Raw genomic sequence first — 53,939 nt, forward strand, 5'->3', positions numbered from 1 at the left:
ACAATATCCTCAAGAAGGTGCTGAAGGAAGAGAAGCCCAACCGGGAACGTCCCGGCAAGCATTTGAAGCCGGTCGATCTGGAAGCCAGCCGCGCCAGCCTGTCAAAAGAGCTTGAGGGGCTGACCATCGACGATGAGGACCTGAACGGGTATTTGATGTATCCCAAGGTGTTTCTGGACTACATGGGTCGCCATCGCCTGTATGGCCCGGTGCGCACCCTGCCCACCCGAACTTTCTTTTATGGAATGGAGCCGGGCGAAGAGATCTCGACCGAGATTGATCCGGGTAAAACGCTTGAAATTCGACTTCAGGCCGTGGGTGAAACCAACGAGGACGGCGAGGTCAAAGTCTTCTTCGAACTGAACGGTCAGCCGCGCGTCATTCGCGTGCCCAACCGGTTGGTGAAAGCCTCGACCGTGCAACGCCCCAAAGCGGAGGACGGCAATCCTGACCACATTGGCGCGCCTATGCCAGGTGTGGTGGCGACGGTGGCGGTCACTGCTGGCCAGACCGTGCGCGAAGGCGATCTTCTTCTGACCATCGAAGCGATGAAGATGGAGACCGGCATCCATGCCGAGCGCGACGCCACCGTCAAAGCGGTGCATGTGCATGCGGGTGGTCAGATCGACGCCAAGGACCTGATGATCGAGCTGGGGTAATACCGCACGCAATCCATTTTAATGGCCGCTCTTTTTTGGGCGGCCATTTTTTATGTCACATGAACCTGCAGGAAGTCGGCGATCGCCTGCGTGACCACGTCCGGTGCTTCGATTGTCGCAGAATGTCCCGCCTTTGGAATGGAAACCAGTTTTGAACCCTCAATCGCATCATGCATGCGCTGTGATTTATCGGGGGTTGTCGCGACATCCTCTTCTCCGCTCAGGATCAGAGTAGGAACGGATAATTGTGGCAGTTGATCATAGATCCCATCGCGGTAAATGACGCCATTCACGGCGCGCGTGACACCAATGCGATCACCCGCAGCAATCGCGTTGCGCCACCTCTTTTGCTCGGCTCGTCTGCCATCGTCGTTCAGGAACGTGTGACCAAACATGATGGGCATCACCTTCCCGACCACCGCTTTCAACCCAAACCAACGGGCAAAAAAGTTTAGCAGCTTATAGCGAACATGGTTCTCTTTCGGCTCTGGGTCTGCGGTCGTCTCGATCAAAGTCAACGTCTTCAGAAGCTTCGATTTTCGAAGGCCAAGCCGCATCCCAACGAACCCTCCCATTGACAGACCAACAAAGTGGCACGGCCCGACCTTCAGCTGTTCGATAAGTTGGATCGCGTCGTCGGTCAGGGTCTCCATGTCGTAGCCGTCCGCTGCGACCTGACTGCCGCCTTGGCCGCGATGATCAAATGTTATGCAGCGGTATCGATCTGAAAGTGATGCCACCTGTGCCTCGAACATCTCATCGCTAAACAGAAGCCCGTGCGAGAACACGATGGTTTCCGGGCCGCGGCCTTGATCCGTGTAGTGCAGCTTTACACCATTGATATCGAGATAGGGCATTGTCAGGTCCAGATGTGCATCATGGGATAATTAGGGGGTCACCTTAACACGCGAACCAGAGTTGGCACAGCAGTGGTCAGCGCCCGCCATAACCGCCGACCTGCTCTTCGTGGCGTTATAGGTCTTGGTAAAAAACTGCCGCGTTCGTGATTTTCCCCTTGCAGCCTTGCGTGGGATTTCATATCTCACGGCTCACCGAAGGATGCGGGCGTAGCTCAGGGGTAGAGCATAACCTTGCCAAGGTTAGGGTCGGGCGTTCGAATCGCCTCGCCCGCTCCATTCGGTTCCCCGGTTCGGCCACTGGCTGAACAAACCCATCAGGATGCGGGCGTAGCTCAGGGGTAGAGCATAACCTTGCCAAGGTTAGGGTCGGGCGTTCGAATCGCCTCGCCCGCTCCAATGGGACTTCTTGAAAAATGCGTTTGTTTACAAACCGCTTTGACGGGTTGTGCCATGTTCTTGGCTGGCTTGCCAAAAAAAAGGGACGCGCAACGCACGTCCCCTTTCCCACCACGTCCCTTCCCCTCAGAAAGGTTGTGCTTGTTCTTAGGCGCTCAACGATTGGCGATTGGCCAATTCGTGGATCATTGATTGGATCTGGTTGCGCACTTTAACGTCCGAAATCGAAGACAAAGCCTGTGCAGCTTTTGCAGTGCGTTCATCCATGGCTTCATCTTCGGACGTGCCAGCATCTGCCAGCCCCTCGAAGAAATAACCCGGCTGAACGTTCAGAAGCTGCGCAATCTCGAACATTTTGCTGGCGGATACACGATTATATCCCGTTTCGTATTTTTGAAGCTGCTGGAACGAAAGCCCCAGTTGCTCCGCTACTTTTACTTGAGTCAGACCGCGCAGCAGACGGACTTCTCTGATTTTTTTACCCACATGGACATCGACTGGATGGACCATTTTCTCACCATTTAATTGCTTCCCGTTTAAGGAGAATGTCAGGTTTGACTGCCTGACCCAAGTGGTGAGCGGTGCACAGTCAAGGACTAAATTTTTACCCATGATGGGTGATTTCTGCACCCAAATCCGCAAATATCTATTTAAAAACGATTTTTTCTCGGATAGGCTGAACCGGTTATGTCGAATTCCATTGCGGAAACAGTTTGGTGAACCCGAGTAAGGTGCAAAAATGAGCAATCGGAACAGCCCGGCGCTTTTGTTTGAGATGCTGCGTTCCTTTGCGTCCTTGGCGCGCACATTGAACCTTTCCGAATCTGTGCGCGAACTTGAAAGCACCCGACAGACCGTCCGCAGGCACATTGCATTGCTGGAGGAGTACAAAGGCAGCCCATTATTTTCGTTTGATAATCGTCAGTATGGTCTGACCGAAGCTGGTAAAAATTCGTTGCGTGAGGCAGAGGAATTGATCGCGCGTGGCGAAGCCTGGCTGAACGACGAAAGCAAACATGTAAACGAGTTGTTTTATCTGGGGCTGCAAGTCGGCCCAGTGCCGTATTACCTTCAACAGCATCCGCTGACCGCCATTTGGGACATGGGATCACCACTGATCCAGTTCGGGTTCCACGCCTGGGCCAGGTCAGAAGGCGAGCTTGAGAGCGCCGCGTTGGCGCCGCTGCGGCCGTACCTGATGGTTTTTCGCTTCAATGAAGACAATGGCGACTGGATATGCACCGAAGTGGGCGAGAAATCCTCCTATGCCACATGGTTTGGGTGGGAAAAATATCGATCCTCGGTTGGCAAAGGCATCGCCAACTTGCCCGGTGGTCCGGGCTTCGCCAACCTGCTGGCCAAACCCTTCCACGACGTGGCCAAAACCCGCAGCATTCGGATCGACCATATCCACACGCGTATTGCTCAGGGCGACGGCGAGGATTTGAAAGCGATCAGCTATCAAAGGCTGGCAATGGCTTGCCGCTTTGCTGATGGTGAGTTCGCCCTTGCCACATTGATCGACCGGACCCGCAATGTTCAGATCGCAAACCTGAGCGATGAGAATCGTGATGCAATGGAAGCGCAGTTCACCATGAATGTCGTGCCGCCCACTGACGACACTGGCGGCTAACGAGCCCTACGGCGAAAAAACGCCACAAAATAGCGCGAATTGTGACGCTGAATGCACATATTTTTGCCATATTTCCCGAATATCGCCGATCTTCGCGAATCGTTTAGAGAAAAGATTCCCGTATAGGTTAAGATTCCCAAGAACAAAGCATCCATGGGAGTTCCAGATGACCATTCACGACACATTTACAGGCGCACAATTCGTGACCGCGATCCTCGATATGGCCAGTGAGCACGGCATGGTGATCGAGATGGGGTCGGATTTTGACCTTTACGAAAGCTATATCAACTCACACCGCACGCATCAGCCGCTGGGTCTGCCGTTTGATCCAAAACTCCATGACATGAACGAAGACAGTGGCTTCTGGATTGTTGGCTGGAACGAAAGTGGCGAACTGGTTCACACACAGGCAATGCGTCTTTTTAATCTCGGTGGTTTGGCGTTGTCTGATTATCTGGGTCAACGCTTTGTCGACTTCCCGCCAACTGGTCTTGATCTGGATTTGGAGCGCAGCCACTACCAACCCGGTCCGGGGGCCAAACGCATCAGCGGCAGAGCCTGCTATCACGGCGAATTGTGGGTGAAGGGCGATGACCGTTATCGCGGCACCGGATTGCCGGGTTTGCTAGCCCGATTTGCGTTGGCCACGTGCGTGCTGCGGTGGTCGCCCGATCACATTTTCGGCTTCATGCCCGAACGCTATGCCTTTCGCGGGCTGGCAGAACGGGAAGGCTACATGCACACCGATCCGGGCGCGTTGGCTTGGTACCCCAAGGGCAGCACTACGCCGCTGAAAGGGTTCATGACCTATATGGGCCGCGATGATCTGAGCCATATGATCTCGCTCTGCCCGCGAGAGTTCATGCTGTCACAGGCCGCGTGATTGTCACACCCCGGACTGGGACGGCATTTGCTGTCTTTCCCGCGCCGCCCTGCCCCCCTATAAGGGGCGCAGACAGAAGAAGGACGACCCGATGCGGCGCGCAAAGATCACCCGCAAGACAGCGGAAACCGAGATTTCGGTCGAGATCAATCTCGACGGTACCGGCACATATGACAATCAAACTGGCGTTGGTTTTTTTGACCACATGCTGGATCAGCTGTCGCGCCACTCGCTGATCGACATGACCGTGCGGGCCAAGGGCGATTTACACATCGACGACCACCACACCGTCGAAGACACTGGTATCGCGCTGGGGCAAGCCCTGACCGAAGCTCTTGGCGACAAGAAGGGCATCCGACGCTATGGCGAATGTCACCTGCCAATGGATGACGCCCAAGTGCGGGCCGCGCTGGACCTATCGGGGCGCTCGTATCTGGTGTGGAACATGGACTTCGCCGCCCCTAAGATCGGCACGTTTGACACAGAGCTTGTGCGCGAGTTCTTTCAGGCGCTAGCGACCCATGGCGGCATCACCTTGCATGTTGACCAGTTGCACGGCTTCAACGCCCACCACGTGGCCGAGGCAGGCTTCAAGGCTGTCGCCCGCGCGCTGCGTTTGGCTGTAGAAACTGATCCGCGCAAAGCGGACGCCATCCCTTCGACCAAGGGCGCATTATAACGCCCATCGCACCCGGAGACTGACATGCTGACCGTGATCATCGACTATGACAGCGGCAACCTGCACTCGGCCGAAAAAGCGTTCCAGCGCATGGCGGCCGAGACGGATGCGGGCGCGGTGATCGTCACCACAAAACCCGAGGATGTGGCGCGCGCTGACCGGATCGTGCTGCCCGGCGACGGCGCTTTTCCGGCCTGTCGCCAGCAGCTATCGGATCATCGCGGTATTTATGAAGCGCTGGAAGAAGCCGTGATCCAACAAGCGCGCCCTTTCATGGGCATCTGCGTCGGCATGCAGATGCTGGCCACAATGAGCCACGAATATCAGGACACCGATGGGTTTGACTGGATCCATGGTCATGTGCGCAAGATCGCGCCCTCCGACCCGGCACTGAAGGTGCCGCATATGGGCTGGAACGATCTGGTCATCGATACACGACACCCAGTTTTGGACGGCGTCAAAACCGGTGATCACGCCTATTTCGTGCATTCCTATCATTTCGTGGTCGATGCTGCCGAAGACCGGCTGGCCCATTGCGACTATGCCGGAGACATCACCGCGATCGTTGGCCGTGACAACCTGATCGGCATGCAGTTCCACCCGGAAAAAAGCCAGGCGGCGGGGCTTCGGATGATCGCCAACTTCCTCAACTGGGCGCCATAAAAAAAGGGCGCCAAACCGGCGCCCTTTCGATCATCGCTGATACGCTTACTGCACGCGCGACCAGGTTTGTTTCTTGCAGAACACCGCAACGCAGCCTTCGACTTTCAAAGTGCTGCCCGAGAGGGTCATTTTTGACTTGAAGACCTTACCGGTTGAGGGCTGCCAGATTTTTCCGTTCTTATACTTGCCGCCGCCTTCGGCCTGCATATCCCACACCAGCTTTTTGCCAATATTATCCGATTTGATCGGCCCATCGGCGTTGAAGGCTTTCGAAATCACGCCACAGATTGCAGGTCCACATTTCGACATCGTGACATGGGCATAGGCCCCGTCGTCCACTTGTGTTTTCCAGACCCCTTCCACAGCATCCGCAAAAGCCGGGGCTGCCATACCAAAACTCAGCGCAAGCGCCATTACCATACGTTTCATTCAATCCTCCCTGAATTTGGAGTTATCCTGACCCTGAGAATTCGCTTAAGGCAAGTGTGACGTGACGGGAGGAGCGGCTTGGCATTCCCCCCGGTCCATGCAAAAAGCATCCGGAATGCCATACTAAAGTCCCGGAGGCCGCCATGATCCTTTACCCTGCCATCGACCTGAAAGATGGCCAATGCGTGCGTCTTTTGCGGGGCGAGATGGAAGCAGCCACGGTGTTCAATGACGACCCTGCCGCTCAGGCGCGGGCATTTCAGGATGCGGGTTGCGAATGGATCCATTTGGTTGACCTAAACGGCGCTTTTGCCGGCGAGCCTGTGAACGGGGCCGCGGTCGAAGCCATCCTTTCCGCCATCGACGTCCCCGCCCAGCTGGGCGGCGGCATCCGCGACATGGCGACCATCGAAGGCTGGATCGAAAAGGGCCTGTCGCGCGTCATCCTCGGCACAGTGGCCGTAGAAAACCCCGATCTGGTCCGCGAAGCCGCGCGGGCCTTCCCCGGCAAGGTTGCTGTGGGCATTGATGCGCGCAATGGCCGTGTCGCCACCAAAGGCTGGGCCGAGGAAACCGGCGTGATGGTCACCGATCTTGCCAAATCGTTCGAGGACGCCGGCGTCGCCGCGATTATCTATACGGATATCAACCGAGACGGCGCGATGCAGGGGCCCAATGTGGAGGCCACTGCCGATCTGGCCCGCGCAGTCTCGATCCCGGTGATCGCCAGCGGTGGAGTCAGCTCCATGGACGACCTGATTGCCCTGCGCGACTGCGGTGTAGCCTTGAATGGTGCCATCTCGGGCCGCGCGCTATATGATGGCGCTATTGATCTGAAGAAGGCGCTGGCGGCGCTTTAACCCCCCGCAGCGGCGGCAGTCAGCTTTTCCAAAGCCCCAGTCATCATACCGACATAGGGCGCGTCACCCGAAATGCCGAGATCCCCCAACATGTCAGCGGGCGCTTCAAAGGCGAGCCACACCGCGCCATCGCTGTCCTCATAGACCAGCACCCGAAGCGGCAGCATGAGACCAGCTAGGGGTGCCGCCTGCATTGCGGGTGTACCAAGCTTGGGGTTTCCAAAGACCAGAAGCTGTGAGGCACCTAACTCCATATCCACTGACGCCGCGCCACCTGCGTGATCGACACGGGCGAAAACGGTTGCGCCAGCGTTTCCGACGGCCGCCTCCAAAGCGTCCATCGTTTTCGCGACAGTGCCAGAAGAAGGGACTTTCATGATCTCTGCCATCGCAGGCAGAGCAACCATCGATACAAGCGTCGCAAGAGTGAACTTCATCATGGGGCAATTCCTTTAATTCAGGTACGAATGCGACAATGCTCTGGCCAGTTCGGGGTTGAGCCAATAAAACAAACTGTGATCAGCCAAGGACCGCGCAGAAAATGCTGAAGACTCGTATCATTCCCTGCCTCGATGTGGCCGAGGGCCGCACCGTGAAGGGCGTCAATTTCGTCGATCTGATCGACGCCGGCGACCCGGTGGAACAGGCGCGCGCCTATGACGCCGCCGGGGCAGATGAATTGTGCTTTCTCGATATCAAAGCCACGCATGAAAATCGCGGCACCATGTTTGACCTCGCCACCCGCACAGCCGAACAGTGCTTCATGCCGCTGACCATTGGCGGCGGCGTGCGCAGCCCCGAAGATGTGCGCGACCTGCTGCTCGCGGGTGCGGACAAGGTCAGCTTCAATTCTGCCGCCGTGGCCGACCCGGACGTGATCGCGCGATCTGCGGACCGCTTTGGCAGTCAGTGCATCGTGGTGGCGATCGACGCCAAGACCGTTGCGCCCGGCAAATGGGGCATCTTCACACATGGGGGCCGCAAAGCCGCCGTAGACGAAAATGGTGATCCGATCGACGCAGTCGAATTCGCCAAATTGATGGAAGCCAAGGGTGCAGGAGAAATCCTGTTGACCTCGATGGATCGCGACGGCACCCGCGCCGGCTTCAACCTACCGCTGACCCGCGCCATCTCGGACGCCGTACATGTGCCGGTGATCGCATCGGGTGGCGTGGGCAATCTGGATCACCTCGTGGAAGGCGTGACCAAAGGCGGCGCTTCCGCTGTGCTGGCGGCTTCAATCTTTCACTTCGGCGACTACACAATTCGCGAAGCCAAAGAACATATGGCCGCCGCAGGCATTCCAATGAGGCTTACATGAGCATTCTCGACCAACTCGCCACCACCATCGAAGCGCGCAAAGGCGCAGATCCCGATACGTCATGGACCGCCAAACTCCTGTCCAAAGGGCCAGAAAAATGCGCCGAGAAGTTCGGTGAAGAGGCCGTCGAAGCGATCATCGCCGCTGTCAAAAACGACCGGCACAATCTTACCGCCGAGGCCGCCGACGTGCTCTACCACTTGCTGGTCATGCTCGCCGCCCTTGATATTCCACTGACCGACGTACTTACTGAACTGGAACGCCGTGAAGGTACCTCCGGCATCGCGGAAAAGGCCGCCCGCACCGACTGACACCCCTTCTTCTGGCCAAAGTATCCCGGGGTGAGCGGCAGCGCCGCGAGGGGCAGCGCCCCTCAGGCTCACAACGTGAGCCCTAAATCGTTTCGAGAAAAACCTGCGACACCGGTTTTTGGCGAAATGCGCGATACGATGAAATGTTGAGCGGCGTTTCGAATGAACCCTGTCTCAGGTTTAATTCGAAACGCTTTAGCCCACCAATTCGCTCAGCGCTGCGTCCCCGAACAAACGCGGATACTCGATCTTCGGACAACGGTTTTCGATCACGTTGATCCCTTTGGCCTCTGCCTTGGCGCGCGCCGCGGCGTTCTCGACGCCCAGTTGCATCCACACCGTTTTCAGGTCCGGCAGGGCCTCCAGCGCGGCGTCGACAATGGGTTCGACGCCATCAGATCGGCGAAACAGGTCAATCATGTCTGTCTCGGGCGGCAGATCACGAACTGTTGCGACGACAGTCTCGCCAAACATCTCTTTGCCTGCTAGCCCCGGGTTTACACCGATCACCCGATATCCCTTGCGCGACAGAAATCCGGCCACCGCATGGCTGGCGCGTGCAGGATTATTGGACAGCCCAACAAGCCCAATCACGCGCGTCGAGGTCAGAATGGCTTTCAGACGGTTGTCAGTATCATTTTGTGTCATGCGCGACAGATAAGCCCACACTTGGCCCATTCCAATCCCCGAACAGAAAAATGCGCCCGAAACCAAAAGGCCGGGCGCAAGTTGGTGGAACGAGGGACAGTGATATGAGAAGCCGGGCGTTCCACAGCCCGCTCTCGTATCTCAGATATGGGCAAATTCGCAGTTGGGAAGGTGTTGTAAAGCAGATGTGAACTGGGCGTGAAAACCACCGCCGCGCTAGCTGCTGAGTACTCCGGGCCAGAACGTGTCTGCTTTGGCAATATGGCCGGGAATTTCCGCCAGCCACAGTTTGCGCGCCTGCAAGCTGAAGTTCAGGTAGAGTTTGCCCTCATGGATCGTCCACGCCTTTGGCACTGTTGGGGCAATTTGCCCTTTGCTCATCGCATAGGCGCAATAGCCACCGTATTGCGGTGAATACCGCATCGGATCGTCGGCAAACATCGCGCGATGTTCCTCGTTGGCAAACAGGACCGTGACGCCATTGTGATCATAGGCAAAGTCTTGGCGGCCCGGCACAGGTCCGTCGGTCGTGAAATAGGCGACGGGATCATGGCCGTCCCAGGCCACGCCCTCCTCAATATATACGGCCGACGCTGCGGCCCGCGCGCGGGACGTGCCGAAAATGGCAACAACCGGCGCAGCAAGCAGCCCCGACATTATCAATCGTCGTGAAATTCTTTTCGTGGTCACGTGGCACCCCTCCACACCCTATCTGACCATTGTTTGAAGAAAAAAGCACCCCCGCTCAAGTGGAAGTGATCACCGGGACGCGCGTGTGCGATAAAGCGCCACTGCGGCAGCGTTTGAAACATTCAGTGATCCAAACCCACGTGCAAACGGTATTTTGACCAGTTGATCGCAGGTTTCCTTCGTCTTTTCGCGCAAGCCCGGTCCTTCTGCGCCCAGAACAAGCGCCACGGGACGTTCCGGTCGCGCATCCAGCGCGGTCTCCAGCGTCTCAACCGCCTCGCCATCCAGTCCCAGTATGACAAACCCCATTTCGCGCAGCTCGATCATCGTATCGGCCAGGTTGCGAATGCGCAGATAAGGCTGACGCTCCAATGCGCCCGACGCGGTTTTGGCCAGCGCGCCGGTTTCCGGCGCTGACCCGCGGGCGGTGCCGATGACAGCACTTGCGCCGAACACTTCGGCAGAGCGCAGGATCGCGCCCACATTGTGTGGGTCTGTGACACGGTCCAGCAGTACCACGATCGGCAAGCCGCCCTCGCCGCCCATCACGCGCTCGGCAAAATTGCCCCATGCCAGCGGTTTGACCTCCAGTGCCGCACCCTGATGTACCGAATTGGGATCAAGGGGCGCTGGAAATTTTCGCGCGTCCGCCATCTCGGGCTCCATACCCGAAAATTCAATGGCTTCGGCCAGCTTGTCGGCTGCGTTTTTCGTGACGATCAGGCGCAGCCGTTCCCGGTCCGGGTTCATCAAGGCATCGCGCACAGCATGCAGCCCAAACAGCCAAACTGTTTCCGCCGCCGCATCGCGCCGCGACATTTCCTTTTTGACCACCCATTTTGGCTTTTTCGTCATGCCGTTTGCCCTTCATTTCGCAAGGCCCGGACAATGCGTCGATTGCAGCGGCGAGACAAGGGCATCTGGTCGATTTTTCGTATTGACCCTTTGGCGCGGGCGGGCTACTCAGCCCCACGTTCGGCGCAACGCGCGCGGGACGTAGTGGGCGACAGGCCGCAAGGTGTGGCAGGGGACTGTAACTCCCTCGCGGAGACGCACGCCTGGTTCGATTCCAGGGTCGCCCACCACTTTCCCTTCTGACAGACCTAAACTGCGACGCAGGTGTTACGCCAATCGCGCCCGCACCAGCCCTCGCAATGAATTCCCGACAAAGATCGCCCGTGCTCTAACAAGGCGGTCGGCTGGGATGGTCTGCTCGACCACATCGCCCTGATCCAGCATCTCCTCTCTCAGCACGCCCGGCAACAGACCCGTGGTGAGCGGAGGCGTAACCAGACCCTGCCCGAAATCGGCAAAGATGTTGGTGATCGTGCCTTCGCACAGCTCGTTGCGTTCATTCAGGAAAAGAACTTCGTCGATGCCCTTGGGAAGCGCGGCGCGCGTCTTGTCATAAAGCGCTCTGCGAGTGGATTTTATCGAAAGCCATGGGTCGGTTGAGCTGAGTTTCTCTGGCGACACCCGCACGGACCAGACTGTGTCACGGGGCAGTGGTTGATATGGGGCAGAGGTCAGATCAAGCCGCCCATGGCGATCCATCGTGAGCCGCATCCGCGTTGCACATTCAGCCGAAAACCCGTCCAGCAGCAGTGTTGGATCGGACCAAGCGAAGCCGAGCCGCGCAGCTGACCGCGCCAGCCGCGCTACGTGACGACCCCGGCGGATTACCCCGTCTTCGGGCGTCCAAAGGAACGTCTCGATCAGTCGGATTTCGTCATCAATTGCGTCGCGAAACGCGCTTTCCATAAAGCTTCCTCGTATTCTGACGCGGCGGTGCTGTCATAGACCAAGCCGCCGCCCACGTTCAGTGTGACCGCGCCATCCTCGACCATCAAAGTGCGGATCGCCACATTGAAGTCGGATCGGCCATCCGGGGCCGCCCAACCGATGGTGCCGCAGTAAATCTCGCGGGGGCTATCCTCGAGTTCCGCAATGATTTCCATCGCGCGCAGCTTTGGCGCCCCGGTGATTGAGCCGCAGGGAAACAAAGCGCGAAAAATGTCACTCAGACCCGTGCCCTGCCGCATCTGACCCCTCACAAGCGAGACCATTTGATGTACGGTTTCATAGGTTTCTACGGTGAACAACTCTGGTACACAGACACTACCCGCCTGACAAATGCGCGAGATGTCGTTGCGCAGAAGGTCGACGATCATCAAGTTTTCAGCCAGATTTTTTTCGTCATTGCGCAGGAAATGCACCCGGTGGGCATCCTCGACCGCGTCGGCGCTGCGCGGTTGGGTGCCTTTCATCGGGCGTGTCTCTATCTGACCTGTGGTGGTGGTGCGAAAGAACAGCTCAGGCGAGCGGGACAGGATGGTGGGCAAGCCGTCGGCTTCAAGCAAGACGCCGTGGCCTACGATTTGTGCATCTGCCAAAGCCGCATAGATCGCTTGCGGTTGACCCGACGCCGTGCCGCATATCGGAAAGGTCAAGTTCACCTGATAAGTGTCGCCCGCGCACACATAATCATGCACGCACTTAAACGCCTGCAGATACCGCGCGTCCGACCAACCGGGTTGCAGATCGACCAGCCGCGCAGGTCCGGCCGCAACAGCTTGTGCCCTGCTTGGCCCGTCATAAACTCCGAACTGTAATAGTGGCAATCGGCGGCAGCTCGGCATCAAAGGGGTCAATCGCGGCTCCAGCGCGTAACCCAACTCGTAACTTGCGAAACCCGCAACCCACGCCCCTTGCGCGCGGGCGTCATCCAGGTCCGCCAACGCACGCGCAACATCGCGCGGTCCCTGCGCCACGATCAGCCGCTGCGGCGAGTCGAATTGGCAGGGCATCTCATCAGGCCCATGATCAAAGCGCAATTTCACGGGTGTTTCTCCGGTAGCATCCGCCCGACCTATCTTGCCAGATGTTGCTTTGCGCTACCAGAAGCGCCAACACCGCGCGCAAATGCGGCGTGAGGGCGCGAAGGCTAGGCGTCGAAGTGGATATCTACTGCGCCAAAAGCACCAAAATCCGCGTGGATGTCCGTGCCGGGTGGGCACTCGACCGGGCGGATGAAACTGCCGGACAATATGATCTGCCGCGGTTCAATGCTCTGCCCATATTGTGCCATGCGACGGGCCAGCCAGACCACGCTATCAATGGGATCGTTGAGCACCCCTGCCCCAAGCCCGGTTTCCTCGATCTCGCCATTGCGAAAGGTCAGCGCGCCCACCCAACGCAAATCAAAGGCATCGACTGCATGTCGTTCAGCCCCCAACACCACACCGGCATTGGCCGCATTATCGCTGATCGTATCAAAGACGGTGCGGGCTTTGCCGGTCGCCGCGTCCACACGTTGAATGCGGGTGTCGAGGATCTCGAGCGACGGCGCGACATAGTCGGTGGCCGCAATCACATCGTCGCGTGTGGCCTCTGCCCCGCCCAGCGGAGACTTCATGACGAAGGCGATCTCCGCTTCGATGCGCGGCTGGATGAACCGACGGGCAGGCACGGTTCCTCCGGTCTCAAACAGCATGTCATCAAACAGGATGCCGCTGTCCGGGATGTCGATGTTCAACGCGTATTGCATCGCTTTTGAGGTAAGGCCGATCTTCCAGCCGATCACATCCCGGCCCTCGGCCAGTTTCTGTTGATAGATGGCATTCTGCACGGCATAGGCATCGTCCATCCCCATCTCAGGGTGGCGCAGGGTCAGCAGACCAATTTGCCGACCGGTGCGTTCAGCGGCCAGCAGTTCAGCGGCTGCAGCGGCGTGTTCGTCGGGGGTCATACCACCTCGTCCTCGACCGTGTTGCGCAGGGTGCCGATGCCCTCGACCGAGACTTCGACCACGTCGCCGGGCTTCAGATAGCGCGGCGGATCGAACCGGGCCCCGGCCCCGGTGGGCGTGCCGGTGACGATAATATCGCCGGGCTGAAGCGTCATGAAGGTCGAGATATAGGCGATCTCCTCGCGGATCGGGAACATCATGCGGTCCAGCGTGTCGTCTTGGCGAAGCTCTCCGTTCACATGGGTCTGAATGCGCGCGTCATCCAACTGGGCGGCATCAGTGAATGGGACAAGCCACGGCCCAATCGAGCCAGAGCGGTCCCAGTTCTTGCCCTGTGTGACGTTGAATTTCGCATGACGCACCCAATCGCGGATTGTGCCCTCGTTGCACAAGGTCAGAGCGGCGATGTGATCATAGGCGGCCTCTGCCGTGATCCGCCGGCCCGCTTTGCCGATCACAATCGCCACCTCGCCTTCATAATCCAGCGTGTGGTTTTCCGGTGGGCGGATCAGCGGGCGATCATGCCCGGTAAAGCCACTGGCAAAACGCGGGAACAGCGACATGTATTTGGGCTGCGCGCTGCCATCTTTGTATTCCGCATTGCGGTCGGGAAAGTTCACCCCAACGCACAGGATGCGCGGCGCGTTGGGCATCACCATGTCAAAGGTGAAATCGGTGTGCGTAACGGTTTTGCCCGTGGCGGCGACGATTAGGTCATCCAGCCCGCCCGCAGCAATCACATCGTAAAGGGTCGGCCACTGCGGGAAACCTTGGGACAGGGCCACAGCGCCCGCATCAGTGATAGCGCCATAGTACGAGACGCCATCGGCGGTGAAACTGGCAATACGCATTTTTGATCCTGTCAGACTGAGAAACTGATATTGGCTTGTCCGGTGCCGGAGCTGCCGAAATACGGGGTGTAAATGTCAATCTCGCCGTCATAATCCTTCCAGCCCAGCGCTCCGAACAGAAGGGCGGTGTCATTCATCGCGCATTCCCCGGTGCATTTGACGGCATAGTCCGGCAACAGATCGAGGAATTCACCCCACCGACCGCCTGCCCACAGCTCCAACACGCGCATGTCCATCTGGCGGTTGAATTCACCGTTGACCGAGTTCAGCCCATCGACCGAGCGTTCGTTCGGGGTGAAATCGTGGCTCAGAGACCCGGAGGCGAAGATCGCAACTTTTCTGTCCGACCGGCGGATACCTTCGGCAATAGCCGCGCCCCAACGACGGTTTTCTTCGATGGATGAAAACTGGTTCACGGCCACAGGCAACACGCGCGCGTTCACGCCTTCGTTGATGAAGTGCATGGGCAATAGCGTGCCGTATTCCATCCCCAGATCAGGCTGCGCATGCCCCATGGCCCGCTCGCCCCGTTCTTCCAGAACCGACAAGATTGACGCTGCCAGCTCGCTGTCGCCCTGATAGTCAAATTCCATATCTGCCAGCATATGAGGCAGCTCGTGGCTGATGAACCGGCCCTTATGGTGCGGTTTTGCATTCAGGTGGAACCCTTGGTTGGTGATCCAGTGGGTATCGAAGATGACGAACGTATCCACACCACGATCAATCGCGTCCTGTCGCAGCTTCGCATAGCCATCAATAGCGGGCTGCCGGATGCCTTTGTATTTCTCCATCGTGTGCGACATCCAGATGCTGGGCACATGAGTGATCTTTGCGGCTTGAACGATTTGTCCCATTTGGGTCTCCTCCGTATCGGCGGGGTACGCGGCGGCACGTTAACATGGTCGGTCGCGGGCTGGTATCAGGCACCCAGTCGCATGATCTTGTGATCACCAGTAGCAAAGCCGATATGCTTTTGCTCCATGTAGAATTCGAACGACCAGTCACCGCCATCGCGCCCGATGCCCGAGGCTTTGACACCACCAAACGGCGTCGGCAGGTGGCGGACATTTTCCGAGTTCACCCAAATCATGCCCGCTTCCAGCTTGTCGGTGAAGCGCAGCGCGCGCGTCAGGTCATTGGTCCAGACATAACCGGTCAGGCCATATTCCGTGTCGTTGGCCATGGCGAGCGCTTCTTCCTCGGTCGAAAACGGGATAGAGGTCAGGACCGGTCCGAAAATCTCTTCGCGCGCGATGCGCATGTCGTTGGTGGCGTTGGTAAACAGTGTGGGGCGCACGAAGTAGCCGTCTTTGCGCACGGTCTCGCCGCCTGCTGCAACCGTGGCGCCATCTTGTCGCGCGATGTCAAAATAGGACGTGACCTTGTTGAAATGATCCTCGGTCACCAGCGGGCCGATCTCGGTGACGGGATCCAGCGGGTGGCCCACTTTGATGTTGTTCACGCGTTGGGTCAGACGGGCTTCGAACTCTTCGCGTATGGTATCCTGCACGAACAGGCGCGAGGACGACGTGCAGCGTTCGCCGTTGATCGAATAAATCATGAAGATCACCGCATCCAGCGCCCGTTCCAGATCGGCGTCATCAAAGACAATCACCGGGTTTTTTCCGCCCAGTTCTAGGTGATTGCGTTTCAGCGTATCGGCGCCTTGTTTGGTGATCAGCGACCCGGTGCGGCTTTCACCGACAAAGGCAATGGCCCGGATCAAGGGGTGTTCACACAGCGCTTTGCCCGCGTCTTCGCCAAATCCGTTCACGGTGTTCAGAACGCCGGCGGGAAGCCCTGCCTCTTCGGCGATCTCGACCAGCAGGCGCGCGGATAATGGCGAGGCCTCGGCCGGTTTGTGCACGACAGTGCAGCCCGCCGCCAGCGCAGGCGCGATCTTCCAGGTCGACAGCATGAAGGGCGTGTTCCATGGCGTGATCACTCCAACCGGGCCAATCGGCACGCGGGTGGTGACATTCATCAACGTTGGCGATTTCAGGTGCTGCCCATCGCGGGACTGCACGATCTGATCGGCAAAATAGCGAAAATTCTCTGCCCCGCGCAAAGCCGCTTTGGACATGAACCGAATGGTCTGGCCGGTGTCCCAGCATTCGCACAAGGCGATTTCTTCGGCCCGCGCCTCGATCGCTTCGGCCACATTGATCAGGATCTTGCGCCGCTCGGCGGCGGCCATATCGCGCCAATCGGCAAAGGCCGCATGGGCTGCCTGTGCGGCCGCATCGATATCCGCAGCCGTGCCATGCGCCACGTCGCAGATCAGGCTTTTGTCGACCGGGGACTGCGTAGTGAACGTCCCGCCCGCGCCCGCACGGTCAACACCGCCGATTCGGTTCTGGATCCCACCTTGGCGAAATCGCGAAAGATACCCGTCGCGCTTCTTGAGATTCTCGTCTAGTGCGGCCATGTCGCCCCCTCTTAACCAACTTACCAATCATAAGCCTGCGTCTGTAATTTGGTTCACATGTTAACTAATTAAGGGAAGCACTGTCAACCCGAAGCGCGCACACTGGGCCAAACAAAACGTTTGTCGCGCGGCTATAGGCCGAAAAGGCTCGAAAAATGGCCACAATGACGTTTCCAGCCCAAAATACGGTTTTTTTGTCACCCTTAGTGTGGTTGATCTGCTGCTGACTGGGCGTCGAAGCTGACCGGTTCGGTCAATACTCAAGGGGAAGGCATGATTGATATCTGGTCTGGCATGACCCAAGCGTTCTGGCTTTTGGTGACGCTTGATGCCGATCTTGTTGAAATTACGCTAAGATCACTGCGCGTTACGTTGACCGCGCTGGTGATCGCCTGTGCGATTGCGCTGCCGTTGGGCGCATTTCTGGCCGTGCGCCGTTTCCGTGCCCGTCGGGTCACAATCGCCGTTCTGAATGCCCTGATGGGTCTGCCACCGGTCGTGGTTGGCTTGATCGTCTACGTGCTTTTCAGCCGCTCCGGGCCGCTTGGGGTGTTCGGATTGTTGTTTACGCCCACGGCAATGATCATTGCACAGGTTATCATCATCACGCCGCTGATCGCGTCGATCGCACACCAGGCGCTGCGTGAGCTCTGGTCAGATTATCATGACCTGCTGATCTCGATGAACACGACACAGCGGCAGCGCATTCAAGCCCTTCTGTGGGACGGCCGGCGCGCATTGCTGACGGCCGCGCTGGCGGGGTTCGGGCGTGCCATCGGCGAAGTCGGCGCGATCATGGTGGTGGGCGGAAACATCGACCACCACACCCGCGTTTTGACCACGGCGATCGCGCTGGAAACCGGAAAAGGCGACTTCGCCCTGGCCCTTGGTCTTGGGTTCGTTCTGATCTTCATGGCAATTGCCGTGAACCTGGCCATCCACGTCATCAGCCGCACAGAACAGGGGGGACGATGGTGAGCAAGCTGTTCCCTGTGGTCATCAACGATGCGTCGGTGCGCCGTGCGGGCAAAGTGTTGCTCGCCCCTACCGATCTGACGCTCAAGGGTCACGGCGTCACAATTGTGATCGGGCCAAATGGCGCGGGCAAGACCTCGTTGCTGCGGATGCTGCACGGGATTGCGCGGTTGGGCAGCGGGTCCATTACCTGGGCCTGCCCCGACGACGAAGCCCGGCGCCGACAAGCCTTTGTCTTCCAATCCCCTATCATCATGCGCCGCTCGGTTTTGGGAAATCTGGTCTATCCGCTTCGCCAGACCGGGATGTCGCGCGCCGACGCCAACGCGCGCGCGGCACAGGCTGCCGATGAGGTTGGGCTGGGCGAGATGCTCGACCGCCCTGCCCTGTTTCTGTCGGGCGGTGAACGGCAAAAACTTGCGCTGGCCCGCGCCTTGATCACCAAGCCAGATCTGCTGTTTCTGGACGAGCCATGTGCATCGCTTGACGGGCGCGCAACCCGCGAAATAGAGGCCATACTGACGCGCACGGCAACAGCCGGAACACGGTTGATCATGTCGACCCACGATATGGGGCAAGCGCGGCGTCTGGCGACCGAAGTCATTTTCCTGCTGAACGGGAAAATCCACGAACACAGCCCGGCAGAGCAATTCTTTGCAGGGCCAACAACCGCACAGGCAGCGGCATTTCTTAAAGGGGATATTGTCGAATGATCCGGTTTATTCTGGGGGCCATAACATCTTTGGCTCTTGCTGGCACCGCACTTGCCGACGACATGAAGCTTGCGGTGACGACGTCATTCCACAACTCGGGTCTGGCTGACATCTTGCTGCCGCAGATCAAACAAGACACGGGCATCGAGGTCCAGCTTTTGGTTGTCGGCACCGGTCAGGCAATCAAGCTAGGTGCAGGGGGGGACGTAGACGCAATCTTGGTGCATTCACGCTCAGCCGAGGAGGAATTCTTGGCAGAGGGTTTAGGCACCCATCGCCGCGAGATAATGTACAATGACTTCGTTTTCATTGGCCCCAAAGCGGATGAGGCCAAGCTGGCCGAGGCGACAAGCGCCACCGATGCCCTGACGCGCATCGCAACCGCCACCGCACCCTTTGTCAGCCGCGGTGATGACAGCGGTACCCACAAAAAAGAACGAAGCCTGTGGGCCGCCGCAGACCTCGCCCCCTCTGGCGCATGGTACAATGAAGTCGGCGCAGGTATGGGGGCGGCTCTGAACACGGCTGCAGCCTTGGATGCCTATATCATGTCAGACCGAGCGAGCTGGCTGAACTTTGCCAATAAGGGCGAACTGGCGCTGATCTACGCAGGTGATCCGTTGCTGTTCAACCAGTATGCCTTTTTGCCGGTAAACTCGGAAAAGCACCCGCATGTTAAAGCAGCGCTGACCGCGAAACTGGAAGACTGGCTGGTGTCCGAAACCGCGAAGTTACTGATCAATGGCTATAGGATCAACGGCGAGACCTTGTTTGTTTTCAATGCCGATTAACGCGGGCTGACAACCGCCTTGCCCGACCGCCGCGTCACTGGCCAGCATGATCTGCGATGACCGCGTCGACCTCGATTTCGACCAGCCATTCTGGGTTCACAAATCTTGTCACAGCCATGATCGTGTCAACAGGGCGCGCATCAAGGCAATATGGTTTGCGCGCATCGATGGCTGCTTTCCAGTTCTCGATGTCGGTCAGGATAACTCTCGTGCGGACGATGTCCTGCAAACCGGAACCAGCCTGTTCCAGCGCCGCCTTGATGATCTCAAAACACTGCGTTGTCTGTGCGTGGACATCGCCAATGCCGACGGTCTTCCCATCCCGGTCGACTGGGGCGGTCCCGCCAACCGAAATATATGGCCCAACCCGCACCGCGCGGCTGAACCCGACAATCTGTTCCATCGGGTTTCCGTTTGATACCAACTGCCGCTTTAGTTCCGTCATGTCTTTCTCCTCTACAGGTATATCGTCTCAACGCATTGTATCGGAGTATCCGGTCTGAGAACGGTAAATCGCAGACATCGCCGAATTTGATGTGTTGCGCGCTGGTGAGAACGGCGCATGAACTTTGCAGCGGGGTCGGCACATGTCACGGCCATAGGGCCATTTCGGGTGTTTTGCGTGATTGAGGCAAATCAATGCTTCGATGCCGCCTTGCTGCTAATTTCTGGTTAGTTTGGGGGGAATGAGATGATCACTTTGGATGATATTGAAGACATGTCTGCGCTTACGCGCGCGGAGATCGACGCGCTTGCAGAACACGAACACTCGAATGAGTTCGATGCCGCTGTCATGGGGGACTACCTCATGCATGTTCATCACGGCCCCCAAAAAGTTCATCAGATGATTTGCGAGGATATTCGCGCCGCATTGCACGACGACAACGCGCCCCACGCGCGTAAACTGTTCGCTGTTCTGCGTGGGTTTCTTTACGAATACCCGGAAGCCGCCCGCGGCGTGGGCGACTAACACCACAAACCAGACCACAGCATTTGAACAGGTCGCTGGGTAGGTTATGCGCGCAGCCAGACCAACCAGATGAACCATACGCGATACTCGTTTAAATCACCTTTTTTGCCCGATACCCTGATGACGGTCACAGCTGGCCCTTGTTGACCAAATTGCGGTGCCGATGAACCCACCACCCTGAATTTCATTCCACTGGTTGAGGTCTTACGTCGCGTCTGGTGGGCAATCTCCGACAGTGCGAAGCTGCAGTTGCTTTGCAAGATGTTGCCATACCTGCTCGGCATGCTCAGATTGGGCCTCAGAAAGGCGCACCATACGAATGATCAGCGGTTGCGAAGGCAAGACATCGTCGATCCGCACCAGCGAGCCATTGGACATATGATCACCAACAAGGGATTGCGGCAACCATGCGATACCAATGCCCGTTAGCACCAGTTGCAGCATCGCCAGTGTCAGTGCGGTTTCGGCGATTGCCGACACAGTGGTGCCTTTTGGCAAGCGCGGGTTGATCATTCGGGCAAATACCTGCCCCAGAAAGACCTCAGGTGGATAGCTTATCATCGGAAGAAACGCCACGTCGGCCTTGGTGCGGCCGTTCGGCGTCGCGACCGGGATCAACATGTCCGTCCCAAGCGTGACCGTTTCGAAAGCATTGCCGGGCTCGGGTGTTTCATCACCCGGAAGCGCATACATAATCGCAAAATCGACCTGCTTGGAGATCAGATGCATCAGGCATTCGTCCTGATTGCCTGAACGCACCCGCGTTGATGTCTGACCATTTGCGGTCAAAGCCAGAACCACTTGCGGCGACACGGTGGTCGTCAGCGCGTGCTGACAGACAAAACCCAGTGATTTCGCGGTCTGGTCGCTGGCGGTCTTCATTGTGTGGCGCAACGTGTGCAATCGCGCGCTAAGATCACGCAGCTCGGGTTCAAGCGCCTGCACACCGGGCATAAGGGTTACAGGTTTGCGGCGGCGGTCAAACAGCGTCGCACCGATGCTGTCTTCGATAATTCGCACCCGGCGCGTAAAGGCCGACTGAGTCAGCAGCCGTCGTTCCGCCGCCCGCGCCAGCGAACCGCCATCAAGCACCGCCAAAATATCGTCAATCCATTCAAGCCGCATGGAACATCGATAGCGTAACCCGCTGTAACTTGCAATTAATGCAACTTATTGGCCAAATTTTGCATTAGGAACTGCCCTCTTTAGTGGATAAATTGATGAAAGCCAAAATTAGGAGTCCTCCCATGCATCTCGCCCGCTTTCCCCGCCTGCACCTTGCCCACCTGCCCACGCCGCTTGAGCCGATGAAGCGGCTGTCCAAGGAACTGGGTTGCGAGATCTGGATCAAGCGCGACGATTGCACTGGCATGTCGACGGGCGGAAACAAGACCCGCAAGCTTGAATTCCTGATGGCGGAAGCCGAGGCACAGGGCGCTGACATGGTCATGACGCAGGGGGCGACCCAAACCAACCATGGCCGCCAGACCGCGGCATTTGCCGCCAAGCTGGGCCTTGACTGTCACATCCTTTTGGAAGACCGCACCGGCTATCAGGATGGCAACTACAACACCAACGGCAATGTGCTGCTTGATCATCTGCATGGCGCCACGACCGAGAAATTCCCCGGTGGCCACGATATGGTGGCCGAGATGGAAAAAGCCGCCGAGACATTTCGTGCAGCCGGGCGCAATGTCTATGTCATCCCCGGTGGCGGGTCCAATGCGACCGGCGCGCTTGGTTATGTGAACGCTGCCTTCGAGCTGTTGTCGCAGGCGAATGACGCAGGGTTGAGGATCGACCGTCTGGTGCATGCCACCGGGTCATCCGGCACCCAAGCCGGGCTTGTCACCGGTATGTGCGCGATGAATTCTCTAGTACCCGTGCTGGGTATTGGCACGCGCGCGCCGCAGCCCAAACAAGAGCAAATGGTGTTTGATCTGGCCTGCAAGACAGCGGAAAAACTGGGCTGCCCCGGTGTGGTCAAACGTGAGGATGTGATGGCCAATACCAATTATGTTGGCGAAGGGTATGGCCTGCCGACCGAAAGCGGGATCGAGGCGATCCGCATGTTTGCCGAATTGGAAGGCATCCTTCTGGACCCCTGCTATTCGGCCAAGGGTGCCGCTGGCCTGATCGATCTGGCGCGCAAGGGCGAGTTCAAGGATCAGCGCGTCGTATTTCTGCATACCGGTGGCGCCGCGGCATTGGGTGGCTATGACTTCGCCTTTGACAACTCCAGCCGCTGGGTGAATGTCTGACCAATGGCCGATCTTCGCACCATCGGGGTTCTTGGTGGCATGGGTCCCGAAGCAACCGTCCTACTTCAGCGCAAGCTGATCGAGGCGGTGCAGCCTCGCGATGACAGCGATCATATTCCTTTGCTCATTGACATGAACCCGCAGGTTCCGTCACGGATCGCCCATCTGATTGAGAGCAACGGCACCGATCCGGGCCCAACGCTTGCTGAGATGGCGCAGCGGCTTCAGACCGCCGGGGCCGTGGCATTGGCAATGCCCTGCAATACCGCACACCACTATGCGAAGGCGATCACCGACGCGGTCGATATTCCCCTTCTGAACATGGTCGATCTGGCTGCGGACCATGCGGCCAAAACGCTTGGGACTGGGGGATGTGTCGGTCTGTTGGCCTCGCCTGCAGTGCGGCGTATCCGACTTTTTGAAACGGCGCTTTCAGCGCGCGGTTTGTCTGTTATCTGGCCCGCAAAAGATCAGCCCATGCTGGATGCGATCCGTGCAATCAAGGCGGGCGACGCCGGTACGTCGCCCCGTGACACGCTGCTGTCGGCGTCAACCGAGCTGGCCGCTGCAGGAGCAGAGCTGCAATTCGTCGCCTGCTCTGAATTCTCTATCATCGCCGACAGTGTCGCACCGGAGGCCAATGTTCTGGACACTATTGATTTGCTCACAAGTTCGATTATCGAGACTTCACGGGCAGGTTTCTCGGGCAAATCTGAATAATCCGTGGGCCAATTACGCAAGCGCTGATTGCACACTGCTACCTCCCAGCTCAGATTCGGTAATTGCCCGGCCTGCACCCATAGAAAGGAAGACCCATGACCCAGATCGAACGAATGCACAGCACCGGCCGGATGAGCCGGATCGTCATCCATGGTGAAACCATTTATCTTTGCGGCCAAGTGGGTGAGGCCGGGGCCAGCGTGGCAGACCAGACCCGCCAGACCCTAGCAAAGATCGAAGGCCTTCTGGCCGAAGCAGGCTCTGACAAGACCAAGATCCTGCAAGCGATCATCTGGCTGGCTTCGATGGACGATTTTGCTGAGATGAACGCGGTTTGGGATGATTGGGTCCTCCCTGGCACAGAACCCGCCCGCGCTTGTGGCGAAGCGGCACTGGCCCGACCCGAATTGAAGGTCGAGATTACCATCACCGCCGCACGCTAGCGCTTTACAACAATTCCCAGAGCTTGCGCGCTGTCGGATCGAAAGCCGCTGGATTGGACAGCGCAGAAATCGTCAAACTGGTGCACCAACCCTCGTCCCCAATCGGTACCAACACGCCGTTGGCAAGTTCTGCAGCAATGGCTGTTTCGGGCATCCATGCAAACCCGCTTCCGGTCACAAGACGTCGCTTGATTGTCTCGACCAGGCTATCGACATAGATCTTTTCAACATTCAGCGGTTGGCGGCCGATAATATTCTCAACCACCATGCCCAAGAACGACGACCGCTCATAGGCCAGATAAGGGATCGGTGGGCCGTCCTGCCGGCCAAGATCCCAGCCCCGTGCGCGCACCGCTTCTGTGGCGGCCACCGGGATCAGCCGATCGGTCAACAGGTCTTTTCGCGCAAATGCGGCCCCGTCTATCATGGGTGAGACGGAATGATGGTAATAACACAGCATCACATCCACCGCGCCCTCTACCAAAAGTTCACAACAGGTGCTCAGGGAATCAGACACCACACGCGTGCGTAGGTCGCGAATTTGCCGTTGCATCTCTTCAATCCGAGTGGCGAGGTAGTTCACTGAAATCGTGTGAAGTACCGAAAATCGGACAAATTGGCTGTCTCCCCGATCAGCATCGCGCAATGATTGCCGCGATTCCGACAGTTGAGAAATCGCGGCTAGCGCGACCGGAAGAAACTGCTGACCCGCTTCTGTTAACTGCACCGGATAAGTCGCACGGTTGACCAAGGGCAAACCGACCCAACTTTCCAACGCCTTGATTCTGCGGCTGAAAGCCGATTGCGTAATGTTCCTTTCGTCAGAGGCGCGGGTGAAGTTCAAGGTCCGAGCCAGGCATTCAAAATCACGTATCCAATTTAAGTCCATGCGTTGCTGCACCTGTTTTTGGGATCCGCCCAAGTATAGTTAATCTATGCAAAAAAAGAATAGTTTGATGAAATGTTCGAATTGGCCCTCTTAAAACTTCGCGGTCTAGACTTTTGGGCAGTGCCCGGCGCGCTGTCTAAAAACCAGTTCCCGGTCCACATTTGCGGCACTTAAGCCAATTTAGCGCGAAGTCTCCGCTCAGTGTGGAACCCAAAAGAACCAAAATAAGCGCCAGAAAACCGGCGCATCTCAACAGAGGAGACTACAATGAAAACCAAACTGAAATCGCTTGGCCTTGCGGCTGCAGTCAGCGTCTTTTCGATGCCCGCGCTGGCGGCCGAAGAGGTGAAAATCGGTGTGCCATCTTGGACCGGCGCGCAAGCCATTGCCCACCTTCTGGGCGCGGTTGTTGAAATGCGGATTGGCGGAACGGTTGAATTCGTGCCCGGCAACAATGCCACGATTTTCCAAGCCATGGACCAGGGCAAGGGTGATATTGATGTGCACCCCGACGTCTGGCTACCGAACCAGGAAAGCTTTACCAAGAAATACGTCGACGAAGCAGGCACCGTGACGTTGTCCTCGAACCCTTACGAGGGCAATCAGGGGTTTTGCGTCTCGAAGGACTTCGGTGAAGCAAACAACATCACTGATATCGCCGATCTTGGTCGTCCGGACGTAGCGGCGTTGATGGACAGCGATGGCAACGGCAAGGGCGAGATGTGGATCGGCGCACCTGGCTGGGCGTCGGCCAACGTCAACGAGGTGAAGACCCGTGATTATGGCCTGCTTGATTTCATCGAACCCGTCCGCGCAGAAGAGAGCGTTAAGACCGCGCGCATCAAGGACAGTATCGCCAAGGGCGAAGGCTATGCCTTCTACTGCTACAAACCGCACGCCGTTTGGTACATGTTCGACGTCCAGATGCTCAGCGAACCAACATACGATCCGGCGAAATACGTGATGGTGCAACCGTCTGACGATGCCGATTGGTATGAGAAGTCCATGGTTGCCTCCAAAGACGCATTGAAGAACGTGCAGATCGCTTGGTCGAACTCGCTGGAAGGCCGCTCACCGGCTATTGCCGAGTTCTTTGCGAATTTCGCGCTGACGGCTGACGACGTCTCGGGCTTCGCCTTTGAGATCAGCGGCAAGGGCCGTGATCCGGCAGAGGTTGCGCGCGAATGGGTTGAAGCCAACCCCGACCGCGTGGACGCTTGGCTGGGTCTCTGATCCCGCCACCGCTTACAAACTTGCCGACACCGAAACCCATTGGTGTCGGCCACACCATCTACCCCTGAAATCACCGGGATGCAGCGCATGAACCCTGAAACCGTCGTAGAAATCTCCAATGTCTGGAAGATTTTCGGGCATAAGCCGCAAGCTGCTTTACAGGCGATCCGTGATCGGGGTCTGAACAAGGCTGAAGTACTTGCAGAATTGGGCGCTGTCGTGGGTGTTGCCGACGTAAGCCTCTCGGTCAACCGCGGCGAGATTTTTTGCATCATGGGCCTTTCAGGCAGTGGTAAATCCACGCTGGTGCGCCATTTCAACAGATTACTAGAGCCCACTGCCGGTAAGATCGAGATCGAGGGGACCGACGTCATGGCGCTCGGACCGAAAGAGCTTCAAGCGTTTCGCAACCGAAAAATTGGAATGGTTTTCCAGAATTTCGCCCTCATGCCGCACCGCTCGGTGCTTGATAATGTGGCGATGCCATTGGAAATTCGTCAGGTTGCCAAAAATGAACGAATGCGCCAAGCGGCGGCTATCCTCGACATCGTCGAACTTGGCGCCTGGGGGTCGAAATTCGCCCATGAATTGTCGGGCGGCATGCAACAGCGTGTCGGCCTTGCCCGCGCACTGGCCGCCAACCCGGATGTCTTGTTGATGGACGAGCCATTTTCGGCGCTTGACCCTCTTATCCGCCGCCAATTGCAGGACGAGTTCATTCGCCTGTCCAAGATCCTGAAGAAAACCACAATCTTCATCACCCACGACCTTGATGAAGCGGTTCGCATCGGCGACCGGATCGCCATTATGCGCGACGGCAAGATGGTGCAGATGGGCACTGCAGAAGATATTGTTATGCATCCTGCGGACGACTACGTGGCCGACTTTGTCGCCGGCATCTCGCGCCTCAAAGTGGTGCATGCCCATGCTGTTATGCAGCCGCTCGCAGCCTATGTCAGCACCAGCGGCCCTATCGCCGCGGATGGGCCACGGGTCGCGGAAAGCGAAACCCTTAGCAATCTTATCAACTTGGCGATCGACGACGAAAAACCGATCGTTGTTCAGTCGGACGGAAAAGACCTGGGTGTTATTACCCGCGCCGACCTTCTGCGCACCGTGATCGAAGGGACTGAAGTATCATGAGTGATCTTGATGACTTGGGCGTTAACCCGCTGGAAGATACTGAAAGTGAAGCCGCTCTGGCTTATGCGGAAGAACGGCGCGAAAACATCCGCACCTTCGTTCGCACCAGCCCCGATTACTACATTCGCAACTTCGACAAGATCGGCGCTTCGTCCCGGTTTACCGCCACATTCAACCTGATGGCTGGCCTGTTTGGTCCGATCTGGTTTGGCGCGCGCGGGCTGTGGTCTTGGGCCCTGCCTTTCCTGATCCTTGAGACCCTTGCCTTTGTGCAAATTGCGCGCGGTCTTTTCGGCGATCTGGCCGCAGATGCCATGGCCCGCATTGCCTCGATCGAAGGCACGCTTGAACTGCGCCGCGAACAACTTGCTGCCGCCATCGAAAGCAACTCCGAGAAAATCGATGTCTATCGCCGCACCGTCGAGTCGCTGGAAGAAAACATCGGCGGCATCCGTGCCGAGGCCGAAACCTTGGCCGCCGAAGGCCCGATGATTGTGCTTACGGGCATCATCATCTTGCTGATCGCCAAGGCGGCACAGTCACTGGTTGCCAACTGGGCGCTCGAAGCGCGGTTTTCTGATTGGCTGTCCGACCGCTCGGTCCGCTCTGCCATGCCGGTAACGCATATTGTATTCAGTGCCGTCTTTATGGCGCTGATCGTCGCGGCCGCCATGCTTCACTACAGCTTTCCAGGCCGTTTTTCGCTGCTCAGCCATTTCCCCACCGACCCCGACATCCGCCTGACCAGTATCTCTTGGGTCGAAGATTTTATCGCCTGGTGTGTGCGCAACTCGGAGGCTTTCTTCGATGGTCTGACATTCGGTATCCGCGCGCTGCTTGATGCTCTTGAAGTCATACTCGTCCAGACCCCGTGGATCGTGATCGCCAGCTTGATCGTGCTGCTGACTTGGCTCACCGCTGGCATACGCACGGCCATCTACTCGGGCGCTTTCCTCGCCTATATGGGCCTTCTGGGCTTTTGGGAGGGTGCAATGACGACGCTTGCATTGCTGGGTACCGCAGCCTGCCTATCGATTGTGATCGGCATTCCACTGGGCATGTTCGCCGCCCGCCGCCCGCGATTTTACAGCTTCATTCAGCCGATCATGGATTTCATGCAGACCATGCCTGCCTTTGTCTTCATGGTGCCCGTGATTGCGTTCTTTGGCGTCGGAAAACCAGCCGCGGTTGTGGTTACGATGATCTTTGGCGGTACCCCCGTCGTACGGCTGACTGTGCTGGGTTTGCGCGGTGTGCCTGAAAGCGTACGCGAAGCGGCGATCAGCTTTGGTGCAAACAAATGGTATCTGTTGACCAAGGTCGATCTGCCTTTGGCCAGCCCGTCAATCCGCGCAGGCATCAACCAGACCATAATGCTGTCGTTGGCCATGGTCGTCGTTGCCTCGTTGATCGGTGCCAAAGGGCTGGGTGAGGATGTTCTGGAAGCGCTGCAATATGCCAATGTCGGTCAGGGTATTCTCGCCGGATTCTCGATCTTGTTCTGTGCCATGATCCTTGATCGCATCGTTCAGGGGGGACGCAAATGAACCCAGTTGTCTTTGTTCATGGGTTTATGGGTGGCAGTCGACAATGGCAGGGGCAAATCGACTCTGACGCTGGATATGAGGTCATAAGTCTGGATTTGCCGGGATATGGCGAGAACGCGCAAAGCGAGGCCCTCGACAGCATTGCCAGCTATGCTGAATGGGCGCTGGACGAACTGAGCGCGCGCGGCGTCGAGCGATTCAACTTGGTTGGCCATTCGATGGGCGGGATGGTCGCGCAAGAAATGGTCGTACAAACCCCGGACCGCGTTGACCGGCTCGTACTCTACGGCACTGGCGCCACAGGGGTCCTGCCGGGCCGGTTCGAGACCATCTGCACGTCCAAACGCCGCGCGCTTGCAGATGGGCCGCAAACTACAGCCAGACGGATCGCGGCGACCTGGTTTCTTGAGCGGGAAGAAGCTCCTGGTTATGAGGCCTGCGCCGCGATTGCTGAACAATGCAGACTTCAGGCTATGCTCAATGGGCTCGATGCAATGGAAAACTGGAGCGGTGTCGAGCGCCTAGAAGATATCAAGGCCAAAACACTGGTCATCTGGGGCGACCGTGATCGCACCTACCCCTGGTGCCAGACCGAACAATTGTGGAAATCTATCTCCAACGCGAACCTTTCTGTGCTGCCAGGTTGCGCCCATGCCGCGCACTTGGAAAAGCCGGAGCTGTTCAACAAAATCTTGGGGGATTTCTTTTCAGCCTGATGACGCGTCGAATGGCGTGCGTTGCATCCGAAGTCCAGACCGAGTCCGCTCGTCCAGAACTTGACCGTGCCGCGAATATCATTTGTGCAAAACCTGAAAGACATCAAGCCCGGCTTCAAGCGCTGCCCTTACGCCTTCGGGAGAATCCTCAAACACGACGGTTTCGGTTGTCGAAAATCCCAAGCGCTCCGTCGCCAACAAGAAAATTTCCGGCGCCGGTTTCGGCGCAACATTGTCAGAGATAGAAACGACAACGTCAAAAAATTTCAGCAAGCCAGTTGCGCGAAGGGACGCAGTTGCAACCTCGAATTCAGCGTTTGTCCCGATGGCCATTGGAACCGACTGATCCAACGCCTGCGCCAATTTAAAAGTTTCGTCAATCGACGAGACTGAAGGACTTAGTTCAATGAAATTTTCAATGCTTTGTCTGATCGCCAAGGCAACGTCGAACCCACCCTGAACGTCGGCCGAAAAGGCAGCGAAAAGGGATTTTCGGTCAAGGCCCGTTCGCGCAAAGTACCAGTCGCGGTCCATGTCTTGACCTTGAGCCTGAACGGCAGCCTGAAATGACTTAAAATGCACCTCGCTGCTTTCGACAAGTGTGCCATCAAGGTCCAGAATGACGGCCCGATAGCCACCCGCCATGATCTCTGAGTACCAGCTTTCTGATGACACAGACCGCTGCGTGCCCCTCGCATGGAAAATGCTATCCATCATGGTGCGCTCTTTGAGGCGCTCGGAATAGATCAGTCTGGACTGTCACGCTTTCTCCCTAATTGAAAAGCTGATCGGTTAGCTGAAACAGATAGCAGGCAACCATGGCTATGTCGCCGCAATCGTGCATCTCCAGCTTAGAGGGTCAAGATATCCCTTCAGCCCATTTTTGGTCTCGTTCATCTGCAGATAGGGGTGGGGTCTACGAATTCTTTCGTAGGTGCGTAAATCGAGATCCCAACAAAAACTTATATTTTTCCGATGCTTATAGATTCTTGGCCCTGTGCGAATTTTGGATCAGTATCTTTTTGTTAGGTCAAATTGAAAAACCGGCGCTATCATCGCCCTCTAAATCCAATTCATTGGGGGGACCATCATAATGATCAAATTCAATAACTTGGCTGGCGCATCAGCCCTTGCAGTCTTCGCTACAGCAGGTGCGGCTTCGGCTGACGACCTGACATTCTACTGCTCTGCACAAGAAGACTGGTGCCAGTTGATGGCCAACAGTTTTCAGGACGCGACCGGAATCGATGTTGCGATGACGCGCAAGTCGTCAGGGGAAACGTTTGCACAAATCAAGGCGGAAAGCTCGAACCCACGCGGCGACGTTTGGTGGGGCGGCACGGGTGACCCCCATCTTCAAGCAGCTGAAGAAGGTTTGACGGCAGAATACATGTCACCAATGCGCGACCAACTGCATCCTTGGGCTATTAGCCAAGCGGAAAGTGCTGGCAACAGAACCATCGGGATTTACTCTGGCGCACTGGGCTACGGCTATAACACCGATCTGTTGGCTGCCAACAATTTGCCAACCCCTGCCTGTTGGGAAGACCTGCTCAAGCCAGAATTCAAAGGCCACGTACAGATGGCAAACCCAAACTCATCTGGCACCGCATACACAACGCTTGCGACGATGGTGCAGCTGTTTGGCGAAGAAGAAGGCTTTGAGTTTATGGCCGGCCTGCATGCCAACATAAACCAATACACCAAGTCAGGCTCTGCGCCGATCAAGGCTGCAGGCCGTGGTGAAAACACCATCGGTATCGTGTTTATGCATGATGCGGTGAAGCAAGCCGTCAGCGGCTTCCCGATTAACGTCGTGGCACCATGCGAAGGCACAGGTTATGAAATCGGGTCTATGTCGATCATCGAGGGCGCTCGGAACATGGACAGCGCGAAAGCGTTTTACGATTGGGCACTAAGTGCCGAAGCTCAGAACCTCGCGTTGGAGGTTAGTGCGTTTCAAGTGCCATCAAATGTGAATGCAAAGACATCAGAGAGCGCGCCGGACATGAGCACGATCAAGTTGATCGACTATGATTTCCGCACCTATGGCTCGTCTAACACACGTCAGCGCCTTCTGAAACGATGGGATGATGAGGTGTCGGTCCTGCCGCAGTAACCATGCGTCAGGTCACGTCCGATAAAGCGACCAACCCGGTTTTGATCTTCTGGATCATTGCCGGGTTAGCTGGCTTTTTTATCCTTCCCTGGTACGGGATCGAGGACTTTTTCCGCTTTGAATGGCTTGTCGATGGCTATCCATTCGATAGCGACTACGCCCCCGGAATCTTCTTGATCGGGCAAGGGGAAAAGCTTTGGCTGGCCCCGCTGATCGCGCCGTTGCTTGCCCCGATAGCCGTTCTGAAAAAAAGTAAATCAGACCCGATCTATGCACAGGTTCTTATCCTTGCAGGCGCATTTGGCTTTGGTTGGTTGGTTCTGCAGGGCTTTTCCATTGGTATTCGAGGTTGGAATTTCGGCTGGGCGACGGCCTTGTTTGGCGAATTGGACGATCGGCAATATGGCATGGGCTATGGCGCACTGATCAGCGCCGCTGCGTTCCTTTTCATCTTCACGCAGGGCCTTGCTGCACGGGGGGCCATCAACGGCGATGTCTTTGTTGTAAGCTCTATCGGCGGCGTCGTTGTGATCGTCACGGCTTTCGTGTTTTTCCCTATCGCCAAGATGTTGACCGCTGCGTTTATCACACAAGACGGGGGCTATTCTGTCGCCGTCTTCTTTTCCAAGTTTTTTGACGACAGGTTGTGGGGACTAAGTTGCCTGACAGGTGGACGATGTGGCGTCGCCTGGAACTCTTTGTTCCTTGCGGTATGCGTTGGTCTTATCACGACCATCCTTGGACTGGTTTTCGCTTTGGTCGTGACCCGGTCTGGGTTCCGCTTCAAACGCGGTTTGCGCGCCTTGACGGTGTTGCCGATCATCACGCCTCCCTTTGTGATTGGCTTGGCGTTGATACTGTTGTTCGGCCTTTCCGGAACAGTGACCGTATGGGTCTCAGATCTTTTAGGGGTGCAACCGACGCGTTGGTTATACGGACTGCCCGGCATCTTGATTGCACAAACACTGGCCTTCACACCGATCGCCTTTCTGGTGCTGATTGGCGTGGTCGAAGGCGTCTCTCCGTCAATGGAGGAAGCAGCACAAACCTTGCGCGCAACCAAGTGGCAAGTTTTCAAGACAGTGTCTTTACCGCTCATGCGGCCGGGCTTGGCCAATGCTTTTTTGCTGGGCTTTATTGAAAGCATGGCGGATTTTGGCAACCCGTTGGTGTTGGGTGGCAACTACGATGTGCTTTCAACCGAGATCTTCTTTGCCATTGTAGGCGCGCAATATGATCAAGGCCAAGCGGCCGTGCTGGCGATGGTTCTGCTGTTCTTTACGCTTGGAGCTTTCTACGCGCAGCGCCGCTGGTTGGGCAAAAAAAGTTATACGACGGTATCGGGCAAAGGCGACAGCGGCGTGCATCCTCATATGCCAACGGCGCTTTCACTACCTGTACTTGCAATCGCCATGATCTGGGCCGCGTTTACAATTGTTGTCTATCTGATGATCTTCTACGGCTCAGTTGTTGAGCTTTGGGGCGTGAACAACACCCTGACGTTAAAACATTATGGCACAGCCTTCTCGCTTCGCATTGAAGAAGAGGGCATCCGCTGGACCGGAGCAGCATGGGATAGTTTCTGGACCACCCTCAAGATTGCGGGGATTGCAGCACCGCTGACGGCTGTCGTTGGCCTCATCACCGCATATTTGCTGACACGCCAGACATTTGCTGGCAAAAATGCGTTTGAATTCGGGACTATGCTGTCCTTTGCCATTCCGGGCACGGTTATCGGTGTCAGCTATATTCTGGCGTTCAACGTCCCCCCGATTGAGATCACCGGCACCGGTATCATCCTTGTCGTCAGCTTCATTTTCCGCAACATGCCTGTCGGTGTGCGTGCAGGTATTGCCAGCATGTCACAGCTCGATAAATCTCTGGATGAAAGCTCGCTGACCCTTGGCGCAAATTCTTGGCAAACGTTCCGCCGGGTGATCCTTCCGCTGCTGCGCCCCGCCATTCTTGCAGCACTGGTTTACAGTTTCGTCAGAGCGATGACGGCGATCTCTGCCGTGATCTTCCTTGTCTCTGCTGAATACAATATGGCGACGAGCTACATCATTGGCAGAGTTGAAAATAACGACTACGGCCTTGCGATTGCTTATTCCACCACGCTGATCTTTGTCATGTTGTGCGTTGTTCTGGCGATGCAGCTCATCGTTGGCCGCACCAAGATCGGGCGGCGCATGACCCAGTCACGCACCAATGTTTAGGGAACCAAAGACATGAGCATCAATGCAAAAGCGGCGCCCGTCAGTTTCCGCAATGTCACAAAGGTCTACGGCAAAGATGTCGTCGCCGTTGACGACATAAATTTGGAAATCGAAGCAGGTAAACTGGTTACACTGCTGGGGCCGTCTGGGTGCGGCAAGACCACAACCCTGCGGATGATTGCGGGGCTCGAGATTGCAACGCGCGGGTCAATTTTTATCGGTGAACAAGATGTCACCCTGCTGCCCGCGACAGATCGCGACGTCTCTATGGTGTTCCAGTCTTATGCGCTTTTCCCTCATATGACGGTGATGGAAAACGTCTCTTACGGGTTGGGGTTTTCGGGATTTGATAAGTCGGAAATACAGGACCGTGCCCAACATGGGCTTGATCTGGTGGGCCTGAAGGGCTTCGGCAATCGCCTGCCGTCAGAATTGTCAGGCGGACAGCAACAGCGTGTGGCCGTCGCGCGGGCGCTTGTGTTGGAGCCTCAGGTGCTGTTGTTTGATGAACCTCTGTCGAACCTCGATGCGAAACTACGTCGACAGGTTCGCGAAGATATTCGCGACATCCAGAAAAACCTTGGCTTGACTGTCGTCTACGTCACTCATGATCAAGAAGAAGCATTGGCAGTCTCGGACGAGATCGTGGTCATGCGGAACGCGTCCATCGCGCAGGTCGGCCATCCAAGGGAACTTTACGACGCGCCAGCCGACCGGTTTGTTGCCGATTTCATCGGCGAGGCGAATATCATTCCGTGTGAGATCACCAGTGTTCAGGGCGATGTCGCTCACATCCGTATGGGCGATCTGGCGCATCAACTGCCTGCACGCGGGCTTGCCCCTGGACCGGCGAACCTCGCTGTGCGCCCAACACGGTTTAAGCTCGGTGTTTCTGAAGGGCTGGCAATGAACGTGGCAAAAGCGACCTATGTGGGCAGTCGGATGGAATACACTTTGGAAGCCAGCTTCGGTCAGGTCTTTGTTGTCAGCGAAGATGTCGACACGCCGCTTTCAGCGGGTGCAAATGTGACGGTGGGTTTGGATTCTGTTGGCCCGGTCCTCTTACCAGAAGATTAATCGCCAAAGGCGGTGTCTGCGATGCGGATCAATTCGTCAAAGATACCCGCGCTTCCAGCGACGACGCGCCCACCCTTGGCAATCATCTGATCCGCGGATTGGTGTTCCACCCGACCACCGGCCTCAGAAATGATGAGCTGCCCGGCAATGCAATCCCAGGCATTCATATGCTCCTCAACATAGCCGATCAAACGCCCAGCGGCCGTATAGGCCAAAGAAAGGGCGCCGGATGCGTTGCGATGAAAGACGCCGTCTTGTTCCAGCACCATCGAGATCAGCGTCAAGGTGTTGGCTTTGCTGACGCGACTGCAATATCCGGTTCCGATACTGCCGCGGTTTACAGCCGTGCCAGCCGGGCAAATCAGCGGTAGACCGTTCAGTGTCGCGCCGTCACCCCGAACCGCGTGAAATACCTCGTCATGGATTGGGTCACAGATCACGCCAATCTGAGTTTGATCATCCTTCACAACGGCAATTACAACGCACCAAGCGGGAATAGAATTGACGAAATTCGTTGTGCCATCAATCGGATCGATCACCCAATGAAAGCCGGACTTGCTGGGTTTCGGCGCATGTTCTTCACCGATAATGCCATCTTCAGGATAGGCGTGTTCGATGAGCTGACGAATGTGCAATTCAACATTCTGATCCGCTTCAGAGACAAAGTCTTGCAGGCCTTTGTCCACAATATCCAAGCTGCCGACGCGTCGAAAATAGTCCAGGGCCAGTTCTCCGCCACTCTTTGCGATCTCGGCTGCACTCTGTGATCTGCTGTTCAATTCGCACTCCTCTTCACGTTCAATAAGTCCCGCTTAGCGTTTTGGACCGTTGATTAACTCTTCCATCGAGCGCCACCCGGTTTCGGGTCGGCTTTGCAGACTGGTGAACCCAAAGAAACATCCACCACCGCCCGGGCCTTGGTCAAATTTTCGATCGATCGGCAGGTCGGACAAGTGACAGAACAGAAGTGTCCCAACCGCGCCATGCCCGACAAACAACACATCGCCACGCTTATGCTTACGTAAGCTGAGTTCGACTTCATTTACAATTCGCGCCTGAGCCGCCGCTGCAGTTTCCCACCCGCGAACACTGACGTTTGGATGAGCGAAGAATTGATCGGCAACGGTTTCAAACTCGTCGCGGGGCAAATAGCCGGTCGCACTGCGGTCATTCTCGTGCATCAACTCACGAATTTCAAAATCACAGCCAAGGGCCATCGCCAAGGGTCTGGCCGTTTCAATCGCTTTGGTTTCAGCGCTGCTGATGACAGTCAAGGTCCCATGCAATGCATTGGATCTTGCAAGCATGGTCACGCGGCGGCACCCTAAATCGCTCAATGACCAATCCGTAATTTCTTTGGCTGGGTCAATCAGCACTTGTGGGTGGGAAAGATACCTAATTCTCTGCAGCATGTTTGCAGTGTCTCACGTGCGGCGAAGACAAGAAAGCCTGTGAGCTGAAATTGGCATGCTCACGCGATTGCTAGGTAAAGAAGTCGAAGTGCTTGGCGGCACAGAGCGCCGAAAACAGGGCCATTTGCCCTCTAAGCGACTCTATGGAAGGGGGCATAGGGCGATGAATAAAGGCTCCGCAGCTGTCCAGGATGCGACGGCTGAAATAGTAAAACCCGCCTTTCACGACGGTGAATGGTTGCGAAATGATCCCAACATTGCCTTAAGCTTCTAACATCTGTCAAAAGTCGGAGCAGACCATTGGGTTAACCGAAGAAGTGGTGCCCGGGGGCGGAATCGAACCACCGACACGAGGATTTTCAATCCACTGCTCTACCCCTGAGCTACCCGGGCACGGGTGAACGTTTTAGCGTTCGGGTGCGCGGGTTGTAGACGGGGGGTCGGGCGGTGTCCAGAGCAAAAATGCAGGATTTTCAGTGCGGGCCGTGGCTTTGCTCACGCGTCTCGTTCAGCAGCGCGTCGGCGGCTTCCTCAAGGTCTTCCGGGTCCTCGGACGGGACAGCGTATGAGCCGTTCAACCATCGGCCCAGATCCACATCAGCGCAGCGTCGAGAACAAAAAGGGCGATATTTCGGATCGGTCTTCTTTTCGCAGATCGGACAGCTCATTTGGTGCCCTCCAGACAGGCGCGCAGGCTCATGCGTTCACGTTTGCGCTGTAACTCAAAGTTGCCAAGTGTGGTCCAGCCGACCAGCGACGTTTCAATTCCGTCTGGGCGAAACGCCGTGCGCAGGGCTTGTTCGATCTGGCGACGGTCCTTCTTTGGGCTTGGGGCGAAATCCACGACAATTTGCCCACCCAATCCGCGGCACCGCAATGCGCGCGGCAAGGCCTGTGCGGTGGCAATGTTGGCTTTAAGACCCGCCGCCGGGCTGGTGTCTCCACCAGTATTCACATCCACCGCGATCAATGCCCGCGTGGGTTCGACAAAAGCATAGGCCCCGCCGGGTAGCAGGACGCGCGCGCTGCGCAACTCGGCAATCAGGTCGGCGACATCATGGCGAGCGAAGGCACCTTCACCGTCGTCAAGCTGATCTGGAGTTGCCCATTCCCGCCACGCCTGATGGTGCGGGTCGGCGCCGTCGATCAGAAGTTCAGGTGTCTGGCCATCTGCATCCTCGCGTACAGCACGCGACAGGGTCAGCATCTGCGCAATATCGTCGGCAATCTCATCATCCGATCCGGTCGCCGCAACAGATCGCAGGATCAGACCTTCCGCTGCGCCATCCATCACCTCATGGGCGATTTCCAGCAAGCGCACGCGGGCGTCATCGTCCCGGATCGAACGGCTGACATTGATGCCTGGTGCGTCGGGGGTCACGATCGCGAAACGGCTTTTGAACAGCAGCTTCTGGGTGACCGGAACGGCTTTCCCGTCCTCGGCAAACCCGGTGACCTGCACCAGTATCGGCTGGCCTGGTTTTAGCCCCTTGCCTTGCCGCAAGAACCCGGTTTCACCATCCGGCAGGCGCAGTATCATTCCACCCTGCCCTTTCAACGGACGATCACAAATGGCGCGGAAGGTCGCGCCGGGCAGCGTTACGTTCTCTGGAGGCTCGATCAACAGATCTTCCAGCCGGCCATCAACGATATGCGCGGCGGCCAGACGACCTTTGTAACGGTCAAGCGCGATCACGCTGCCTTTCATGTGCAGTCTCCATAGAGCGGGTAACCGGCGGCCACCAACAGGGCGGCAGCTTCGGCCACTGGCAGTCCAACGACTGCGGTATAGCTGCCTTGCAGCCATGTGACGAACGCTCCGGCTGGCCCCTGAATGGCATAACCGCCTGCCTTGCCGCGCCAGTCATCGGAGGCGAGATAGGCGTTCAATTCGGTATCGGACAGGCGTTTGAATTTGACGGTCGTCACGACATCGCGGGCCCATGTCTGCTGTGCATTGCGCACAACGACCGACGTGATGACGCGATGGCGCCGCCCGGACAAGGCCAGCAGAAACTCCGCCGCCTGCGCTGCATCCTCGGGCTTGCCCATGATGCGGCGGCCCAGCGCCACCGTTGTATCGGCACACAAGACAACCTCGTCCGCCGCCACATCCATCGCAGCCGCTTTGGCCCCGGCGATCCGACGACAGTATTCCAAAGGCGCCTCGCCCTTTCTGGGGGTCTCGTCCACATCGGGTGGCCGTACGGCATCCGCGACAAGGCCGAGCTGCCCTAGCAACTCGGCCCGTCTTGGACTTCCAGAGCCCAGAATCAGTTTGGGGCGCGGCATGCCCGGCAGACCGCTTACTTGAAGCGGTAGTTGATCCGACCTTTGGTCAGATCATAGGGGGTCATTTCGACCTGCACCTTGTCGCCAGCCAGAACACGAATGCGGTTTTTACGCATCTTTCCTGCCGTATGAGCGATGATCGTATGGCCGTTTTCCAGCTCGACCAGGAATGTCGCATTCGGCAGGAGTTCCTTCACGACACCGGGGAATTCGAGCAGTTCTTCCTTGGCCATGTTCACTCCTGTATTTTCACTCACCCGTCGTGAGCGCCTACTAAATGGGGCCAAACTTTCAGATTTTCAAGGGAAATCCGGCAGGATCACAGATTAGGTGCTGGTTTCGTCCCCAAGCGGGGCCGGGTCGCCAAATCGCGCCAAAATATGGCCCCGAATCTGATCACGCGTCTGGCGATAAGCGGTCAGCTTTTCCTCGCGCCGCGAACCAAGACCCGTGGGATCCAAAATTGGCCAATACTCGACGTCCAGATGAAATAGGCGGGTCAGTTCAAGCGCGCGGCGTTGGCTGGCCGGGGACAGCGCGACGACCAGATCAAAGCTCGACAGATCGTCGCCCCATTCCTCCATCTGGTCAAAACTGCGCACACGATGGTTGGACAACGTGATGCCCAACTCCTGACAGACCGAGATCGAAAAGCCGTCAATCTCCATATCGCTGTGGACGCCCGCGGATTGCACATAGATGTCATGCCCATAGAAGGCTTTCATCATCCCCTCGGCCATTGGCGACCGCACAGCGTTGTGGTCGCAGCAAAACAGCACAGATTGGGGAAGCTCTGAACCCATCTTAACCCCAGTGTAGGACGCAGATCAGGGTGAACAGGCGGCGGGCGGTGTCGATGTCGATGCTGGCTTTGCCTTCCAGCCGTTCCTGCAAGACACGCGCGCCTTCGTTGTGGATGCCGCGCCGGGCCATATCGATCGCTTCGATCTGGCTGGGTGGCAACTTCTTCACCGCATCAAAATAGCTTTCGCAGATCGCGAAATAGTCCTTCACCACCTGACGGAAGGGCCCCAGCGACAGGTGGAACTCGGCCGCCGGGTCGCCTGTCTCGGTCTTTGCATCGACGACAAGTCGCTTATCACGAATGGCCAAACCAAGATTATACGGACCGTCAGGCGGGGTCTGATCATCACGACTGGCCAGCTCGAAACTGTTATCTTCCAGCAGGTCAAAGATGGCGACTTTGCGCTCCTGCTCAATTGCAGGAGTTGGTGCGGCTAGCCCGCTGTCATCGATCTGAATGTCGTTAATTCGGTTTTTTGTCATTGCGCTACTCTGTAGGTCAATCGTTAAGGGCGTCAAGCCGGGCACGCACAGACAATCCGTGCGCTTCAAGACTTTCGGAAATTGCGAGTGTCTCTGCCGCCGCGCCAATCGCAGACAGGGCGGCGGGCGTCATCCGGGCAAGCGTCGTGCGTTTCAGGAAATCCATCACGGACAGGCCAGAACTGAACCGCGCAGACCGGGCGGTGGGCAACACATGGTTTGGGCCGCCGACATAATCGCCGATCGCCTCGGGCGTCCACTGCCCCAGAAAAATCGCGCCTGCATGAACGCATTTGGCGGACAGCGCGTCCGGGTCGGCCACGCAAAGCTCAAGGTGTTCAGGCGCGATCCGGTTGGACAGGGCCGCAGCCTCGTCCAGATTGGCAACCGTGATCACCGCACCGAAATCGCGCCAACTCGCGCCCGCAATCTCGCGCCGTTCCAGTGTTTCAAGCCGCGCATCGACGGCGGCGGCCACTTTGCGCCCGAAGGCTTCGTCCGTGGTGATCAACAAAGATTGCGCGCTTTCGTCATGTTCGGCTTGGCTCATCAGATCCAGGGCCAACCAATCCGGGTCGTTGGACGCGTCCGCAATAACCAAAATTTCTGACGGGCCCGCGATCATATCGATCCCGACCTTGCCAAACACGCGACGCTTAGCAGCGGCAACAAAGGCGTTGCCGGGGCCCGTGATTTTGTCGACCGGCGCGATTGTGTCGGTGCCATAGGCCAAAGCGGCGACGGCCTGCGCCCCCCCGATCCGATACACTTCGTCAACCCCAGCGATCCGCGCAGCCAGAAGAACCAGCGGGTTTGCGATTCCGTCAGGCGTTGGCACCGTGATCGCCAGCCGTTCGACACCCGCCACTTTGGCCGGGATCGCATTCATCAGAACAGAAGACGGATAGCTCGCCAATCCGCCGGGAACGTAAAGACCAGCCGCAGAGACAGCCGACCAGCGCCAGCCCAGCTCTGCCCCCGCCTCGTCCGTCCACGATTGGTCGTCCGGCATCTGTCTGGCGTGATAAGCACGGATGCGATCTGCGGCCAGTTCCAGCGCGGCCCGGTCTTCATCCGAAACCTTGGCACATTCCGCTTCGATCTCCTCGGGCGAATAGCGCAACGTTTCAGGGGTCAGGTCCAGCCGGTCAAACTTCGATGTCAGCTCGATCACTGCAGCGTCGCCGCGCGACCGCACATCAGCGATGATACCCGCAACGATGTCGTCGACCTCTGGGCTGTCCTCGCGCTTCATCGACAGAAGCTCGGCAAAGCGCGCCTCGAAATCGGCGTCGGAGGAGTTCAGGAAATGGGGCATAACTTATTCCGGGTGCTTCGGTGTGTGGCGCGATGGTGCGACATAGGGGCGGGTAACATCTTGCAATGTGACATCCAACGTCTCGACATCCAACGCAATCACGCCATCACCAGCCAGAACCAGCTCCAACCGCCCCATCCCGTCCTCGCCAGCGGTAAATGACATGGACAAAAGCGATAAAATCATATCCTTATCGCCGCGCTCAACCCCCTGACTTTGCACTTTCAGTACATCCGTAACGGAAAGCACCGATTGCACCCGCTCAACCGGACGCGCGCGGCGTTTCGCGGCAGGCGCGTCCTCCCAACGGAAGCGATTCAACAGCAGCGCAAAGCGCCGGTGCGGCGCATCCCAGGCCATTTCGGATGCGGGGAACACTGCGTCCTGAACCAGCGCACTGATCACGCCTAGATCGTCCGCGTCCATGGCCAACAGGCGCAGCGGTGCCTCGCCGCCATCCTCGAATTTTGCGTCTTGCTGATTGTCGGTCATTCTTTGATCCGTTCGATTTTCGCCCCGATCGAGGACAGCTTGCGCACAACCTTCTCATACCCACGATCAAGGTGATAGACGCGGCTGACAACTGTTTCACCTTCGGCAGCCATCCCGGCAAGGATCAGCGACACAGATGCGCGCAGGTCCGTTGCCATCACAGGCGCTCCTTTCAGACGTTTCACGCCATGCACTGTGGCGGTGCCCCCATGCACTTCGATATTCGCGCCCATGCGCGTCAGTTCCGGCGCGTGCATGAAACGGTTTTCAAAAATGGTTTCATGCAGGACCGAGGTCCCATCAGCGATGCACAGCATCGCCATCATCTGGGCTTGTAGGTCAGTTGGGAAACCGGGAAACGGCTCGGTCGTCACATCCACAGCGGATACGCGCCCGTTTTTGCGAGCCACTTTCAGGCCGCGCGCGGTTTCTTCCACCTGAATACCAGCTGCATCCAGTTTTTCGACAAAGCTTTTGACCAGATCAATGCGGCCACCCAGACATTCAACCTCGCCGCCCGCAATGGCCGGGGCCAGCATATAGGTGCCAAGCTCGATCCGGTCTGTCACAACCGGGTGTGTCGCCCCATGCAGCCGATCAACGCCCTGAACGACGATCTCGGAGGTGCCGTCACCGTCGATCTGCGCGCCCATCTTGCGCAAGCAATCCGCCAGATCCACGATTTCCGGCTCGCGCGCGGCGTTGCGAATGACCGTCGTGCCCTTGGCCAGCGTGGCTGCCATCAGGATGTTTTCCGTCGCGCCCACCGACGCAAAGGTCAGGTCGATCTCGGCCCCCTTCAGGCCGCGTGGCGCCTTGGCGTGCAGATAACCGTCTTTCAACTCGATCTCGGCACCCAGCTTTTCCAGTCCGAAAATATGCAGGTCCATAGGCCGCGCGCCAATGGCGCAACCGCCCGGCAGCGAAACGACCGCATGACCTAGGCGCGCCAGCATAGGCCCAAGTACAAGGTTGGAGGCGCGCATCTTGCGCACGATGTCATAGTCGGCCACGTGGTTGTTAATGTCATGCGACGACATCGCAAGCACTTGTCCGTCTTGCATCGAGGTCGCCTCAGCCCCCAGCGACGATAGCAACTCGGTCATCGTTTTGATATCTGACAGGCGCGGTGCGTTGGTCAGCGTCAAAGGCTCTTCCGACAAAAGCGTCGCGGGCATCAGCGTCAGACACGCATTCTTCGCCCCCGCGATTGGTATTTCGCCGTGCAGTTCACCACCACCGGTTACAACTATCGAATCCATCTGCCCGCCTTTTCTATTCTTCTTTTGTGTCTTGCGACCGATTATCCCCATGATCTGCGCGCGCCCGTGCCTGAGACTTGCGCCGGGCCATGTTGGCCTTCAGCGCAGCTTTCAGCCGCTGGTCGCGATCAGTCCCTTTTTTCGAGGGTTTCTGGGGTATGTTCTTACGCTCCATAATCCCTTCTGTAACGCAGGTATAAAAAAGGGTCCAGAATGCGCTTGCGTCGCGCGCAGATTAGAGCTACTCAGCCGCCCACGATAAGGCGCTGCTGTAGCTCAGAGGTAGAGCACTCCCTTGGTAAGGGAGAGGTCGAGAGTTCAATTCTCTCCAGCAGCACCATTTATTCCCCTTTCAGATCAAAAAGATGCTGTAAAACAAAGGGCTAATTGCCTCAGGCGTGACAGTGAGGCGCGGCACCGTGGCTTTTAGTATAGCCCGCACCCCTTCTAAACTCTCTGTAAGCCTCTCAATGGCGTCAAGAAGTGTAAGCCTTCTGAATATTTTGCGACGTTGCCCTTTGGGCGTTAATTCTGAAGAAATTGGCTGGTGACGTAAACCGCCCCAAACAAAATGGGTTGGTGCACGAGATAGATCGACAAACTGTGCTTGCCTGGCCAACTCAGCAGCCGGACATATCTGTCTGAGCCATCAAGCACCGACGTGAGTTTGCCACTAAAATGCCGCGCAAAAAGGACTCCCGACAGGCATATGCCGAACCAAGGGAAAATGGGTTCGTAATCCATCATAAATGGCAATGTCGCGCCCAAACCAGTCCAAAGCCAAAGCGGGCCATCAAATGCCGACAGATTAACTTGTCCCATCGCCAGAGTTGCAATCACGACCAACACCAGCACGGGTATGGGCGCGTTTAGAAACAACAGCGCCAAGGCAGTCGAAGCGGCGATTGAGTGCAAAATTCCGAAGCGCACCCATTCGTGGGGCATTGCCAAACGCGTAACCAATGAGACGGCGGCGGCAGCGAGGATCAAGATGCCTAACCGGCGCAGGAACGGCCTCCATTTTATGCCGCCACAATGCGCCAACCACAGACTGATGCCGGAGAGGAACAAGAAGCTTCCCGCAATGAGTTGTGCTGACAATCTAGGGCCGGGCTGGATCATGGTGTCCGGCGGTAAAAAGCCAAACAACGAAAGGTCATATGCAAAGTGAAAGACGATCATCGACGCAAGGGCGAATGTCCGAGCTATGTCAATTTCCGGCACACGACGGCGCTGTATCTGGGGGGCATTGTCGATCAAAGCATACCTTCGTGAGCGGAGTAACTTGGTTGTGGCCTAATGCTAGACAGGCAGGACCAACAAGTTCAAGGCGATACGACCACTGTCATAGTTCTACTCAAGCCCCGCTATCATAACTCCGGGGCTGAACGCGGGGAGAGAAGCGGAGGGAGGATGTGCATGGGAAAGTTGAAAACCTTTTTTGAAAATGGTTCGGGTTCATTTCCGCCCGGGCGCAACATTCTCTGAAAGGTTTCACACTTCGTCAAACCCAGCCAGATTCTCTTTTTTGGATCCCCTGCGCACACCCTTTCGCATATCGAAGCAATGGTAGCTTTGAAAGCTCATTGTCCCCCGGATGAACACAGTGGACAATCTTGGGTTGAAATTTTTTTAAACACGTAGGTTTGCACTTGCATCATGTTTTGTTCGATGTGACCTTGCGTCGTTGGGCTTTTTTGACACATCCAATAATTGTGCTGAAAATTCTAATACAATTTAGGGTTGTTTTTCTCATCGGTGTAACCAAGATTTAACCATGAGCCGGAATCAAGCGATCGACTCGCTGCTAAACGAATTGGGAACTATGGCCTCGGCGGGATATTTCGTCGGGCTGCATATCCGTTTTGCCGCACCTCTCTTGACCTTCCAAACATACCCAAAAACCTGGTCCGATCATTATACACGCAATGCCTATGCCTTGCGTGACCCGATGATCGCCTGGGGAATATCGCGCACCGGGGCAACCCGTTGGAGCGATATCGATCTGCCTGATCCGTTCAACATCATGAAAGATGCTGCGCGCCACGGGCTGGTCTATGGCGTCTGCGTGTCCTGTGGTGATATCTCATCGCGGACAGTTGCAGGTTTGGCCCGGGCTGACCGGGAATTCAACGATGAAGAGATCGCCGCGATCAGCGGTGTCGTGCTTCGGCTTCACCACGTCTCACAACCCCCCGACACATTGACCAAGGCCGAGATTGAAGCACTTCAAGTGCTTGCCTCGGGTGAGCGTTATGCGAACGGTGCGGTTGTGCTGGGCATTTCGGAGAGCGCGTTGAAGGCGCGTCTATCCTCTGCCCGCAAGAAGTTGTTCGCACGCACATCGGCCGAGGCCATTCAAAGAGCTAAGGATTATCGGCTGATCTAAACCCGGCTGTCGCCAGGGCGTGCTTCCCGTTTTTTTCAACCAAACTGGAGGATGTCATGCAGACGACCACACTTTCTTTCGCCAATCTACACAACTATGGCGAGTTATTTGCTAATCTACTTCGCGCTAGACGGCAAAGTTTCATTGTACAGAACCGCTGGGACCTGCCCGAAGCGATGGGGATGGAATTTGACCAATACGACACCCCAGCCAGTCGCTGGGTGGCGGTGCACGAATTCGGGCGGGTGCTGGCAGGCATTCGACTGACCCCCACAACCGCGCGGTGCGGCATCTATACCTACATGATCCGTGACGCTCAGTTGGGGCTGTTGGAGTCGATCCCGTCGGACCTTCTTTACGAAGAAGCCCCGGTGGCTGAGCACACGTGGGAAAGCAGTCGTGTGTTCGTGGCACACGATACCCCGCAGCGGATGCGCCGCGTGGTCCATGGCCACCTGATCGCCGAGATGACCAAATCCGCACGCGACCTTGGTGCGACCCGAGTTCTGGGCCTGATCCCCGCCAGTTGGCCGCGCTGGTCCAAACGGCTGGGGCTGGACGCCAGCGCCGCAGGTCGGGTGATGGAGATTGACGGGATAGACAATCAGGTCGTGTCCATCGATCTGTCTGGTAAGCTGCACTAACCCTTTAATCCGCCTACAGGAAACAGCGGTCATACGACGGATTGGGGCGCAATATCGCGCCCCTTTCTGTTGGCTTGCTAACAATTCGCTGCGTGACAGGGCCTGAGCAAAGACCTGCCACCCTAGCCGGACCGCATGTTCATACCCCTTAAAAAACGGGCCAATCGTTCTTAAATATGATCCAGAGGCGGTTACGCCTCGTATCAAAGCTACAGACAACGAGAGGATGGAACACATGTTGAAGAAATTATCTTTCGCAGCAGCAGCGGTTGCACTATCTGCGTCAAGCGCGTTTGCAGGCAGCCTGACCGAGGCCACGCCTGAGCCTACAATCGCCTATTCCGCCGCACCTGCCGCGACGCCAGACTGGACCGGCGCTTATGTCGGTGCCCAAATCGGGTATGCTGATGTTGGCACCAGTGCTGCGGGCATCGAGGGCAACGGCGTCATCGGCGGCCTGACCGCAGGGTACGATTTTGATATGGGTAACTGGGTTGCAGGTGTCGGTATCGACTATGATTGGGCAGGCGTTGATCTGGCAGGTGCCGCGACGCTTGAGAACGTCCTGCGCGTTAAGGCGCGTGGCGGTTACAAGATGGGTGACGGCTTGCTGTATGCAACCGCGGGCTATGCCAACGCTTATACCGATACGCTGGGTGACAGCGACGGCTACTTCGTGGGTGCTGGCTATGAACAGCGCGTTACGAGTTCCTTCAATCTAGGCGCTGAAGTTCTGTATCACGAGTTTGCGGACTTCAATGGAAGCGGGATCGATGTGGACGCGACCACCATTCAGTTGCGTGGAACCTTCCGCTTCTGATCACCCAGACACCGTCTGAAACCAAAATGGCGCGCCGGATTGGCGCGCCATTCTTGTTTCGCTCAGCCCATATTGGCAGCCAATGAGAACTGCCAGCCAAACCAGTAACGTCCAGGCTTAGTCCATCCACTCGAACGGACGGGTGAATTCACCCAAGCATTGCGCCACTGCTTCGTGATCCACTTCACCCGTTGCCCGCACCCGAGCCACCAGACCACGCTTCTTGTCGTCGATAACTTCCACAATATGTGCCGTATGACCCGCATCCGCCAAAGCCTTGTTATAGACGCGGGTGATCGCGGATTTCCGCAGGTCCGGCTTGAACACCTTGCCCACGGCAGTCTTGGGCAGTTCATCCAGAATCTCGATATGCTTGGGCAGCGCAGCTTTCTCGTGGATGTGTTTCTTCGCATAATCCATCAGCTCATCGGTGGTGACTTGTGCCCCGCCCACGAGCTCAACATACGCGCAAGGCAGTTCGCCCGAATAGCTGTCGGGCTGACCAATGGCGCCCACCATCGCAACCGCTTCGTGCCCGGCCAGAACCTCTTCGATTTCAGCGGGGTCGATGTTGTGTCCACCCCGAATGATCAGGTCTTTGGCGCGGCCGGTAATCCACAGGTAGCCGTCTTCATCAAGGCGACCCAAATCGCCGGTGCGTAGATGGGTACCAGAAGCGAACAGTCCATCGTTCTTGGCCGCTTCGGTATACGTATTGCCCGCGAACACTCCGGGATTTGACAGGCAAATCTCGCCCACTTCGTCCACGTCATGTTCCTTCAGAATGGTCCCTGCATCATCGCAGGTCAGAATTTTCACATCCGTGTAAGGAAATGGCACACCGACCGACCCGATCTTTTTATCTCCTGTCGGCGGGTTGCAGGACACAAGGCAGGTTGCTTCGGTCAACCCATAGCCCTCGACAATGTTCACGCCGGTTGCGGCGACAAAGCGGTTGTAAAGCTCTATCGGAAGCGGTGCCGACCCAGAAAACGCCGTCTTAAGTGACGACACATCCGCATCTACTGGCCGCTGCATCAGGGCCGAGATCGCGGTGGGCACCGTGATCATGAAACTGACTTTATACCGCTCGATCAACTTCCAGAAATTGTCGAACACCCCTTCGCCGCGATACCCCGCAGGCGTTGGGTGGACGAAATGGCTGCCTGCCATCAGAACCGACATCCAAATCACATGCACTGCAAAAACGTGAAACAGCGGCAAGGGGCAGATGATTACATCGTTTTCATCGAACAACAGGCTTGACCCAAGCCAGCCGTTGTAAACCATGCCTGAATACTTGTGCTGTGCCACCTTTGGCGTGCCAGTGGTGCCGCCGGTGTGGAAATAGGCCGCAACCCTGTCTTCCGCCTTGTCTTCAAAATCGAGCGTCGTGTTTTGCCGCTTCATCTCTGCGACAAAATCGAGAACATTCGCCTTGTGCGTCACCGGGTTTTTTGGCCGCAGCAGCGGCACAAGCCAGCTTTTGGGCGGGTTGAGATACCGGTTGAGGTCGATCTCAAGCACCGTTTTCACATTCGGGGCCATCGCGACGGACTTGGCCGCTAGTTGGGCAACGTCAGCTTTCGGGAAAGACTTCAGCGTGACCAGAACCTTGGCATTCGTCTCGCGCAGGATCCCAGAAACCTGTTCAGCATCTAAAAGCGGGTTGATCGGGTTGACGATACCGGCGATCGCGCCGCCCATCAGTGTGTAAATCGTCTCGTTGCTATTGGGCAGAAGGAAGGCGACCACGTCGTTTTCACCAATGCCCAAAGACCGAAACAGGTTGGCCGCCTGGCAGCTACGGTCCAGTACCTGCTGCCAAGTGACAGTTTCCTTGGCATCGGTGGGTCCCGACGTCAGCTGATAGGACGCCGCAGGCCGTTGCGGGAACTTCCTCGCCGTCCGCTCTAGCATTTGATAAAGCGTAACGGGCTTGTCGCGCACGTCCCAACTCATCTCGGCCTCGACCGCATTGCGGTCTTTCATTGAGGCAAAATCATACATTCCATATCCTCCCCTGCGTCCGTATTTTCGGACTGTCATTTGATCATAAGAATGATGCGAAAACCCAAACCCCGCAAGTGTGACGTGACGTGGCGAAATAAGGTGACGCTAGGAGAGGTTGGCGGAGGCGTGCGATCTGCCGCCATCGCCCAGAGGCTCAGCCCATGCCTTCGGTGAATTGCAGGCGGGCCAAACGCGCATAAAGCCCGTCTTGTGCCACCAGCTCATCATGGGTGCCTTGCGCGACGATCCGGCCTTCGTCAAAGACGACGATACGGTCAGCTTTCTTAACCGTTGCCAGACGGTGCGCGACAATCAAAGTGGTGCGCCCTTGGGCCAGTTCGTCCACCGCATGCTGCACCAGTCGCTCGCTTTCGGCGTCCAGCGCTGATGTCGCCTCGTCCAGCAAAAGGATGGGTGCATCACGTAAAATAGCCCGCGCAATGGCGATCCGCTGCTTTTGACCGCCGGACAGCATCACGCCGCGTTCACCCACATAGGTGTCATAGCCTTCTGGCAGTTTATCCAGAAACTCGTGTGCTGCGGCAGCCTGTGCGGCGGCTTCGACCTCGGCATCCGTGGCCTCGGGCCGCCCAAAGCGAATGTTTTCTCGGGCGGAGGCCGCAAAGATAACCGCATCCTGCGGCACCAGGGCGACATATTGGCGGAAATCGTCGCGCCGCATGTCACGCAGATCGGTGCCGTCCAACTTCACCGCCCCCGCTTCTGGATCATAAAACCGCTGGATCAGCTGAATGATCGTGGACTTGCCCGCACCTGAGGGACCGACAAGCGCCACGGTTTCACCCGGGGCAACATTCAGGGTCACGCCCTCAAGCGCCGCTTGCGTCGGCCGCGCGGGGTAGTGGAATGTCACATCCTCGAAATCGATCGCGCCCTTGGGGCGGTCGGTGATGGCCACGGGGTCGATGGGGTCTTTCACCATGTCTTCGGCGTTCAGAAGCTCGACCAAACGTTCGGTGGCACCGGCAGCGCGCTGAAGCTCGCTCCATATCTCGGACAAGGCACCTACGGCCCCGGCCACCATCACCGCGTAGATGACGAACTGCACCAAGGCACCGATGGTTACAGCACCTTCGGTCACATCACGCATGCCAATCCAAAGCACCCCAACCACGCCCGAAAAGATCAGAGAAATGACGATCACGGTCATCACCGCGCGGGTCAGGATACGCCGTTTGGCGGACAGAAAGCTTTCTTCGGTCAGATCCGAGAACGAAACCCGGCTCAGATCTTCATGGGTGAAGGCTTGCACGGTTTGAACAGATGACAACGCCTCGGACGCGTTGCCCGAACTTTTGGCGATCCATTCCTGATTTTCACGCCCCAATACGCGCAACCGGCGGCCCAAGACGATGATCGGAACGATCACCAGCGGCACGATCAACAGCACCAACCCGGTCAGTTTGGCTGACGTCAGAAGCATCAGCACAATGCCACCAAGGAAGATAAACACGTTGCGTAGCGCCACAGATACCGACGATCCGATCACCGACAGAATCAGCGTCGTATCGGTGGTGATGCGGCTTAACACTTCGCCGGTCATGATCTTTTCATAAAAAGCAGGGCTCATCCCGACCACACGGGCAAAGACGGCTTTGCGGATGTCGGCCACAATCCGTTCGCCCAAGCGCGTGACCAGATAGTACCTAAGCCCCGTTCCAAGAGCGAGCAAACTGGCAACCATCAAGGCCGCAAGGAAGTATTTGTCCAAGAGCTGGCTTGTCGCTTCGCCAAACCCATCAACGACCCGGCGCACCGCAATGGGCAGGATCAACGAGATACCGGCGGTAAACATCAGCGCGCAAAACGCCGCTAGAATCCACAACCGATAAGGGCTCATGAACGGCCATAGCCCAGCCAGCGCTCCGATCCGTTTGGATTTCTCGCGTTCGTCCATTTCGACGCTCGAGGCGCTCGCTTCTCTTGCCATATGACCCGCTCCTTTCGGGCAGAGATAGCCGGGCGCGGCGTGGCGCACAAGCGGATGTCGACCATTGGGGTGTCGCGGGTACGCTGGATCAATCACTAGTTGGCGGGGTGCGACGGTCTATGTCCTTTTACAAGGCGCCAGCAAAAGTTAATATCGGGCCTATCGAAAGAACCCAAAAGGAACCCGTCAGATGACCTTTAAAAGCCGCGCGTCCGTCCTTGCCGGTCTGGCCCTGCTGTTGGGCCTTTCTGCCTGCGCCACGCCACAACAACAATGTATCGCTGGCGCAACTGCAGATCTGCGTACCCTGCAAGCCCAGATCAAAGAGACGGAAGCCACGATTGCGCGCGGCTATGCGCTACACAGGCAGTCGATTCCCGTCCCCAGCACACGGGTCTGCTATGACAGCAAGCGGCGCCCTTACACCTGTCACCGGACCGCATTTCGTCAGATTGAAACGCCTGTCACCGTTGATATCAGTAATGAGAAGGTCAAGCTTGCCAGTTTGAAATCAAAACTCGCGCAGGCGCAGCGCAAAGCCGCCCCAGCCATCAAGGCTTGCCGTCAGACTTATCGCGAATGACGCGTGTCGCCATCGTTCTTGGGGCGGCGGTGCGCCCAGATGGAACCGCGTCACCTGCATTGCAGCGGCGGGCGGTCTTGGCGGCTGACCTGTTTTTGCAGGGTCAGGTCGATCAGATAATTGCATCGGGCGGCGTCCCGCGCGCAGGCCGCAGCGAAGCTGCCGTGATCGCTGCCATCTGCACCACCGCCGGAGTGCCGCTTGCCGCCATTCAGATCGAAGAAGAGTCGCGCAACACGTTGGAAAATTTGCAAAATTCCAAACCTCTTCTACCAGCCAAAGCAGACGTCACATTGGTCACCGACAAATACCACGCGTTTCGGGCACGGGTGACCGCACGCGAGCTTGGTCTGCGGGTGCAAAGCGCATCGCCTGCCCTCAAGCCAGCTTCGGCGCTTCGGATTTTTCGAGGATATGTCAGAGAGGCCGCCGCGCTGGGGCTTTATGTGGCGCGCAGGGTGCGACGGATTATTTCGCGACAGTCACTTTGACCGAGGTGCCGGTAGAACCCGAGCCAAAAATACGCACGAAAACAACCGCCCCTCCTTCCACCAGACGTTTGGCGGCCTGCGGCTCTATCGAGCCATTCATCACCATACGTTCCATGATCTCGCGATTGCCGATCGAACCGAAGAACGGGTCGAATTCGTCGCCCGGCTGACTGATACCGAACCGATGGAAATTCGCGCGATCCTGACGCAGAATCTGCCAGGGTTCCGTCAATCGCGCGCCCTTGGAATTAAACAGGTCCGGCTGGCCGATATAGGCGACATATGAGCCGATAAGCTCTTGCGCGCGGGCACCGGTCGCAAATGCAAACGACATCGTCGTCGCCGCCAAAAGCATTGCTGTTAGAACCCCGAAACGTCGTTTTTGTGTCTTATGCGGCATAGGCTGCCTCCAATCATTGCCCACAACTTGGGGGCGGCGTGGTGTGGGGTCAATGGGGCGCTTGTTTTGCTGCCTTAGTGCGGCATTGGCGCGACAGATAACGTGCCGCGCCACCGCGAAGGATTTATTGGGGTTCCGAAACGGTCAGGCCCAGCAGTCGCCAAGCCTGCATTCCGCCACGGTAATAGTGTATTTTTTCAGCAGGATAGCCAGCTTCGATCATCCGGCGCGCGGCTGTCGGAGATTGGCCACACCAGTTGCCGTTGCAAAACAGCGCGACAGGCTTGGCCCCTTCGCAATCGAAGCCGTCGAAATCCACCTCGCATCCCAGCTCATCAAGACGATCGGCCGCTTCATTGTAAGGCATAGAGATTGCGCCCGGTATCGTGCCACCCACATGATCGGCTGGCACACGACTGTCCACCACGATCACCTCGGGGTCTTGCAGCATCTCAAGCATCTCAAGCTCGCCAATAGGTGTCACGCCGGGGGCAGGCACCATCGGTTGCACACAGAAATTCGGACACGGGCGCGACGTCCGCGCCCATTCGCCGGTGACTTGATTGTCCTGATCAGGATTACGTGAAATCTCGACCGGGCCGGACGCGGTTTCAACGGTCACAGCGGCGACATCGGGGCGGATATTCACCCCCTCTGCCAATGCAGGCGCAGCCAACACCGCGGCTGTCAGGAAAGCGAATGCGTATTTCATCATGAAGTCCCTCTCAGTCAAATGTCTCGAACACGTCATACATGACAGGCTCGAAGCTTTTGCACAGGGTCGCGATCTTGCGGTTGCGCTCGCGCATTTCGTCGGTGCGCAGCATGGCTTGAAAATCCTCTCGCCGTTTCCACTGGGAATAGTTGGCGATCCGGGTCTGGGCGTCGTTTACATGCAGGCCAGCGGCCACGAAACCGGGCTGCTTCGAGATGAACTGATGATAGGCCTCGGTCAACGCGTCCAACAGATCCTGACACGTGCCGGGTGTCATTTCGAACGTGGTGATAACGGTTTGATAATCGGGGGCTTTGCTGATCTTGGGCATGGCTTCCTCCTGTTGATAAGGAAAGCCTAAAGCCTTTCGCGCGACAGATGAATACGAGATTTGGGGGTGGGCGGAAATGGCTCACCCCCGGCCGAACCAATCACCGATCAATCGAAGTCGAAAATCTCGGACAAGATCGACTTGCCGCGCTTGCGCTTGAAGCGCTTCGCATAACGATATTCGTCGTCATCGTCATCGTCGTCGTCATAGCGATGCCGATCTTTGCGGGACGGCTTCTTATACCGCTTGTCGTCATGACGTGCCGATCGGGGTTCTTCTGCCCGGATAGGGTCAGGTGCAGCAGGGGGCGTTGCCGGTGCAGGGATCGGGTCTGGATCGGGAAGCACGACGGCTGGGGTCGCCTTTTCGATGATTTTGTCGAGTTCGCCACGGTCAAGCCAAACACCCCGACATTCGGGGCAATAGTCAATCTCGACGCCAAGACGATCCATCATCAGAAGGTTGGTTCCATCAATCGGGCATTTCATAAACGGGCTCCTCCTGCCTTGCTGCAGGAAATGTAGTCAAGAAAAAGCGGGCCGCAAGTGCCCGCTTTCCCCACGATCTTGTTATCAGCACGTTATCGCGAAACATGCACCGCACAAGGTGCGTGACGCACGACACGGGCTGCGGTCGAGCCAAGGAAAAAGTCGGTCAGGCCGGGCCG

At 57.2% G+C, this 53,939-nt stretch carries 63 protein-coding genes and 5 tRNA genes (2 of these 68 only partly in view); 31 read left to right on the forward strand and 37 right to left on the reverse strand.

Going from position 1 to position 53,939, the window contains the following annotated elements; genetic code table 11:
* Positions 1–659, forward strand: the 3' portion of a protein-coding gene (locus K3556_RS11390; RefSeq protein WP_260516903.1) for a pyruvate carboxylase. Its footprint begins 2,782 nt before the window's first position; only the last 659 of its 3,441 coding nucleotides appear in the window; the start codon falls outside the window, past its left edge; it ends in the stop codon at positions 657–659.
* 50 nt (positions 660–709) lie between these two features.
* On the opposite strand, the gene K3556_RS11395 is transcribed toward K3556_RS11390, so the two are convergent.
* Complete coding sequence (locus tag K3556_RS11395; RefSeq protein WP_260516904.1) at positions 710–1,516, reverse strand: alpha/beta fold hydrolase; 807 nt, start codon at positions 1,514–1,516, stop codon at positions 710–712.
* A 204-nt stretch (positions 1,517–1,720) separates the two neighbouring features.
* Here K3556_RS11395 and K3556_RS11400 point away from each other — a divergent pair.
* Positions 1,721–1,795: transfer RNA gene (locus K3556_RS11400), tRNA-Gly, on the forward strand.
* 45 nt (positions 1,796–1,840) lie between these two features.
* Positions 1,841–1,915: transfer RNA gene (locus K3556_RS11405), tRNA-Gly, on the forward strand.
* A gap of 147 nt (positions 1,916–2,062) precedes the next feature.
* Here the strand turns inward: K3556_RS11405 and K3556_RS11410 are convergent.
* Positions 2,063–2,527, reverse strand: coding sequence for a helix-turn-helix domain-containing protein (locus K3556_RS11410; protein ID WP_260516905.1), 465 nt, complete (start codon positions 2,525–2,527; stop codon positions 2,063–2,065).
* Between the two features lie 127 nt (positions 2,528–2,654).
* Here K3556_RS11410 and K3556_RS11415 point away from each other — a divergent pair, with 127 nt between their 5' ends.
* From K3556_RS11415 to hisH, 4 genes are all read left to right on the forward strand, one after another.
* A complete protein-coding gene (locus K3556_RS11415) occupies positions 2,655–3,548 on the forward strand; it encodes a LysR family transcriptional regulator (protein WP_260516906.1) in 894 nt (297 codons plus the stop codon).
* 166 nt (positions 3,549–3,714) lie between these two features.
* A complete protein-coding gene (locus K3556_RS11420; protein WP_260516907.1) occupies positions 3,715–4,431 on the forward strand; it encodes a hypothetical protein in 717 nt (238 codons plus the stop codon).
* A 91-nt stretch (positions 4,432–4,522) separates the two neighbouring features.
* Positions 4,523–5,110, forward strand: a complete 588-nt coding sequence (gene hisB / locus K3556_RS11425) for an imidazoleglycerol-phosphate dehydratase HisB (protein ID WP_260516908.1) — start codon at positions 4,523–4,525, stop codon at positions 5,108–5,110.
* Between the two features lie 24 nt (positions 5,111–5,134).
* Complete coding sequence (hisH, locus tag K3556_RS11430) at positions 5,135–5,773, forward strand: imidazole glycerol phosphate synthase subunit HisH (protein ID WP_260516909.1); 639 nt, start codon at positions 5,135–5,137, stop codon at positions 5,771–5,773.
* Between the two features lie 45 nt (positions 5,774–5,818).
* Here hisH and K3556_RS11435 read toward each other — a convergent pair whose 3' ends face one another.
* Positions 5,819–6,202: a DUF2147 domain-containing protein gene (locus K3556_RS11435; protein ID WP_260516910.1), complete on the reverse strand. Its 384-nt coding sequence runs from the start codon at positions 6,200–6,202 to the stop codon at positions 5,819–5,821.
* Between the two features lie 143 nt (positions 6,203–6,345).
* Here K3556_RS11435 and hisA point away from each other — a divergent pair, with 143 nt between their 5' ends.
* The gene (hisA, locus tag K3556_RS11440; protein ID WP_260516911.1) at positions 6,346–7,062 is read left to right on the forward strand and encodes a 1-(5-phosphoribosyl)-5-[(5-phosphoribosylamino)methylideneamino]imidazole-4-carboxamide isomerase; all 717 of its coding nucleotides are present in this window, start codon (positions 6,346–6,348) and stop codon (positions 7,060–7,062) included.
* Here hisA and K3556_RS11445 read toward each other — a convergent pair.
* A complete protein-coding gene (locus tag K3556_RS11445) occupies positions 7,059–7,502 on the reverse strand; it encodes a DUF302 domain-containing protein (RefSeq protein WP_260516912.1) in 444 nt (147 codons plus the stop codon). The two genes, hisA and K3556_RS11445, sit on opposite strands and share 4 nt — an antisense overlap.
* Positions 7,503–7,603: 101 nt before the next feature.
* Here K3556_RS11445 and hisF point away from each other — a divergent pair, with 101 nt between their 5' ends.
* Positions 7,604–8,383: an imidazole glycerol phosphate synthase subunit HisF gene (gene hisF / locus K3556_RS11450; RefSeq protein WP_260516913.1), complete on the forward strand. Its 780-nt coding sequence runs from the start codon at positions 7,604–7,606 to the stop codon at positions 8,381–8,383.
* The gene (locus K3556_RS11455; RefSeq protein ID WP_260516914.1) at positions 8,380–8,694 is read left to right on the forward strand and encodes a phosphoribosyl-ATP diphosphatase; all 315 of its coding nucleotides are present in this window, start codon (positions 8,380–8,382) and stop codon (positions 8,692–8,694) included. The genes hisF and K3556_RS11455 overlap by 4 nt, the downstream gene beginning before the upstream one ends.
* Positions 8,695–8,889: 195 nt before the next feature.
* On the opposite strand, the gene K3556_RS11460 is transcribed toward K3556_RS11455, so the two are convergent.
* The 3 genes from K3556_RS11460 to rlmB form a co-directional block, all read right to left on the reverse strand.
* Positions 8,890–9,342 (reverse strand): CoA-binding protein, encoded by a 453-nt coding sequence (locus tag K3556_RS11460; RefSeq protein WP_260516915.1) that lies wholly within the window; start codon positions 9,340–9,342, stop codon positions 8,890–8,892.
* Positions 9,343–9,558: 216 nt separating this feature from the next.
* Entirely contained in the window at positions 9,559–9,999 is a 441-nt protein-coding gene (locus tag K3556_RS11465) for a YHS domain-containing (seleno)protein (RefSeq protein WP_260516916.1), read from the reverse strand.
* A gap of 102 nt (positions 10,000–10,101) precedes the next feature.
* A complete protein-coding gene (gene rlmB, locus K3556_RS11470; protein WP_260516917.1) occupies positions 10,102–10,887 on the reverse strand; it encodes a 23S rRNA (guanosine(2251)-2'-O)-methyltransferase RlmB in 786 nt (261 codons plus the stop codon).
* 146 nt (positions 10,888–11,033) lie between these two features.
* On the opposite strand from rlmB, the gene K3556_RS11475 reads away from it, so the two are divergent.
* Positions 11,034–11,117, forward strand: a tRNA-Tyr gene (locus K3556_RS11475).
* 37 nt (positions 11,118–11,154) lie between these two features.
* Here K3556_RS11475 and K3556_RS11480 read toward each other — a convergent pair.
* From K3556_RS11480 to hpaE, 6 genes are all read right to left on the reverse strand, one after another.
* Positions 11,155–11,793 carry an aminotransferase class IV family protein gene (locus K3556_RS11480; RefSeq protein WP_260516918.1) on the reverse strand — a complete coding sequence of 213 codons (639 nt, stop codon included), beginning with the start codon at positions 11,791–11,793 and terminating at the stop codon, positions 11,155–11,157.
* Positions 11,748–12,872: an aminodeoxychorismate synthase component I gene (locus tag K3556_RS11485; protein ID WP_260516919.1), complete on the reverse strand. Its 1,125-nt coding sequence runs from the start codon at positions 12,870–12,872 to the stop codon at positions 11,748–11,750. Before K3556_RS11485 ends, K3556_RS11480 begins: the two co-directional genes overlap by 46 nt.
* Before the next feature lie 104 nt (positions 12,873–12,976).
* A complete protein-coding gene (gene hpaH / locus K3556_RS11490) occupies positions 12,977–13,780 on the reverse strand; it encodes a 2-oxo-hept-4-ene-1,7-dioate hydratase (protein WP_260516920.1) in 804 nt (267 codons plus the stop codon).
* Positions 13,777–14,631, reverse strand: coding sequence for a fumarylacetoacetate hydrolase family protein (locus tag K3556_RS11495; RefSeq protein ID WP_260516921.1), 855 nt, complete (start codon positions 14,629–14,631; stop codon positions 13,777–13,779). Before K3556_RS11495 ends, hpaH begins: the two co-directional genes overlap by 4 nt.
* A gap of 11 nt (positions 14,632–14,642) precedes the next feature.
* Positions 14,643–15,485 (reverse strand): 3,4-dihydroxyphenylacetate 2,3-dioxygenase, encoded by an 843-nt coding sequence (hpaD, locus tag K3556_RS11500; RefSeq protein ID WP_260516922.1) that lies wholly within the window; start codon positions 15,483–15,485, stop codon positions 14,643–14,645.
* Positions 15,486–15,550: 65 nt separating this feature from the next.
* Positions 15,551–17,059, reverse strand: a complete 1,509-nt coding sequence (gene hpaE / locus K3556_RS11505; protein ID WP_260516923.1) for a 5-carboxymethyl-2-hydroxymuconate semialdehyde dehydrogenase — start codon at positions 17,057–17,059, stop codon at positions 15,551–15,553.
* A gap of 273 nt (positions 17,060–17,332) precedes the next feature.
* Between hpaE and K3556_RS11510 the strand changes: the two genes are divergently transcribed.
* Genes K3556_RS11510 through K3556_RS11520 form a run of 3 tightly spaced genes read left to right on the forward strand, consistent with a single transcriptional unit; the run spans position 17,333 to position 19,538 of the window.
* Entirely contained in the window at positions 17,333–18,037 is a 705-nt protein-coding gene (locus K3556_RS11510) for an ABC transporter permease (RefSeq protein WP_260516924.1), read from the forward strand.
* Positions 18,031–18,747: an ATP-binding cassette domain-containing protein gene (locus K3556_RS11515; protein WP_260516925.1), complete on the forward strand. Its 717-nt coding sequence runs from the start codon at positions 18,031–18,033 to the stop codon at positions 18,745–18,747. The genes K3556_RS11510 and K3556_RS11515 overlap by 7 nt, the downstream gene beginning before the upstream one ends.
* On the forward strand, positions 18,744–19,538 hold the full coding sequence (locus tag K3556_RS11520) for a substrate-binding domain-containing protein (protein WP_260516926.1): 795 nt from the start codon (positions 18,744–18,746) through the stop codon (positions 19,536–19,538). The genes K3556_RS11515 and K3556_RS11520 overlap by 4 nt, the downstream gene beginning before the upstream one ends.
* Positions 19,539–19,572: 34 nt before the next feature.
* Here K3556_RS11520 and K3556_RS11525 read toward each other — a convergent pair whose 3' ends face one another.
* Positions 19,573–19,983 carry a RidA family protein gene (locus tag K3556_RS11525; RefSeq protein ID WP_260516927.1) on the reverse strand — a complete coding sequence of 137 codons (411 nt, stop codon included), beginning with the start codon at positions 19,981–19,983 and terminating at the stop codon, positions 19,573–19,575.
* Between the two features lie 246 nt (positions 19,984–20,229).
* Between K3556_RS11525 and K3556_RS11530 the strand changes: the two genes are divergently transcribed.
* Positions 20,230–20,508 (forward strand): hypothetical protein, encoded by a 279-nt coding sequence (locus K3556_RS11530; RefSeq protein WP_260516928.1) that lies wholly within the window; start codon positions 20,230–20,232, stop codon positions 20,506–20,508.
* Positions 20,509–20,712: 204 nt separating this feature from the next.
* Here K3556_RS11530 and K3556_RS11535 read toward each other — a convergent pair whose 3' ends face one another.
* Positions 20,713–21,633, reverse strand: coding sequence for a LysR family transcriptional regulator (locus K3556_RS11535; RefSeq protein ID WP_260516929.1), 921 nt, complete (start codon positions 21,631–21,633; stop codon positions 20,713–20,715).
* Between the two features lie 122 nt (positions 21,634–21,755).
* Here K3556_RS11535 and K3556_RS11540 point away from each other — a divergent pair, with 122 nt between their 5' ends.
* The 3 genes from K3556_RS11540 (at position 21,756) to K3556_RS11550 (ending at position 23,932) form a co-directional block, all read left to right on the forward strand.
* Positions 21,756–22,769: a D-cysteine desulfhydrase gene (locus tag K3556_RS11540; RefSeq protein WP_260516930.1), complete on the forward strand. Its 1,014-nt coding sequence runs from the start codon at positions 21,756–21,758 to the stop codon at positions 22,767–22,769.
* A gap of 3 nt (positions 22,770–22,772) precedes the next feature.
* Positions 22,773–23,489: an aspartate/glutamate racemase family protein gene (locus tag K3556_RS11545; protein WP_260516931.1), complete on the forward strand. Its 717-nt coding sequence runs from the start codon at positions 22,773–22,775 to the stop codon at positions 23,487–23,489.
* A 95-nt stretch (positions 23,490–23,584) separates the two neighbouring features.
* Positions 23,585–23,932, forward strand: a complete 348-nt coding sequence (locus K3556_RS11550; protein ID WP_260516932.1) for a RidA family protein — start codon at positions 23,585–23,587, stop codon at positions 23,930–23,932.
* Positions 23,933–23,936: 4 nt separating this feature from the next.
* Here the strand turns inward: K3556_RS11550 and K3556_RS11555 are convergent, their stop codons facing one another.
* Positions 23,937–24,776 carry a LysR family transcriptional regulator gene (locus K3556_RS11555; protein WP_260516933.1) on the reverse strand — a complete coding sequence of 280 codons (840 nt, stop codon included), beginning with the start codon at positions 24,774–24,776 and terminating at the stop codon, positions 23,937–23,939.
* A 312-nt stretch (positions 24,777–25,088) separates the two neighbouring features.
* Here K3556_RS11555 and K3556_RS11560 point away from each other — a divergent pair, with 312 nt between their 5' ends.
* The 4 genes from K3556_RS11560 (at position 25,089) to K3556_RS11575 (ending at position 29,460) form a co-directional block, all read left to right on the forward strand.
* A complete protein-coding gene (locus K3556_RS11560; RefSeq protein ID WP_260516934.1) occupies positions 25,089–26,054 on the forward strand; it encodes a glycine betaine ABC transporter substrate-binding protein in 966 nt (321 codons plus the stop codon).
* An 87-nt stretch (positions 26,055–26,141) separates the two neighbouring features.
* Entirely contained in the window at positions 26,142–27,197 is a 1,056-nt protein-coding gene (locus K3556_RS11565; protein WP_260516935.1) for a glycine betaine/L-proline ABC transporter ATP-binding protein, read from the forward strand.
* A complete protein-coding gene (locus tag K3556_RS11570) occupies positions 27,194–28,744 on the forward strand; it encodes an ABC transporter permease subunit (RefSeq protein ID WP_260516936.1) in 1,551 nt (516 codons plus the stop codon). The genes K3556_RS11565 and K3556_RS11570 overlap by 4 nt, the downstream gene beginning before the upstream one ends.
* On the forward strand, positions 28,741–29,460 hold the full coding sequence (locus K3556_RS11575; RefSeq protein ID WP_260516937.1) for an alpha/beta fold hydrolase: 720 nt from the start codon (positions 28,741–28,743) through the stop codon (positions 29,458–29,460). The genes K3556_RS11570 and K3556_RS11575 overlap by 4 nt, the downstream gene beginning before the upstream one ends.
* A gap of 78 nt (positions 29,461–29,538) precedes the next feature.
* Here the strand turns inward: K3556_RS11575 and K3556_RS11580 are convergent, their stop codons facing one another.
* Positions 29,539–30,177, reverse strand: coding sequence for an HAD family hydrolase (locus tag K3556_RS11580; protein WP_260516938.1), 639 nt, complete (start codon positions 30,175–30,177; stop codon positions 29,539–29,541).
* 376 nt (positions 30,178–30,553) lie between these two features.
* On the opposite strand from K3556_RS11580, the gene K3556_RS11585 reads away from it, so the two are divergent.
* The 3 genes from K3556_RS11585 to K3556_RS11595 are packed head-to-tail and all read left to right on the forward strand — an operon-like array spanning position 30,554 to position 34,872.
* The gene (locus tag K3556_RS11585; RefSeq protein ID WP_260516939.1) at positions 30,554–31,579 is read left to right on the forward strand and encodes an ABC transporter substrate-binding protein; all 1,026 of its coding nucleotides are present in this window, start codon (positions 30,554–30,556) and stop codon (positions 31,577–31,579) included.
* A gap of 2 nt (positions 31,580–31,581) precedes the next feature.
* Complete coding sequence (locus K3556_RS11590; RefSeq protein ID WP_260516940.1) at positions 31,582–33,795, forward strand: iron ABC transporter permease; 2,214 nt, start codon at positions 31,582–31,584, stop codon at positions 33,793–33,795.
* A 12-nt stretch (positions 33,796–33,807) separates the two neighbouring features.
* Complete coding sequence (locus K3556_RS11595; protein ID WP_260516941.1) at positions 33,808–34,872, forward strand: ABC transporter ATP-binding protein; 1,065 nt, start codon at positions 33,808–33,810, stop codon at positions 34,870–34,872.
* Here K3556_RS11595 and K3556_RS11600 read toward each other — a convergent pair.
* The 12 genes from K3556_RS11600 to murA all read right to left on the reverse strand — a co-directional run bounded on the left by K3556_RS11600 (position 34,869) and on the right by murA (position 42,935).
* Positions 34,869–35,651 (reverse strand): inositol monophosphatase family protein, encoded by a 783-nt coding sequence (locus tag K3556_RS11600; protein ID WP_260516942.1) that lies wholly within the window; start codon positions 35,649–35,651, stop codon positions 34,869–34,871. The two genes, K3556_RS11595 and K3556_RS11600, sit on opposite strands and share 4 nt — an antisense overlap.
* Positions 35,652–35,684: 33 nt before the next feature.
* Entirely contained in the window at positions 35,685–36,284 is a 600-nt protein-coding gene (locus K3556_RS11605) for a histidine phosphatase family protein (protein WP_312847259.1), read from the reverse strand.
* A 318-nt stretch (positions 36,285–36,602) separates the two neighbouring features.
* A tRNA-Phe gene (locus tag K3556_RS11610) sits at positions 36,603–36,677 on the reverse strand.
* Positions 36,678–36,757: 80 nt separating this feature from the next.
* Positions 36,758–36,952 carry a DNA gyrase inhibitor YacG gene (locus K3556_RS11615; RefSeq protein WP_260516944.1) on the reverse strand — a complete coding sequence of 65 codons (195 nt, stop codon included), beginning with the start codon at positions 36,950–36,952 and terminating at the stop codon, positions 36,758–36,760.
* Entirely contained in the window at positions 36,949–37,992 is a 1,044-nt protein-coding gene (locus tag K3556_RS11620) for a ribonuclease E/G (RefSeq protein ID WP_260516945.1), read from the reverse strand. Before K3556_RS11620 ends, K3556_RS11615 begins: the two co-directional genes overlap by 4 nt.
* Positions 37,989–38,576, reverse strand: coding sequence for a Maf family protein (locus K3556_RS11625; protein WP_260516946.1), 588 nt, complete (start codon positions 38,574–38,576; stop codon positions 37,989–37,991). Before K3556_RS11625 ends, K3556_RS11620 begins: the two co-directional genes overlap by 4 nt.
* Before the next feature lie 14 nt (positions 38,577–38,590).
* Entirely contained in the window at positions 38,591–38,809 is a 219-nt protein-coding gene (gene infA / locus K3556_RS11630; RefSeq protein WP_008186030.1) for a translation initiation factor IF-1, read from the reverse strand.
* A 93-nt stretch (positions 38,810–38,902) separates the two neighbouring features.
* Positions 38,903–39,379 (reverse strand): low molecular weight phosphatase family protein, encoded by a 477-nt coding sequence (locus K3556_RS11635; protein WP_260516947.1) that lies wholly within the window; start codon positions 39,377–39,379, stop codon positions 38,903–38,905.
* 1 nt (position 39,380) lies between these two features.
* On the reverse strand, positions 39,381–39,863 hold the full coding sequence (locus tag K3556_RS11640; protein WP_260516948.1) for a UPF0262 family protein: 483 nt from the start codon (positions 39,861–39,863) through the stop codon (positions 39,381–39,383).
* A gap of 16 nt (positions 39,864–39,879) precedes the next feature.
* Positions 39,880–41,181: a histidinol dehydrogenase gene (gene hisD, locus K3556_RS11645; protein ID WP_260516949.1), complete on the reverse strand. Its 1,302-nt coding sequence runs from the start codon at positions 41,179–41,181 to the stop codon at positions 39,880–39,882.
* Between the two features lie 3 nt (positions 41,182–41,184).
* Positions 41,185–41,673 (reverse strand): DUF2948 family protein, encoded by a 489-nt coding sequence (locus K3556_RS11650; protein WP_260516950.1) that lies wholly within the window; start codon positions 41,671–41,673, stop codon positions 41,185–41,187.
* Positions 41,670–42,935 carry a UDP-N-acetylglucosamine 1-carboxyvinyltransferase gene (murA, locus tag K3556_RS11655; protein WP_260516951.1) on the reverse strand — a complete coding sequence of 422 codons (1,266 nt, stop codon included), beginning with the start codon at positions 42,933–42,935 and terminating at the stop codon, positions 41,670–41,672. Before murA ends, K3556_RS11650 begins: the two co-directional genes overlap by 4 nt.
* A 265-nt stretch (positions 42,936–43,200) precedes the next feature.
* On the opposite strand from murA, the gene K3556_RS11660 reads away from it, so the two are divergent.
* Positions 43,201–43,275: transfer RNA gene (locus K3556_RS11660), tRNA-Thr, on the forward strand.
* Between the two features lie 185 nt (positions 43,276–43,460).
* Here the strand turns inward: K3556_RS11660 and K3556_RS11665 are convergent.
* Complete coding sequence (locus tag K3556_RS11665; RefSeq protein ID WP_260516952.1) at positions 43,461–44,195, reverse strand: heparan-alpha-glucosaminide N-acetyltransferase; 735 nt, start codon at positions 44,193–44,195, stop codon at positions 43,461–43,463.
* Positions 44,196–44,712: 517 nt separating this feature from the next.
* On the opposite strand from K3556_RS11665, the gene K3556_RS11670 reads away from it, so the two are divergent.
* The 3 genes from K3556_RS11670 to K3556_RS11680 all read left to right on the forward strand — a co-directional run bounded on the left by K3556_RS11670 (position 44,713) and on the right by K3556_RS11680 (position 46,788).
* Positions 44,713–45,324 carry an autoinducer binding domain-containing protein gene (locus tag K3556_RS11670; RefSeq protein ID WP_260516953.1) on the forward strand — a complete coding sequence of 204 codons (612 nt, stop codon included), beginning with the start codon at positions 44,713–44,715 and terminating at the stop codon, positions 45,322–45,324.
* Between the two features lie 56 nt (positions 45,325–45,380).
* Positions 45,381–45,968: an acyl-homoserine-lactone synthase gene (locus tag K3556_RS11675; protein ID WP_260516954.1), complete on the forward strand. Its 588-nt coding sequence runs from the start codon at positions 45,381–45,383 to the stop codon at positions 45,966–45,968.
* Between the two features lie 235 nt (positions 45,969–46,203).
* The gene (locus K3556_RS11680) at positions 46,204–46,788 is read left to right on the forward strand and encodes an outer membrane protein (RefSeq protein WP_260516955.1); all 585 of its coding nucleotides are present in this window, start codon (positions 46,204–46,206) and stop codon (positions 46,786–46,788) included.
* Positions 46,789–46,905: 117 nt separating this feature from the next.
* Here K3556_RS11680 and K3556_RS11685 read toward each other — a convergent pair whose 3' ends face one another.
* Both K3556_RS11685 and K3556_RS11690 read right to left on the reverse strand, forming a co-directional pair.
* A complete protein-coding gene (locus K3556_RS11685) occupies positions 46,906–48,798 on the reverse strand; it encodes an acyl-CoA synthetase (protein WP_260516956.1) in 1,893 nt (630 codons plus the stop codon).
* 157 nt (positions 48,799–48,955) lie between these two features.
* Positions 48,956–50,752: an ABC transporter transmembrane domain-containing protein gene (locus K3556_RS11690; protein ID WP_260516957.1), complete on the reverse strand. Its 1,797-nt coding sequence runs from the start codon at positions 50,750–50,752 to the stop codon at positions 48,956–48,958.
* A gap of 190 nt (positions 50,753–50,942) precedes the next feature.
* On the opposite strand from K3556_RS11690, the gene K3556_RS11695 reads away from it, so the two are divergent.
* Together K3556_RS11695 and K3556_RS11700 are read left to right on the forward strand one after the other, a co-directional pair.
* Entirely contained in the window at positions 50,943–51,335 is a 393-nt protein-coding gene (locus tag K3556_RS11695) for a hypothetical protein (protein WP_260516958.1), read from the forward strand.
* Positions 51,332–51,826, forward strand: a complete 495-nt coding sequence (locus K3556_RS11700; protein WP_260516959.1) for a YdcF family protein — start codon at positions 51,332–51,334, stop codon at positions 51,824–51,826. The genes K3556_RS11695 and K3556_RS11700 overlap by 4 nt, the downstream gene beginning before the upstream one ends.
* On the opposite strand, the gene K3556_RS11705 is transcribed toward K3556_RS11700, so the two are convergent.
* The 5 genes from K3556_RS11705 to K3556_RS11725 form a co-directional block, all read right to left on the reverse strand.
* Entirely contained in the window at positions 51,804–52,226 is a 423-nt protein-coding gene (locus K3556_RS11705; RefSeq protein WP_312847260.1) for a hypothetical protein, read from the reverse strand. The genes K3556_RS11700 and K3556_RS11705 overlap by 23 nt on opposite strands.
* Before the next feature lie 124 nt (positions 52,227–52,350).
* The gene (locus tag K3556_RS11710) at positions 52,351–52,938 is read right to left on the reverse strand and encodes a rhodanese-like domain-containing protein (RefSeq protein WP_260516960.1); all 588 of its coding nucleotides are present in this window, start codon (positions 52,936–52,938) and stop codon (positions 52,351–52,353) included.
* Positions 52,939–52,951: 13 nt separating this feature from the next.
* On the reverse strand, positions 52,952–53,272 hold the full coding sequence (locus K3556_RS11715) for an antibiotic biosynthesis monooxygenase (RefSeq protein WP_260516961.1): 321 nt from the start codon (positions 53,270–53,272) through the stop codon (positions 52,952–52,954).
* Between the two features lie 107 nt (positions 53,273–53,379).
* Positions 53,380–53,760 (reverse strand): zf-TFIIB domain-containing protein, encoded by a 381-nt coding sequence (locus tag K3556_RS11720; protein WP_260516962.1) that lies wholly within the window; start codon positions 53,758–53,760, stop codon positions 53,380–53,382.
* A 92-nt stretch (positions 53,761–53,852) separates the two neighbouring features.
* On the reverse strand, positions 53,853–53,939 hold the 3' portion of the coding sequence (locus K3556_RS11725; protein ID WP_260516963.1) for a universal stress protein. Its footprint extends 321 nt past the window's final position; the window shows 87 of its 408 coding nt (coding positions 322–408); the start codon falls outside the window, past its right edge; its stop codon occupies positions 53,853–53,855.

The organism is Aliiroseovarius sp. M344, assembly GCF_025140835.1.
Lineage (GTDB): Bacteria > Pseudomonadota > Alphaproteobacteria > Rhodobacterales > Rhodobacteraceae > Aliiroseovarius.

Coding starts and splice junctions, on each gene's coding strand:
- K3556_RS11395 (WP_260516904.1), bottom strand. CDS start 1,516: ATGCCCTATCTCGATATCAATGGTGTAAAGCTGCACTACACGGATCAA.
- K3556_RS11410 (WP_260516905.1), bottom strand. CDS start 2,527: ATGGGTAAAAATTTAGTCCTTGACTGTGCACCGCTCACCACTTGGGTC.
- K3556_RS11415 (WP_260516906.1), top strand. CDS start 2,655: ATGAGCAATCGGAACAGCCCGGCGCTTTTGTTTGAGATGCTGCGTTCC.
- K3556_RS11420 (WP_260516907.1), top strand. CDS start 3,715: ATGACCATTCACGACACATTTACAGGCGCACAATTCGTGACCGCGATC.
- hisB (WP_260516908.1), top strand. CDS start 4,523: ATGCGGCGCGCAAAGATCACCCGCAAGACAGCGGAAACCGAGATTTCG.
- hisH (WP_260516909.1), top strand. CDS start 5,135: ATGCTGACCGTGATCATCGACTATGACAGCGGCAACCTGCACTCGGCC.
- K3556_RS11435 (WP_260516910.1), bottom strand. CDS start 6,202: ATGAAACGTATGGTAATGGCGCTTGCGCTGAGTTTTGGTATGGCAGCC.
- hisA (WP_260516911.1), top strand. CDS start 6,346: ATGATCCTTTACCCTGCCATCGACCTGAAAGATGGCCAATGCGTGCGT.
- K3556_RS11445 (WP_260516912.1), bottom strand. CDS start 7,502: ATGATGAAGTTCACTCTTGCGACGCTTGTATCGATGGTTGCTCTGCCT.
- hisF (WP_260516913.1), top strand. CDS start 7,604: ATGCTGAAGACTCGTATCATTCCCTGCCTCGATGTGGCCGAGGGCCGC.
- K3556_RS11455 (WP_260516914.1), top strand. CDS start 8,380: ATGAGCATTCTCGACCAACTCGCCACCACCATCGAAGCGCGCAAAGGC.
- K3556_RS11460 (WP_260516915.1), bottom strand. CDS start 9,342: ATGACACAAAATGATACTGACAACCGTCTGAAAGCCATTCTGACCTCG.
- K3556_RS11465 (WP_260516916.1), bottom strand. CDS start 9,999: ATGTCGGGGCTGCTTGCTGCGCCGGTTGTTGCCATTTTCGGCACGTCC.
- rlmB (WP_260516917.1), bottom strand. CDS start 10,887: ATGACGAAAAAGCCAAAATGGGTGGTCAAAAAGGAAATGTCGCGGCGC.
- K3556_RS11480 (WP_260516918.1), bottom strand. CDS start 11,793: ATGGAAAGCGCGTTTCGCGACGCAATTGATGACGAAATCCGACTGATC.
- hpaH (WP_260516920.1), bottom strand. CDS start 13,780: ATGACCCCCGACGAACACGCCGCTGCAGCCGCTGAACTGCTGGCCGCT.
- K3556_RS11495 (WP_260516921.1), bottom strand. CDS start 14,631: ATGCGTATTGCCAGTTTCACCGCCGATGGCGTCTCGTACTATGGCGCT.
- hpaD (WP_260516922.1), bottom strand. CDS start 15,485: ATGGGACAAATCGTTCAAGCCGCAAAGATCACTCATGTGCCCAGCATC.
- hpaE (WP_260516923.1), bottom strand. CDS start 17,059: ATGGCCGCACTAGACGAGAATCTCAAGAAGCGCGACGGGTATCTTTCG.
- K3556_RS11510 (WP_260516924.1), top strand. CDS start 17,333: ATGATTGATATCTGGTCTGGCATGACCCAAGCGTTCTGGCTTTTGGTG.
- K3556_RS11515 (WP_260516925.1), top strand. CDS start 18,031: ATGGTGAGCAAGCTGTTCCCTGTGGTCATCAACGATGCGTCGGTGCGC.
- K3556_RS11520 (WP_260516926.1), top strand. CDS start 18,744: ATGATCCGGTTTATTCTGGGGGCCATAACATCTTTGGCTCTTGCTGGC.
- K3556_RS11525 (WP_260516927.1), bottom strand. CDS start 19,983: ATGACGGAACTAAAGCGGCAGTTGGTATCAAACGGAAACCCGATGGAA.
- K3556_RS11530 (WP_260516928.1), top strand. CDS start 20,230: ATGATCACTTTGGATGATATTGAAGACATGTCTGCGCTTACGCGCGCG.
- K3556_RS11535 (WP_260516929.1), bottom strand. CDS start 21,633: ATGCGGCTTGAATGGATTGACGATATTTTGGCGGTGCTTGATGGCGGT.
- K3556_RS11540 (WP_260516930.1), top strand. CDS start 21,756: ATGCATCTCGCCCGCTTTCCCCGCCTGCACCTTGCCCACCTGCCCACG.
- K3556_RS11545 (WP_260516931.1), top strand. CDS start 22,773: ATGGCCGATCTTCGCACCATCGGGGTTCTTGGTGGCATGGGTCCCGAA.
- K3556_RS11550 (WP_260516932.1), top strand. CDS start 23,585: ATGACCCAGATCGAACGAATGCACAGCACCGGCCGGATGAGCCGGATC.
- K3556_RS11560 (WP_260516934.1), top strand. CDS start 25,089: ATGAAAACCAAACTGAAATCGCTTGGCCTTGCGGCTGCAGTCAGCGTC.
- K3556_RS11565 (WP_260516935.1), top strand. CDS start 26,142: ATGAACCCTGAAACCGTCGTAGAAATCTCCAATGTCTGGAAGATTTTC.
- K3556_RS11570 (WP_260516936.1), top strand. CDS start 27,194: ATGAGTGATCTTGATGACTTGGGCGTTAACCCGCTGGAAGATACTGAA.
- K3556_RS11575 (WP_260516937.1), top strand. CDS start 28,741: ATGAACCCAGTTGTCTTTGTTCATGGGTTTATGGGTGGCAGTCGACAA.
- K3556_RS11580 (WP_260516938.1), bottom strand. CDS start 30,177: ATGATGGATAGCATTTTCCATGCGAGGGGCACGCAGCGGTCTGTGTCA.
- K3556_RS11585 (WP_260516939.1), top strand. CDS start 30,554: ATGATCAAATTCAATAACTTGGCTGGCGCATCAGCCCTTGCAGTCTTC.
- K3556_RS11590 (WP_260516940.1), top strand. CDS start 31,582: ATGCGTCAGGTCACGTCCGATAAAGCGACCAACCCGGTTTTGATCTTC.
- K3556_RS11595 (WP_260516941.1), top strand. CDS start 33,808: ATGAGCATCAATGCAAAAGCGGCGCCCGTCAGTTTCCGCAATGTCACA.
- K3556_RS11605 (WP_312847259.1), bottom strand. CDS start 36,284: ATGCTGCAGAGAATTAGGTATCTTTCCCACCCACAAGTGCTGATTGAC.
- K3556_RS11615 (WP_260516944.1), bottom strand. CDS start 36,952: ATGAGCTGTCCGATCTGCGAAAAGAAGACCGATCCGAAATATCGCCCT.
- K3556_RS11620 (WP_260516945.1), bottom strand. CDS start 37,992: ATGAAAGGCAGCGTGATCGCGCTTGACCGTTACAAAGGTCGTCTGGCC.
- K3556_RS11625 (WP_260516946.1), bottom strand. CDS start 38,576: ATGCCGCGCCCCAAACTGATTCTGGGCTCTGGAAGTCCAAGACGGGCC.
- infA (WP_008186030.1), bottom strand. CDS start 38,809: ATGGCCAAGGAAGAACTGCTCGAATTCCCCGGTGTCGTGAAGGAACTC.
- K3556_RS11635 (WP_260516947.1), bottom strand. CDS start 39,379: ATGGGTTCAGAGCTTCCCCAATCTGTGCTGTTTTGCTGCGACCACAAC.
- K3556_RS11640 (WP_260516948.1), bottom strand. CDS start 39,863: ATGACAAAAAACCGAATTAACGACATTCAGATCGATGACAGCGGGCTA.
- hisD (WP_260516949.1), bottom strand. CDS start 41,181: ATGCCCCATTTCCTGAACTCCTCCGACGCCGATTTCGAGGCGCGCTTT.
- K3556_RS11650 (WP_260516950.1), bottom strand. CDS start 41,673: ATGACCGACAATCAGCAAGACGCAAAATTCGAGGATGGCGGCGAGGCA.
- murA (WP_260516951.1), bottom strand. CDS start 42,935: ATGGATTCGATAGTTGTAACCGGTGGTGGTGAACTGCACGGCGAAATA.
- K3556_RS11670 (WP_260516953.1), top strand. CDS start 44,713: ATGAGCCGGAATCAAGCGATCGACTCGCTGCTAAACGAATTGGGAACT.
- K3556_RS11675 (WP_260516954.1), top strand. CDS start 45,381: ATGCAGACGACCACACTTTCTTTCGCCAATCTACACAACTATGGCGAG.
- K3556_RS11680 (WP_260516955.1), top strand. CDS start 46,204: ATGTTGAAGAAATTATCTTTCGCAGCAGCAGCGGTTGCACTATCTGCG.
- K3556_RS11685 (WP_260516956.1), bottom strand. CDS start 48,798: ATGTATGATTTTGCCTCAATGAAAGACCGCAATGCGGTCGAGGCCGAG.
- K3556_RS11690 (WP_260516957.1), bottom strand. CDS start 50,752: ATGGCAAGAGAAGCGAGCGCCTCGAGCGTCGAAATGGACGAACGCGAG.
- K3556_RS11695 (WP_260516958.1), top strand. CDS start 50,943: ATGACCTTTAAAAGCCGCGCGTCCGTCCTTGCCGGTCTGGCCCTGCTG.
- K3556_RS11700 (WP_260516959.1), top strand. CDS start 51,332: ATGACGCGTGTCGCCATCGTTCTTGGGGCGGCGGTGCGCCCAGATGGA.
- K3556_RS11705 (WP_312847260.1), bottom strand. CDS start 52,226: ATGCCGCATAAGACACAAAAACGACGTTTCGGGGTTCTAACAGCAATG.
- K3556_RS11710 (WP_260516960.1), bottom strand. CDS start 52,938: ATGAAATACGCATTCGCTTTCCTGACAGCCGCGGTGTTGGCTGCGCCT.
- K3556_RS11715 (WP_260516961.1), bottom strand. CDS start 53,272: ATGCCCAAGATCAGCAAAGCCCCCGATTATCAAACCGTTATCACCACG.
- K3556_RS11720 (WP_260516962.1), bottom strand. CDS start 53,760: ATGAAATGCCCGATTGATGGAACCAACCTTCTGATGATGGATCGTCTT.